Origin of the sequence: Kordia sp. (genome assembly GCF_965283645.1) — a bacterium.
Lineage (GTDB): Bacteria > Bacteroidota > Bacteroidia > Flavobacteriales > Flavobacteriaceae > Kordia.
On record NZ_CBDIPG010000001.1, the window covers coordinates 2,465,413 to 2,523,083 of the forward strand.

A 57,671-nucleotide genomic window follows, 5' to 3' on the forward strand; every position below is an offset into this window, starting at 1 on the left:
GGTTGTTCTTTTATAAATTGTGTTAATCCTACTTTTTCAAGCGCCCAAAATATGGTTTCATCAGAAATATTTTCGTTTCCAAAAGATAAGTTTTCTCTAATGGTACCTTCAAATGGCGTTTCTTCTGAAAGTGATAATCCTAAATGCGATCTGTAATGATTTAGATGCAAGCTTTCCATCGAAAATTTATTCACAAATATGCTTCCTGCTGTTGGCGCTACAACTGCCGTTATTAATCGTAGTAAGCTTGATTTTCCAGAACCACTTTCACCTTGAATTAAAATTCTACTTTTTGGTGTTACAAGTAGTGATATATTTTTCAAAATTGGCTTTTCGCGATTTGAAACTTCATAGGAAACATTTTCTAATTCAATGGACATTCCTGCTTTAAAATCTGGCGCTTCTCCTTCTTGTAACTCTAACTCTTTATCAACTACTTGCCCTAGTTTTTCAATAGAAGTTAACACATCGTAGAATGACTCGAGTCCGACAATTAATTTTTCAACTGAAGCAATTACTAAAAGAATGATAATTTCTGCCGCGACAAATTGTCCAATGTTCATTTCTTGATTTAATACCAATGCACCACCAATTAATAATAAGGAAGCTGTTACCAATACTTTAAACGAGATCATTTGTATAAACTGCAATACCAATACTCGGAAATGACTTTCTCGTGCTTTTAAATATTCTTCAACTAAAACATCATTTTTTTTGAGTGCTAAATTGGTATTTCCAGATAATTTGAAACTTACCATGGTTCGTGCTACTTCCTGAATCCAGTGTGCAACTTTATACTTGTGTTTTGACTCGTCTAAACTTGTCTGCAAACCTTTTTGAGCTGTGAATTTAAATACAACATAGATTAAGACTATCAATAAAATTCCGAAAATGATAAAAAATGGATGATAGAATGATAATAAAATTAATGCAAAAAGAATTTGTAGCAATGCAGAAGGCACATCAATTAATATTTTTGAGAGTCCTTTTTGAATTGTTAAGGTATCAAAAAATCGATTTGCTAGTTCTGGTGGGTAATAGTTACGCAGTTCGTTCATCTTAATTTTTGGAAAACGATAACTCAACTCAAAAGAAGCACGCATAAAAATTCGTTGCTGAATGGTTTCTATGATTCGCAATTGCATTAATTGTAGTGCGCCGGAGAAAACAACGCCTAACGTTACCAAGATAACTAATACAATCCATGAAGTTGAAATTTGCGCTCCTTGTATTAAGTTGATAATTGATTGAATTCCAAGCGGTAATGATAAAGCTACAATTCCAGCAAAAATGGCATAGTACAATATTTGAAAAATATCTTTTTTCTCTAATTGTAGTAAGCCAACAAAACGTTGCCAAGGTGATAATTGGTTATTTTCCATGTTTTATATTAAAAACGTTAATTTTTGTTTTGAAAAACTCGTTATAAATTCTTCTCCACATGCTATCTTAATATTTACGAACGCAAATATAATAGTAATACTATTAACTTAGCATATGAAAGTATTATTATTAACATTAAAATAATTTATGCTATTGATTAACAATAGCTTATTGAATTTTTAGTGTGTAAAATTTTAACATATTAAGGCTATAAAAAACAAAAATGCTACTGATTTACATCAAATATCTTTTAAATATTTGATTTTTAACTATTTAAATTAAGAATAATAAATTACTTTCAAATTAGATTGCGTTTTATATTGAAACAATAAGGCAAATGTAGTTAGAAAGTTCAACATAAACTTCTCGTCCTACTTTGGTAAATCTCAATATATTACATATAAAAAAAGCTCCTTTCGTAGTTGAAAGGAGCTTTCTGTTGGCCTACTAGGGCTTATTTCGGCGAAAGCTCAACATAAACTTCTCGCCCTACTTTGGTAAATCTCAATATATTACATACTAAAAAAGCTCCTTTCGTAGTTGAAAGGAGCTTTCTGTTGGCCTACTAGGGCTCGAACCTAGACTCTTCTGGACCAAAACCAGACGTGTTGCCAGTTACACCATAGGCCAATGCTGTAATGCGGATGCAAATTTAAAACAAAGTTTGAAACAAGCAAATATTTTAATTATTTATTTTCAAGAAAAATGATTCTTAAGCTTTTCCAAAAAATTAGACTTGTTATATGATAAATTCTTAAATTCGCCGTTAGTCTTAATTAAATGCATATTCATGACTTCTTTAAACTTTAAAAAATGGAACACCATCTTAGGATGGGGAGTTTTTTTAATTGCGCTACTAACTTTTAGTCTGACTGTTGAACCTACAGCAAGTTACTGGGATTGTGCAGAATATATTAGTACTGCCGCAAAGCTTCAAGTTGGTCATCCACCAGGAGCACCATTCTATCAAATGATGGGTGCTGTATTTGGAACTTTTGCTTCAGGTCCAGAACAAGTTGCCATAATGGTCAACTATTTATCAGTGTTTTCTAGTGCCTTTACTATTTTATTTATGTTTTGGTCAATTACCAATTTGGTCAAAAAGGTTGCTTTGAAGAAACCTGACGGACAAAATGAAGAAGTAGAATTTACATTTGGAAAACAAATTGCTGTACTTGGAAGCGGATTAGTAGGCTCATTAGCGTTTACGTTTTCAGATAGTTTCTGGTTTAGCGCTGTTGAAGCCGAAGTATACGCAATGGCAGCATGCTTAATGTCCGTTCTATTTTGGATGGTTTTACGTTGGGCAGACGAAATGCATAAACCAAGAGGCGATCGCTGGCTCGTTTTAATTTCTTTAGTTATTGGATTGGCGTTTGGTGTACATTTAATGGGATTACTAACAATTCCTGCATTGGGAATGATTTATTATTTCAAGAATTACGAAAAGGTAACAGTTCTAGGATTCATCTTAGCAAATGTAATTTCAATAGCCGTTTTATTTTTTGTGTTTAAATTTATTCCACCAACAACATTGAGTATTTTCTGGAATATGGAAGTATTTTTTGTAAATACGTTTGGAGCGCCTTTTAATACAGGTTATATTTTTGCAGGCTTGTCATTTATTGCAGTTTTCTACTTTGCTATTAAGTACACAAAAAAGAAAAATTACCGCTTGTTAAACACAATCACACTTTGTTTGGCTTTCATTTTAATGGGATTCTCAACATGGTTGATGATTCCTATTCGTGCAAACTCTGACATTGTGGTAAACGAAAACCAACCTTCTAATGCACATTTACTTTTAGCATATTATAATTTAGAACAATATCCTGAAACACATGTCCTTTATGGACCAATGTACACGGATATTTATGGAGGATTGGACGCGGAACAACCATATGTTGATGATAAACCACGCTATGAAAAAGATATCGCTTTAGATAAATATGTAGTTGTAAATACATGGAAAGGGGCAAAACAGAATTCGGACAGTAACCACAGAGGTTTTTTACCAAGAATGTGGAGTTCTGATCATGCTGTGAATTATATGGAATACACAGGATTGTTAGATTTTGATATAAAGTCTAAATATCGCAGTGATAAAGAAATTGTAAGTATTATCAATGATTTCAAAATGAGAGCGAAAAATGGTGAGATTTACGCAGATGATTTTGAAAAACATATTAAAAGAATTCGTGAATATATTATTGTAAAACCACCAACTTTTGGGCAAAATTTATATTACATGCTCAATTATCAAATGGGCTATATGTACTGGCGCTATTTTATGTGGAATTTTGCTGGTAGACAAGATGATATTCAAGGAAAAATGGACAATCATGGTAATTGGATTAGCGGAATTGGGTTTATTGATGAAATGCATTTAGGCGCTTCACAAGACAATTTACCATCAGATGTTTTAAATAACAAAGCAAGAAATACATATTTCTTCTTACCACTAATTTTAGGAATCTTAGGGTTTGTATTTTTATTACTACGAGCACCGAAACAATTTTGGGTGTTGCTCATATTCTTCCTATTTACCGGATTAGCTTTAAAAGTATTTTTGAGTGAACGACCTTTTGAACCAAGAGAACGTGATTATGCACTGGTAGGCTCATTCTATGTATTTGCTATTTGGATTGGTTATGGAGTTTATGCACTTTTCGATTCGTTACGCGAATATGTTGATGGAAAAATTGCCGCTGGAGCTATAACCATTGTTACTTTATTTGCTGTTCCATTATTAATGGCTTCTCAAAACTGGGATGATCATGACAGATCAAATCGTTATACAGCACAATCGACCGCAAAAGCATACTTAAATTCTATGGAAGAAGATGTTGGCGCTATGGTTTTCACTATTGGAGACAACGATTCGTTTGCACTTTGGTACGCACAAAGTGTTGAAGGTTACAGAACAGATGTTAGAACCATAAACACAAGTCTTCTGGGGACGGATTGGTACATTGATCAAATGAAGAAAAAAGCATTTGATAGTGAAGCAGTTCCTTCAGAAATGACACATGATAAGTACAAACACGGAACGCGTAATTATGTTCGTTATGAACGTCATCCTGCGGTTTCTGATAGTACAGTTTGGGAACTAGATCGATTTATGGACTGGGTTTTAAGCGATCGTAAAGAAACGAAATACGGCTATTTAATTGATCAAGTATATGAAGTAGAAGATCAAAATATTCCGCAAAGTCAACGAAATATTATTTATTATCCAGTAAATAAAGTTCGTGTTCCTGTGAATAAAGAAAATGCCGCAAAATATGTAGATCCAAAAGATAGACATCTAATAGTTGATTATATCGATATTGAATTGCCACAAACTGCATTGTACAAGAATAATTTAATGATGTTAGACATCTTGAATCAAAACGATTGGAAACGTCCAATTTACTTTACAGGTGGAAGTTTTGACAAAGCAGAATACATTTGGATGAAAGATTATTTACAGCTTGACGGATTGGTACTAAAGCTAATTCCTATCAAAACTAAAAATGCTAGCGAATATGAATTAGGACGTGTGAATAGCGAATTAATGTATAAAAATGTAATGACTTGGGATTGGGGAAATGCTGATAGTGATGACATTTATCATGATCCACAAACACGTAGACAAAGTATTTCATACCGATCTAATTTGGCAAAACTAGTAGAACAGTTAATCAAAGAAGGTAAAAATGACAAAGCTGAAACCATCATTGATTTAGCATTAGAAAAAATGCCAATTAAGTATTTTGGATATTATATTTTTACAGAACCTTTTATTGATGGCTATTTCAAAATAGGCAAAACAGAAAAAGGAATGGCTGTTTACAATGAAGTAAAAACTAAATACATTGAATATTTAGATTATTACAAAAGTGTAAAAAGGAGCCAACAATATGACGACATTGAAGACATTTATCAATATTTAGAAAAATATAAAAGTCTTGTCAGTATTTTAGATGCAAACGATCAAAAAGCAGCATTAGAAAAAGAACGAATGCTTTTCCAAAATTATGTTGAGCAATTCAAACATCTTTTTGGTGCTGAAGATGCTGAATAATCTTTATATAGCATGAAATTATATACAGTAAAAACTCCCAAACTAGTGAAATCTTTATTTCCACAACTAGTTTGGGAGTTTTCTGTTGCTACAAAAACTATTTACCTAACTTTCGATGACGGACCAATTCCTGAAGTTACACCGTGGGTTTTAGAACAACTCGCACAGTATACTGCTAAAGCTACGTTTTTCTGTATTGGTGATAATGTGAAAAAATATCCTAAAATTTATAATGATATTATTCAACAAGGACATGCAGTTGGCAATCACACACAACAGCATGTAAACGCTTGGAAGGTTTCTAACGAATTATATATTTCTGATAGCATACATTGTGATGAAACGTTTAAAACTGTCTTAAAATCATCAAAAAGAACGACTACAAAACTATTTCGTCCTCCATATGGAAAAATAACACCTCATCTCGCAAGAAAACTTCGAGAACTTGGATATAGTATTATAATGTGGAATGTGTTAAGTGGCGATTTTGACACAGAATTGTCTCCAGAAAAATGTTTATCAAATGTTCTTGATCATACTGAAGCAGGAAGTATTGTTGTATTTCACGATAGCATAAAAGCACAAGAAAAGATACGCTATGCGTTACCAAAAGTATTGGCTCACTTTAGCAATTTAGGATATACTTTTGACAGTATTTCTATTTAGACGTGTTCGGTAATTAACCCAATAAGTGTATTTGCATCTTGCTCTCCACTTTGTCTCCAAACCATTTCTCCACCTTTGTAAATCATCAGTGTTGGCAAGCCTTTCACACGAAGTGCTTCTGCTAATTCCTTATTTTTATCAACGTCTATTTTAATAACTTTGGCGCTATCGCCAATAGCAGCCGCAACATCTCTCAATACGGGATGCATAGCTTTTGACTGCTCGTTCCATTCTGTATAAAAATCTAACAGAATTGGAATATCTGCACTAATTAATTCACCAAATTTTGACATAAGCGAATGTTTTTATTTTTATAGAATTGCTATTTTTTTAACGAAAAACATAGCAGTTCAGTACTACAAATGTACTATTTTCTAGCAATTAAGCTATTTTCTTGCGTTTTTTAAGCTCTATCACGGTAATTTCTGGCCATATTCCAACACGCCCAGGAAACGCCAATACGCCAAATCCACGGTTTACATGCAGGTATTTTCCAGCTTCTTCATACAATCCAGCCCAACGCGGATATCTATATTTTACAGGACTCCATTTGATATTCAAGAATGGAATTTCTATTCCAAACTGCATTCCATGTGTATGACCTGCTAATGTGAGTTGTATCTTTTTTTCAAAATCGAGAATATTTGTCTCATCCGTTACAACTGCTGGATCTTTTTTCTCTTTTTCGCGAATTTCCATCTCTTTGTAATCAAAATGAGAAGGATCATGCGATAGTAAAATATTAAATTCTCCGTCAACAACGCCTTCCGTAGCTTTTTTCAAACTTCCTCTTTTTGGAAAATGACGTGAAGCTCCCCAATTTTCAACACCAAGTATGTTTAGTTTCTGACCGTTACGTTCCAACGTTCTTTTTTCATTCAATAATAGATTGAAACCTATATCCTTGTGAACTTTTTCTATTTTTTGGTGATTGCCATCAATTTCTGCTTGTGTACGATAGGCATAATATCCGTAATCATGATTTCCTAATATAGAATACATTCCGTCTTTGGCTTCCATGCGTTTAAATGTGTCAATCCACGGATACATTTCTTCAGCTACCGCATTTACAATATCTCCTGTAAAGAGAATAACATCACTTTTTTGCTCATTGATTAAGTCAACGGCATATTCAATTTTCTCTTTATTATCAAAGCTTCCTGAATGAATATCTGAAATCTGTGTAAGCCTATAACCATCAAATTCATCTGGTAAATCATCAAAAAACATGGTGTGTTTTATCACTCTGTAATTATATCTTCCTTGAAATATTCCATATAAAAATCCTGCAAATGGTATCGCGGCAATTCCTAATGCTAGTTGACTTATGAATTTTCTTCTTGCTGGAATTGCTTCTCCAACGGTCATTCCACTATGTTGAAAGTAATTGAATAACGACGCAAAGAATCGGAAGATATCTTCTATAAATAATATGATGAGTATAAACAGTTTCGGGACTAAAAATGTAAGTCCTAGAGCAATTGCATATCCTGTGGATAAACTAAAGCGACCTTCACGTTGTGTAATGCTCATTTGATAGAAAAATATTCCATAAATGGCAACCGTTACAATCCAAAAACCAATAAGTACTATTTTATTGCTTGTTAAGGTTCGAACTGAGGAAAATGTATATAGTTCTAGAAAAAGAACGATGGCGATGAGGATAATAAATCTCATTAGATTTTAATATTTTAACAAATTTACCTTTAATCTGTAAATAGATTTTACGATTTACAGGAATTTTAACACTTCATGGTGTTGAAATAGTATGAATTAAAAAACTCCCGAATGATTTCGAGAGTTTTTCTATCTATAATTTATTGTAAATTAGGAATATCGTCAGGTGTGAAATCATACAACTCATTAGATTCTTCCTCTTTTAGTTTTTTAACTAAATCTAATGCATCAGGAACAACATCACTACACAATACAATGAGTGAACCTTGTTTTGCATTTTTAACCGCATGTAAAATAGCTTCACTTTCAGATGGAATGATCGTTGTTTTCTTATTTGGATCGTGCATTTTGATTCCGTCATCCAACATTTTGATCAATTCTTCTTCTGTTTTTCCGCGCAAGCGTTTGTCTTGTCTAATAATTACTTCATCAAACATTTCTGCGGCAATTCCGCCCATTTCGTTGTTATCTTCAACTCTTCGATCTCCAATTCCTGCAATAATTCCAATTTTTATAGAAGCTTCTATATTGTCTACAAATTGTTTTAATGCGCGCATTCCTGCAGGATTGTGTGCATAATCAACTAAGATTTGGAAGTTTTTAAATTTGAATAAGTTTAAACGTCCTGGTGTTTGTGATGCAGATGGAATAAACGTTTCCAAAGCGGCACGCATATCTTCCAATGTAAATCCTTTTAAATATGCTGTTATAACTGCTGGCAATACATTCTGAATCATAAATGTAGCTTTTCCTCCAAAAGTTAATGGAACATTTACAGCTTTGATCACACGCATTTTCCATTCGCCTCTACATAAGGTAATGTACCCATTTTCATAGATTGCCGAAATACCACCACGTTTTTGCATGGCTTTAATTCTTGGATTGTTTTCGTCAAGCGAGAATAGTGCCACGTTGCAGTCAACATTTTTACGCATTGCATATACCAAATCATCATCAGCATTCAAAATTGTTGTTCCATCTGGTAAAACCGTTTCTGGAATGACGCCTTTTACTTTTGCTAATTGTTCTACAGTATGAATTCCTTTTAATCCTAAATGATCTGCGGCAACATTTGTTACAATACCAATATCACAGTTTTTAAATCCTAAACCAGCTCGCAATAATCCGCCACGTGCACACTCTAGTACAGCAAAGTTTACTGTTGGATCTTTTAGTACAAATTCAGTACTTGACGGACCTGTACAATCACCTGTCATTAACAATCGGTTTTGAATGTATACGCCATCACTTGTGGTATATCCAACTTTATATCCTTTCATTTTTGCCATGTGCGCAATCAAACGTGTTGTCGTCGTTTTACCGTTTGTTCCTGTGATTGCTATAATTGGAATGCGTGAAGTTGATCCTGGAGGAAATAACTTGTCAATTACTGGTGCCGCAACATTTCTTGGCAATCCTTCCGTTGGCGCTAAGTGCATACGGAATCCTGGTCCAGCATTTACTTCTAACACAGCACCGCCAGTTTCTGATAATGGTTTGCTTATATCAGAAGTCATGACATCAATTCCACAAATATCTAAATCAATAATTTTAGAAATTCGTTCTGCCATAAATACATTTGCAGGATGTACAATATCAGTTACATCTTCGGCAGTTCCTCCTGTACTTAGGTTTGCCGTATCTTTTAAAATCATCACTTCATCTTTTTCCAAGACAGTTTCAAGTGTATATCCTTTTGCGGCAATTAGTGTAAGTGAAAGATCGTTGATTTTAATCATGGTTAAGACTTCTTCGTGTCCATACCCACGACGCGGATCTTTATTTACTTCGTCTACTAATTCTTGAATGGTAGATGTTCCATCTCCAACAACATGTGCGGGCGTTCTTTTAGCCGCGGCTACTAATACATTATTTATTACTAGTAAACGATAATCGTCTCCAGTTATATATTTTTCTATAATTACAGATCGCGAAATTTCTTGTGCGGCTTTAAACGCTACCAAAGCATCTTCATAATTGTTGATATCTACTGTAATTCCTCTTCCGTGATTTCCGTTAACAGGTTTTACAACTAAAGGATAACCAACATAACGACAGGCTTCTTCTAAACTGCGTTCTCTACGAATAATTTCGCCACGTGGCACTTGTACTTCTGCTTGTTCTAATAAGTATTTTGTATCTTCTTTATCGCATGCAATTTCAACTCCTATATTACTCGTTTCACTTGTTACAGTTGCCTGAATTCGTTTTTGATTTGCACCATATCCTAATTGACATAGTGAATATTTGTTTAAGCGAATCCAAGGAATTCCTCTACTTACTGCTTCCTCTACTATAGATCCTGTGCTTGGCCCAAGACGTTCTTCTTCACGAATTTCGCGCATTTCCTGAATGTCTTCTGATAAATCATATGTTTCTCCAGAAATTAATGCTTCACAAATACGAACGGCGGCTTTTGCGGCATAGCGTCCAACTTTTTCTTCCATATAGGAAAAAACTACATTGTAAACACCTTCTTCACCATATCCGCGAGTTCTTCCAAAACCCGTATCCATTCCCGCCAAGGTTTGTATTTCTAATGCAATGTGCTCAATAACGTGTCCCATCCAAGTTCCATCGTCTACACGCATAAAAAATCCACCTTCGCAACCTTCAGAACATCTATGTGAATACATGGAAGGAAACATAGCTTTTAACCGATCTCCAAAACCATCAACTTTATTCGTTGGAGATTCTTCCATTTCTTGCAGGTCTAAAACCATTACGATAAGCTTATGTCTTCTTACTGACCAATAATTTGGTCCTCGCATTGCATTTATACTTCTTATTTCCATGTGTTGTTTGGTTTGCTTGGTTGGTTATTTCTTGTTATTCATAACAAGTTAAGCCTAAATATAGAAAAATTTCACAGATTTCTAAGTCCTTTTACAGATTCTATGAGGTTAGATTAAGATTACGCTAAAAATAGGGCAACAGATAGAAATTTATTTTACTTTTGCAATCACAAAAAAATCACAAGAACATGTTGCAGGTTAAAGGAACTTTAATTCCCATTGGTGGAAATGAAGATAAAGGAGATGATGACGAAGAAATGTACGCGCTAGAGTTTATTGATGATGGAATTTTATTTCACGTTGTCAAAGAAGCTGGAGGTGTTGATGCAAAAATTGTGGTAATTCCAACGGCTTCTAGTATTCCTGTTGAAGTTGGAGAAAATTATGTAGATGCTTTCCAAAAATTAGGATGCACAGATATTACCGTTTTAGATATTAGAAGTACGGAAGATTCAGAAAAAGAATCGTCTATTGAATTGATCAAAAATGCTGATTGTATTATGTTTTCTGGTGGAGATCAATCTAAAATTACAAATAAAATTGGCGGAACAACGATTCATACTATTTTAGCCGATCGTTACCAAAATGAAGAAGGTTTTGTAATTGCTGGGACAAGTGCAGGCGCTATGGTAATGGCAAACGAAATGATTGCTGGCGGAAGTGCTTCCGAAGCGTTTATTAAAGGCGCTGTGACGATGTATAAAGGGTTAAGCTTGATTCCAGAATTGATTGTAGACACACATTTTATTCGTAGAGGTCGTTTTGGAAGACAATCAGAAGCGGTAGCAAAATTTCCTAATTTGATCGGAATTGGATTGGCAGAAGACACTGGAATGATTATTAAAAACGGAAACGATTGTACGGTAATTGGTTCGGGAATGGTAATTGTATTTGATGGAGCTACGTTGACGCATAATAACGAAAAAGTATTGAAAGAAGGAACACCAATGACAATGGCAAACCTTACAATTCATGTACTATCGAATGGTGATCAGTTTGATATTAAAAATCGTAAAGTTTCTGTTTTACCGATTGAAGCACCTTTTATATAAAGAGATATTAGATCGTTTTATTTCGACTTCACTCAATGTGAACACTTTTAGCCTTTTCTTGCTAAGGTTGAATTTCTTAGGTTGATAGATTTTTTTGTCACTCCTATGGAGACAGGAATCTATTATCGAATTTTCTATTCTATGCCATGCTGAACTAGTTACTCAGTATATTGAAGTACAGCATCTCACAATAAGCTATTTATAAATAGAAACCGCTTCCGTTCCATTTGAAGATTTACATGCTCGGTACATTCCTTCGGTATTGAAAGGCATTGCAATGTTTCCGTTGGCGTCCACTGCAATTAATCCACCGTCGCCACCGAGTTTTAAAATGCGTTCATTGATAACAACATCAGCCGCTTTTTCAAGTGAATATTCTTTGTACTCCATTAAACTTGAAACATCATACGCCACAACACCACGAATAAAGTATTCGCCACTTCCTGTACACGATACGGCACATGTTTCGTTGTTTGCATAGTTTCCAGCACCAATCATTGGAGAATCGCCAACACGACCAAAACGTTTGTTGGTCATTCCGCCTGTAGAAGTTGCCGCCGCAATGTTTCCATCTTTATCGCAGGCAACTGCACCAACAGTTCCAAATTTTGAATCTTTTTTTAGGGAATGATCTAGTTGAAAACTATCTGTTCCTTTTATTTCTTGCCATTGATTGTAGCGTAATTCATCGTAAAAATACGATGGATCTTCTAATTCATAGTCGTGCATTTTTGCAAAATACATTGCGCCTTCTCCTGCCATAAATACATGCTCACTTTTGTCCATTACGTCACGTGCCAACGAAACAGGATTTTTGATTCCTGTAATTAGTGAAACGGCACCTGCATTTAAATTCTTTCCTTCCATGATGGCCGCGTCCATTTCGTGTGTTCCTTCCGCTGTAAACACACTTCCTTTTCCCGCATTGAACAAGTGTGAATCTTCTAATAACTTCACCGCTTCTTCTACAGCTTCAACCGAAGATTTTCCTGCGTCTAGCAACTTGTAACCTGCATCTAATGCTTTTTGCAAAGCGGCTTTGTATTCCGCTTCCAATTGCGGTGTCATCATTCCTTTGACTAAAGTTCCTGCGCCACCGTGAATGGCAATTGAGATCGTTTGCATTTCGCTTTTTATTTGATTGCGTAAAATTACAAAATTGTCCTCATTAAAATTGTAGAAGTGATATCAAATTATTGTAATGTAGCTTTTATTGATTGTGTGTAGATAAAAAATAATTCCCCCGAATTCGAGGGAATTTATAAAAAACTATTTTTTCTACTAATTCGGTTGTACTCTATCAATATCGGCAACTTCTTGCGCTCCGCCATTGATAGCGTTCATTTGTTCTTTGTTGAGTTTTTTAAATTTTTCTAACATCGTAAGTGATTTTAAAGTTAATGTTGCTCTAATTTATACATAAAATCAACAGGAACAGAAAAAATTACGACCGATAAAGTAGATTGGGAATCTTTTCTTTAATTTAATGTATCAGCATTTCCACATTCAAGATCAGAATAAAAACAAACGAAATTAGTGTTTGGAGAACATGTTGCATTTTTATCTGTTACTTCGCAGACAGTATCCAGAGAATGGAAACATCCAACCAATTCCGTGAAGTTTACACATTCTACGTTGTAAGTAAAGTCAACAGTACAAGTTAAGTTTACTGAATTTGGACCTTGCCCCTTAATAGTAGAGAATGACAGATTAGAAATGGATTTTTTGTTAAGGCTTAACGATTTAAGATTTCTTTTTTTCATGATTTAAAATTTTAAAGTTAATTACAGTATAGAACAACTAACATACCAATATTATGACATAAAAAACTTAATATTATCGTAATTTAAGTAATAGTATACTGTAATTAAATTCATAATTATATATGAAAGCATCTTACAAATAAGCGCTTTATTTGATAATAGATCATTTAGAAAAACCAAGATTCATTTTAAAAAAGGTAATGAATATAGTTAGGATTGCATCCATAAAAGAGTGTCAGTAGCGAAGTCTGAATTAATGATATGAAAGTAAAACAGAGAGAATTAAAAACAGTCGTTTTTTTAATAATTTCATGTTGTAAAATAAGTTTTATCGTTACTCAACAACTGCTGTTGTCTCCGTTATTTTACAAATTCTTCTCTCTTTAAATTGTTATCAAACTTAATATTAGACCAATCAACTAAAATCCAAGGTGCATCCGTTACTTCTGCGTCCCAAGTAGATTTTTTGTATTTACGCTTGCTAGGGATTAAGAAACCATCTACTTTTTCATACTCTAATTGCATTAGTAATGGCTCTTCCATCACACCAAAATCTGCTACCGTAAATAAAAACTGATCTACCAATCCTGTTTCTTTGTTGATGTATAGTTGATAAATGTCCGTAGGTTTATCGTTTTTAGATTCGAAAGAAACTTTTACGATATCATAGTTTTTGCTGTCTATTTCTTTTTCACCTAAGTATTCATAGTTTAATCCCGGATCTAAAAGTTTTTGAAACATCGTAAACCAGTAAAAATTCGTAGGTCTGCTAAACATGACTCTTTTTAATGCTTTAGTGTCGTTGATTAACTTTCCGTTTGTTTTTATCCAGTATTCCTTCCCATCATATCCTTGTTCCATTGTACCTTCTAGTTGCGGCAACGTACGTTGATGTTGTTTGTATTCGCCATAAGATAGTTCTCCATCAAAAATGTATTTTTCTGTTGATATGTCAGCCTTACCATCTGGTGTTGTGTAGGTGTACGTATAGGTAACATCATTTTTAGACCTTAGTTTTTGATAATTCCCTACTTTTTCAACCAAATTATACACTAATTCATGTCCATTATTCTGAAAATTGATCGTAACTTCTTCTTCTTGAACAGGTTCTTCTTTGACTTCCTTTTTTGAAGTGTTTTTACAGCTGACAGTTACTAAAAAGGCACTGACTATGATTGTGATTGTTTTAAACTTCATTTTATTATTTTATTTTGTGGTTATTTTTGATTTGTTGTTTGCTTGTCATTCATAAAATACAGCAATAAAAACAGAAAACCTATGTATGTAGCTTGCAATCCGACAATATCCCATTTTTGGGCAAATGAGCTTCCTATTACAAAAATATTCATGAGAACAAAAGTGGCTATGAGTGTTTCCCTTGTAAATTTATTGAGGATTAATAAAAGTCCAATCATAATTTCAGCAAAAGGAATAGTGTACGCCAATGGTGTTACTAAAAAATTGGGTAATAGCGTATCTTGAAAAGTATTTTGCATTCCTGCTACAAATTTGTCTAAGTTGGGCAACCTAACTATTCCATGAAATAAATAGTTGATCCCGAAGGAAATGCGTAATAAATGTATCGCTAGTGCTTTATTGTTTAAATCCTGCAATTTCATTTTACTGCTTCTTTATAATTTCTAAAATAGTTTCAGGCTCTAAGCGCTCTGTATAATCTTCTGGAACAAAACTGTAAATAACTTCTCGGTCTTTGTTCAAAATATACGTTGCAGGCATTGGTAATTCAAAATCATTGTTTCCGTTGTGCTTAGCTACGTCAATACCAAAATCATTGTAAACACCTTGCAAATTTTTAGGTAATTGAAATACCAATCCTAATGATTTTGCATATGCATTGTTAAGATCACTTACTACAGAAAATGTTAATTCGTTTTTTTCTGAAGTTGTGAGTGAATTATCTGGTGTTTCTGGCGTAATAGCAACTAATTCACCGTTTAACTCAGTTAATTCTGGAAGGATTGATTGCAAAGCTTTTAACTCCATATTGCAATATGGACACCATCCACCTCTATAGAATGCTACAACTAAATATTGGGACTGAAAATCTTCTAATGAAACTGGATTCCCCTCAATATTTTTTAAAGTAAATGATGGAAGTATTTCACCTGTTGTCAATGCTTTTTTACTCAAATTTTGTGACTTAAGATCTTCCGTGCTTTTTTGCATGATTGCACGTTTGTCTGTAGGAATAACTTTTGCACTATTATTTCTTCTCTCTGATAATTGGTCAGTAAGATTCATTTTTATATTTTTAATTAATAGTATTATTTATACTGTTTTTGGTTCCCAAGCAAATTTCTGAAATGGCGCATCAACTGGTGTGTTCGCAATATGATTTGTATAGTTACTAATCACTTTCTGCGATAGTCCCAAAATGATATCTAAAACTTGTCTTTCACCATAACCTGCTTCATAAAATGTGTTTAAATCTTCTTGTGTTACGTGTCCACGATTGCGTGTCACTTTTAAAGTAAAATCGTGTAAAACCTGTAATTTTTCATTCGGCATAGCAGTTCTATTTCTTAAAGCCTCTGTTAACTCAGGGTTTACTTTCATCATGTGAGCAATTGCTGTATGCGCAGGCACACAATAATGACACTCATGCTCTACATTAATAGTTTGCCAAACTACAGTGAGTTCTTCTGCATCAAATGATGTGTTTTGAAATAAGTTATGAAGTGTTTTGTATGCTTCTAATGCTTCTGGTGAAGAAGCCAACACACCATGCAAACCTGGTAACATTCCAAATGATTTTACAGATTGTTCTAGCAATGCTTTACTTTCTTCTGGTGCTGATTCAATAGTGTGAACTTTTAACGTTGTCATAATTTTAAATTTTATAGTTTTATTGAGTATTGTTAAATATCTAAACGATTGTTTAGATATGAATTAAAAAAATATTATAGGTTCTTGAATGTCATTTCAATATAGTCTTCTATTTCTTTCTGAGTATTTACTCTGGATGCTGCAGCCAAACCATGTTTTGCCAACAATAAGAAATTAGCTTGCTTTGTTATAGTACTTTCATCCTTATTGAGATCCTTTTTTAATTTCTTTATAAATAATTCTTTTAAATTATTCATAAAGACATTCATCTGCTCATTAATAGGTTCATCTTCACTTTCTGAAAATTCGTTGTACGTATTTGTAATAAAACAACCTTTTTGATTTCCACTTTCATTGCAAATTTTAATTGAATTATAGAAAAAGTCTTTAATATCTTCTATACCGTTATTTGAATTTTTAAATTCTTCGAAAATAAAATTTACTTTTCTTTTGTAACTTTTTAAACTTTCAAGATATAGACCGTATTTATTCCCAAAGCTAGCATATATGGAAAACTTGTTAATGCCCATTTCTTTTTCAAGCATTTGCATGGAAGTGTTTGCATATCCATTTCGCCAAAAAAGATGCATCGCTTTTTCCACAACCACATCTTCACTATATTCTTTTTTTCTTGCCATCTTTTATAATCACAGAACAAAACTAAACAATCGTTTAGAAATATAAAAAGTTTTAACTTTTCTTTTTGATTTTAAGAGTATGATTCGTTATGTATTTCAGCAACTAAATTAGTAAATAAAACAGATATAAAATTACAACCAAACACTTTTAAATACTGTATATCAACAAACTAAATACGTTTAAGCTAACTTTTATTTAGTTATTACTAATGTTCCTTATATATAATCGTATTCTATGCGTTGGGACAATCGTTAATATATTATTCTTTTTGTAATAGTTCGAAACTACTATATACATTTCGATTTCAGTATTTTTATTTGGATACCATTTAACATTCTTTTTCAAACCATCTTTTAATTCCGCTTGTTTAAAATCAGACAAATCACCTGTTGATTTTGGTTCGCCATAAAGTTCTGTGAGTTTTTTTTTCTAATTCATTGAATTTCAGAATTAAGGCTTTTTGAAATTCCTTTGATTTTTTATTATTTTTATTAACTTTCAATGTTAGTAGACTTTCATCCCATTCATAAAGTATGTAAGACATCACAGAGTCTTTTTCCTTAAAATAATAATATGCAACCAAGTCAGAAATCACTTTTTGACTTCGTTTAAATTTAATTGGCTGAGCAGTACCATCAAAAGAAACGTGATTTCGAATATTTGGTGTTTTTTCGCTATTCAAATTATTCTCCATTTCTATATATTCATTTAATGAAGTATTTTGAATATCAAATTCGAATTCTTGACCGAAAAGTGTCGTTCCGATAAATAAAAATCCAAGTGTTAATATACGTTTTAAAGGTTTCTGCATATTATGGGTAACGTTAAGTGTAAACTACGTTTTAATGTAGATTTACAAATATTATACATAAATTTTTGCGTTCTTAATTGAACTAAAATACTAATTAAATTAAAGCATACTAGTTCTCTTCCGAGCTCCTGTTACTTTCTGTAAAAATAAAACAAAGATTACACACAAACAATGCAATTTTTCGTAAAAGCAGTAAAGAAACTTCACTACTATAAAAGATCACATAACAAAAAATATATTCTTAATAATTGCTTTAAAAGTGAAACGTATTTACCACACACATATCGTTGCAGAATTTTAACATCACGTGAATAATTTCTTTTTTACCCAAGAATCTTAGTAATATTCTTAAATTTGAATTTCCATCAAACTTTCGATACATGGCAGCTCAAAAACGACTTTTTTTATTAGATGCGTACGCGCTTATTTTTAGAGGATATTACGCGTTTATTAAAAACCCGCGAATCAACTCTAAAGGACTAGATACTTCCGCAATTTTAGGATTTACAAATTCTTTGTTAGATGTTATCAAACGTGAACGACCAGATCATTTAGCCGTTTGTTTTGATAAAGGTGGAAGTGTCGATCGTGTGCAAGCATTTCCTGCATATAAAGCAAATCGTCAAGAAACTCCCGAAGCTATTCGGCTTGCCATTCCTTATATTGAAACAATTTTGAAAGCCATGCACATTCCAATTATTGTGAAAGAAGGCTATGAAGCTGATGACATTATTGGAACACTTTCTAAAAAAGCTGAAAAAGAAGGTTACAAGACTTTTATGGTTACACCCGATAAAGATTTTGCACAATTAGTATCTGAAAATATATTTATGTATCGTCCGCGATTTGGTGGTGGTTATGAAACGTGGGGAATTCCTGAAATACAAGAAAAATTTGGTGTCGAACGTCCAGAACAAGTCATTGATTTCTTAGGAATGATGGGCGATTCTGTGGATAATATTCCAGGACTGCCTGGCGTTGGAGAAAAAACAGCTAAGAAGTTTTTAGCAGCATACGGAAGCATGGAAGGTTTGCTTGCCCATACACATGAGTTGAAAGGAAAAATGAAGGAAAAAGTAGAAGCCAATGGTGAATTAGGGTTACTTTCAAAACAATTAGCAACTATTATGCTAGATGTTCCTGTAGATTTTCATGAAGAAAATTTTGAGCTTTCGCAACCAAATTTGGAAGCAGTAAAAGAAATTTTTACCGAATTAGAGTTCCGAAGATTGCTCGATAATTTAATCAAAACATTTACCAAGCAAGAGGAAAATCCCGCTACAGCGGAAACAAAAACAGCTTCGAAAAGTACTTCTAAAAAAGCCGCGCTCACAGGTCAATTTGATTTATTTGCCGCGCCAGGAGGTGGAAATGCTACTGAAGAAACTACAATTTCTGGCTATCAAACCATCAAAACAACAGATCATTTTTATCAATTAGCCAATACACCATTGTCACGAAAAATGTTGCTTCAAAAAATGCTAAAGCAACAAAGTGTCTGTTTTGATACGGAAACTACAGGTTTAAAAGCACTTGAAGTAGAATTGGTTGGTGTTGCATTTTCTTGGGAAAAAGGAAAAGGATATTATGTGGCTTTTCCAGAAGATCAAGTTAAAACGAAAGAGATTTTAGAAGAATTCCGTCCGTTTTTTGAAAGTATGACGATTGAGAAAGTTGGACAGAATTTAAAATATGATATCAAAGTATTATCAAACTATGACATGCCTGTAAAAGGCCCTGTGTTTGATACCATGATTGCGCATTATTTAATCAATCCAGATATGCGTCATAATATGGACATTTTATCTGAAACGTATTTGAATTACCAACCCGTTTCTATTGTAGAATTGATTGGTAAAAAAGGTAAAAATCAGTTGTCCATGCGCCAAGTTCCATTGGAACAACAAACAGAATATGCTGTTGAAGATGCAGATATTACGTATCAACTAAAAGAACATTTTATCAAAGAATTGGAAAGTGGTCATTTGACAAAATTATTCACTGATGTAGAAGTTCCGTTGGTAAGTGTACTTTCGGCAATGGAAATTGAAGGAATTAATTTAGATCCTGAATTTTTAGGTGAATTGTCAACACAATTAACCATTGATGTTGATCGTTTAGAGAAGACTATTTTTGAACAAGCTGGTGAAGAATTTAACTTGGCTTCTCCAAAACAATTAGGTCCAATTTTGTTTGATAAATTAAAGTTAGTTGACAAGCCTAAGAAGACAAAAACTGGGCAATATTCTACCGCAGAAGATGTGTTGTCGTACTTGGCAAAAGATCATCAAATTGTAACCGATATTTTAGAATGGCGTCAATATAGAAAATTACAAAGTACGTATGTAGATGCGCTACCAAACGAAATTAATCCGAAAACAAATCGTATTCATACGGTATATGCACAAGCTGTTGCGGCTACAGGAAGATTGAGTTCTAACAATCCAAACTTACAAAATATTCCAATCCGAACCGAACGCGGACGACAAGTTCGAAAAGCGTTTGTGCCACGCAATGAAGATTTTGTGTTGCTTGCCGCCGATTATTCTCAAATTGAACTTCGAATCATTGCCGCTTTAAGTAAAGAAGATACCATGATGCAAGCTTTTAAAGATGGTGCAGATATTCATGCTTCTACTGCTTCAAAAGTATTTAATGTTCCGTTGGAAGAAGTAACTCGTGAACAACGTAGCAATGCAAAAACAGTGAATTTCGGAATTATTTATGGGGTTTCTGCTTTTGGTTTAAGTAATCAAACCGATTTATCTAGAAGTGAATCTAAGGAATTGATTGATACGTATTACGAAACCTATCCAAAATTGAAAGCATACATGTCTAATCAAGTTGCGTTTGCACGTGAACACGGTTATGTAGAAACGGTTTTAGGAAGACGTCGTTATTTAAAAGATATCAATTCACGAAACGCAATTGTACGTGGAGCCGCTGAACGAAATGCTGTAAACGCACCAATTCAAGGAAGCGCGGCAGATATTATAAAACTTGCCATGATACATATTTACAATCGTTTTGAAAAAGAAGGTTTCAAATCGAAAATGTTGTTGCAAGTACATGATGAATTGGTTTTTGATGCACACAAAGACGAGCTAGAAATCATTAAACCAATTATTAAAGAGGAAATGGAAACCGCTTTCAAAATGGACGTTCCGTTAGATGTTGAAATTGGTGTTGGACAAAACTGGCTAGAAGCGCATTAGCCAAGCGTCATGCTGAAATTGATTCAACATCTCATCCGTAAAGAGAATTATCCCCTTTAGGGGATTATAGGGGTGTTTTACTCATAATGACACCCAAAATAAACTATGAGAAACAAAATAATTCCATACCATCCTGAATTAAAGTTCTATGCACGTGAACTTCGAAAGAACAGTACATTATGTGAAGTCTTATTGTGGCAAAAAATTAGAAAAAGAGCATTAGGAGTTCAGTTTCACAGACAAGTTCCTATGCTGAATTATATTGTAGACTTTTATTGTCATGAAATAGGTTTAGCCATAGAAATTGATGGAAGTAGTCATGATAATAAACAATTGTATGATGCCAAACGACAAGGACAACTTGAAAAATATGGTGTGCAATTTATTCGGTTTACAAATGATGAAATAAAGCAACACCTATTTAGTGTTTTGTTGGCTTTGGAGGAAAGAGTAAATGAATTGACAACTTAGTTTCACCCCCTAAATCCCCTCAAGGGGATAATTCTTCGCTACAAAATCTGCTTAATTCCTTGATAAATATCTGAAATGGATTTGTCAGAGTAGTTTGGTAATTTGTTAAAAAACTCAAAATTATCAGACAGATATTTGAGAAAATAGTAATCTATTCTTTTTTCCTTTAAGTGAATTGAATTGAAAATCTCTTTTTGATGATAAAAACCTTCATTCGCTGAAATAATATTTTCAGGACAAAAAACAAGAGTAAACGGTGCGAAACCTGCACTTCTATGTGGTAGAAAATCTTTTGAGAAAACTTTTTTTTATTTCCGTTTTATAACAACTACTTTCTAAGCTTTGTCTTACTGATCCCCATTTATTTGAAATAGGTTGATTATCAATTTTAAAAACTACTTCTCTTAAATATTTCTCTTTCAACTTAAAATCAAAAAGTGTTTTAAATAATTCAGGATAAAACTCTTTTACTGTAATCAAATACAGCGATAGAATTGTTTCAAAGTAATTTCCATATGATTCTTCAGTGAAAATTTCTCCTATATATTTAGCGTACTTATGATTATGATGTAAATTTTCACTCGCATTTGCTAACAATAAATACTTATTCAATACTTTTTTTAATCTTCTTGGATTTGTAAACTGTAATTGTTTGAAAAAGTCTGCAATTTTTTCGTTTAGCCTTTCTCCTTCAACACTTCTATCATCAAAATAAGTTGACACTAATTTTAAGACATTGTCATGTTCTGGCATGGAGAAGGAAATATCAAAAATTTTCTCCAGATATTCTTCTGACTTTACAACATCTTTATATTTAGTTTGAATGGCTTGCTGAACGGCTTTTTTATCTACTCCAAAAAAGAAGATTGTCTTTTCTCCATACGTAAAAAATAATTTAATCGCCGAAAGTAAATTGAGTACATTTTCTGGCTCGCAGCGATCTAAATCGTCTATGAAAATGATATTATATTTTTGCGGCTTCTTCTTAGTAATATCATCTTCCCATCTTAGAAACTCAGTTTTAAAACTTTCTAAAGCTTCATAAAAAGAAATATTTTCTTTTTCAAATTCCTTTACGAATTCAGAAGGATTTATATCTACACTTGGGCCTTGAGGATATAAAGGAACTTTGATTTTTACAGACTCTCCTAAGCCTCTAAATAGTTTTTCTGCAAACTTTAAAATGTCACCACTAATTTTTTCTCCCAAGTCTTCGCTTTTCTTCAATAAAAATTCTAACATTGTTTGTGGTAAGTTATCGTCTTTTTCAAATTGCCAAGTGTCAAAGAAAAAAGTATTAAAATCATCTTTTAGATTTTGTTCTAAATACTTCATTAAGGTACTTTTTCCGCTTCCCCATTCGCCATACAAAGCGAACATTTTAATTTCATGGAATTGTTCCGTATTACTTTCTAATATGGTTTGAATCAAATTTGCTTTGTCAATTACACCTAAGTAATCATTCTCTTTATTTAAGTCTTCAATAGGTAAATTATGAAGTAGTTTTGTCATGTAGTACTTTTTCTTAAATGTAAGAAAATATCATGAATCAGTATTGTAAACTTATAAACAAAATAGATTACTGCCTACGCAGGAATGACAAACTATAAACAACCAAGCAAAACGAATTAACAAATAAACAAAAAGCGAACCGAACCAAAAACAAATAAACAACCGAGCAAAGTAAACTACAACACAAAGCGATAGGTAAACTTCATCAAGAAGATATTTTCAGGTTGTTGCCCCAAAATTTGATTGTCTAAACTTTGCAACAAATGATCTCTTGCGTTTCCAAAACCCGTAGTTCCTTGCGACCAAACCAAGAATAATTCAGAGCCAGGAATGTATTCCCAACGCAACACCAAGTTCGAACGGAATTGTACAAAAGAAAAATCAGGATTTCCGAAAGAATAGTTTACGTTTCCATCTGCACCTTCATCAATTTGATATAAATCAGAAGTTGAATCAAATGTAATCTCGTTGGGTTGATATTGATAAAAACGATCATTTAAGTTGTCTGCAATCGAATTGGTTACATATTTAAAATCTTTATATCGACCAATTGATACGAAAGGTTGTCCGTAATATTGAATCGATAAATTCGGATTAATCGTGTAATTCAATCGAATCGAAGCACTCAACGTTTGATTGTCAATTGTTCCTAAAATATAACGTGTGTTTCCACTAGCATCAACTTGCGTTACGTATTGTGTTTTGTTCGGATTGCTGTTATATTGCGGTCCAATAGAAATTCGTAAAGCATTTGTTGGCTGATACGTTACATCTCCACTTACTTCCAAAAACTGAAAATTATTTTGTTTTGCTTGTGAATACACCATTCCCCAACTTGTTCGCAGTTTTTTACGTTCGTCTGTTCCAAAAAAGGCATACCCAAAGTTTTCTTCTGAAAAACGCCAACGCGGTCCGCCACGTAAAAAAGTATTGATAAAAATTCGTGGTTTGTGTGCGGCACCAACATCAATAAACCAGTTATTTAGAAATTGCATATTTCCATTGAATTCGTATTGAATTCGATTGTAATTACCTTCGAAATCGTATGTGGTAAATTGTGAAAATCTTGCGGAGATTCTTCTAAACTTCCCAACAGATTTTGTAGTTTGATACCCAACATTTGCATATTGACGAACTTCATCTGCTTGACGCAAAAAACCAACATCGTTCAACTCCAATTCTGGCGAACGCCATATAATTCCAGCATCATAACGCCAAGTTCCACCACCAGCTTTTCCAAATTCAAACCTTCCTCCTGTTCCTGTTAACGATGTTTTGTTCGGATCTACATCAACATGTCCTGCATCACTTCGTTGAAACAAATGCGTCAACGATTCTTGTGTGAGTTTAATAGCTTCTTTGCTTCCCGCTACATGACTCGCCACAACATTTCCTTCCAAATAAAATGTTCTGTCTTTCCAATTATGTTTAAAATCTAAACCACCTGTATATGCGGCTCTGTGTAAAAAATTCAGGTTATCTTGCAACCGTCTATTGGTCGCTGTGAAAATTCCACCAATAAATGTATTTCGCTCATTAAAATCTTTTTGCAAACGTCCGACAAAGTAATTTGTCAATGGCTCCACCAATTCATTTCTGCGTGTTCCGTTGTTGTCAATTTCGGCAAATTCTTTTCCTGTCACACTTTCCAACACACCAATAGACCAACCATTTTTTGTTTTTCCACTAAATTTTGCGGCACCTAAAATGGTTGAGTTTTGTGGCTGATCTACAAATTCGCCAGCACTTGTGTTTGGATATCCTTGCGGATTTCGTCCAATTCGTCGTGAATAGAACACATTATCTTGTCCGTTTGCGAATTCATAATCAAATATGTTTTTATTTTCTACAAAAAATGGACGTTGTTCTCGAAAGAAAATTTGAAAACCATCCAATGCAATTGCCGCCGGATCGGCTTCAACTTGTCCAAAATCTGGATTGATTGTAAAATCGAGTGTCAAATCGTTTGTAACTCCAATTTTTCCATCAATTCCACCATTTAGGCTAAAATCATTTCCATCACGAAACGGATTTCCAGCTTCTTCAGGATAGGTGTCTAATTGTGTGACAACATACGGTTGAATTTCTACTTGTTTTTGTGGTTTAATGTTTTTTAAACCATGCAATTCTCCAAATTCACTGACCCAACCTGGCGCATCTAATGGAATTCGTTGCCAAGTAGAGCGTTCTTCTTTTCTAAAAAAACGACGTTGCACTTGCAATCCCCAAATTTGTTCTTCACTTTTTCCAAAGCGTAATTGACTTAACGGAATTTTCATTTCGGCTGTCCAACCTTCACTATCTACATTTGTTTTGGTGTACCAAATTGGATTCCAGCTTCCATCCCAATTATTTCCGTTATTCGAAATAAATTCATCCCCTTTTACACCTGCCGCCGTTACGGTAAATGAAAAACCCGTGCGTAAATCGTGGTAGCTATCAATATTAATTTCAACCCAGTCACCATCAAAACCATCTCTACGTGATAATCGTTTTACAATTTGATCAGGATTTGCATCAATTGCACGTATAGCAACGTATAAAAACTTAGCATCGTACATAATTTTGAACTTCGTTTGTTCGGTTGGTGGCGTATTTTCGTCAGGACGATTTTCTATAAAATCAGTTCCCCATGTAACAGAATTCCAACTAACATCGTCTAATATTCCGTCAATTTTTGGCGCTTCACCTTCAAAAGTGCTTGTTGTATATATTCGTTTGGGAATAGTTTTTGTGGCTTCTTGTGAGAATAGCAATAAAGGATAGAAAAAAAATCCTACAAATAGCAATAGGAATGGTTTCATTAGTCGTTTTTTGATGAGTTGATTGTTATAAAAATAGTAAACCTTGTAAAATCAAGCCTATAATTGTAAAAAATTAACACTTATTGAGAAAGAAGATAAATAAAAATCCTTTCTTTTTTTATTGTATATACGTACGTACTAAAATATAATTTTAAGTACATTTGGAAGGAAAACAAAAAAATAGTGAGCGCCTTAAAAACCATATTATATTTTTCCCTTTTTAAGTATCCATTAACGAGAACAGAAATTTTTCAATTCTCTGATAATAAGGATCAGAAAGCGATTGATAACGAAATTGATTTGCTTTTAGACAAAGGCGTTATTTTCAATTTTGATGGTTTTTATATTGATGTAAACGATTCAGACCGTATAGAACGTAGGTTGAAAGGAAATGAAATGGCTCGAAATATTATGCCTAAAGCTGTAAAAGTTTCGCGAAAGATAGCCAAGTTTCCGTATGTAAAAAGTGTTTGCTTATCGGGTGCATTGTCTAAAGGTTTTTATGATGATGATGGTGATTTTGACTTTTTTATTATTACAAAACCAAATCGATTATGGATTGCGCGTACACTTTTAGTCTTGTACAAAAAGATATTTTTGCTAAATTCTAAAAAGTATTTTTGTGTAAATTATTTCATTAGTACGGATAAATTAGAAATTACCGAGCAAAATCTTTTTACAGCTACCGAAATAGCAACGCTTATTCCTTTGTACGGAAAAGATACTTTTGAAGCTTTTTTAGAAGCAAATTCTTGGGCATCACCATATTTTCCAAATAAACCTGCTACAAAAATAAGTACCATACGAGATACCGAAAAAAGTGGATTATCTAAAATGATTCAGACAATTTTTAAAGGTTCTTTTGGTGCTAGAACAGATCAATTTTTACAAAAAGTAACACTTAAAAAGTGGATTAAAAAGTTCAACCATTTAGCCAAAGAAGATTTTGATATTGCTATGAAATCTACAAGACATGTATCTAAACATCATCCGCAAAATTATCAAAATAAAGTAATTACGCGTCTTAGCGAACGTTACAATGAAGTTATAGAACAGTACAATTTGAAATATCCCGAAGAACATGCTTGATATTGTTTTTTCACATTCTTACTATTATAAGTTTGATGCCAAACAATGGAAAAATCAAACTCCGTATCCACCTTTAGGAACATTATATGCCGCTTCGTATTTACGTAAAAACGGATATGCTGTTGGTGTGTTTGACGCGAATCTTTTGGACGATCCAAAAACAATTCAACCATACTTAGAAGAAAAAAAACCTTCCATATTTGTAATTTACGATGATGGCTTTAATTATCTAACAAAAATGTGCTTAACTACCATGCGTGAAGCCGCTTTTGAAATGATTAAAATTGCGAAAAACTTACATTGCCATGTGATTGTTTGTAGTTCAGATTCTACTGATCATTATGAAAAATATTTAGATAAAGGCGCTGATTTTGTAATTCAAGGTGAAGGCGAAATTTCATTGAAAGAATTAGTAGATGCTTTATCTAACAATGAAGATACTTCTAAAATAAAAGGATTGGTTTTTGAAAAAAATGGTGAATTTATCAAAAATCCAAAACATCCAGTTTTACGTGATTTAGATGAATTGCCAATGCCAGCTTGGGATTTAATTGACGTTGAACCGTATCGAAAAATCTGGAAGAATGGTGGAAATGAATTCACACTAAATATGGCAACTACACGCGGTTGTCCGTTTAAATGCAATTGGTGTGCAAAGCCAATTTATGGAAATCGTTACAACTCACATTCGCCAGCATATATTACAAAACACATCAAATATTTAAGTGAAACGTATGGCGTCAATCGTTTTTGGATGTGTGATGATATTTTTGGCTTAAAGCCGAATTGGGTTCAGAATTTTAACAAAGAACTTAAAAAAGAAAAATTATCTATTTCGTATTACATACAAAGTCGCGTTGATTTATTATTGAAAGAAGACACTATTGAAGCATTGGCTGAAAGTGGTTTGGAAGAAGTTTGGGTTGGTGCAGAAAGTGGTTCGCAAGCCATTTTGGATGCCATGGATAAGGAAACAAAAGTGGAACAAATTTATGAAGCAACACGTTTATTGAAAGAAAAAAATGTACGCGTCGCCTTCTTTATTCAGTTTGGTTATTTGGAAGAAACCAAAGAAGATATTCAGAAAACTATTGATATGATTAAGGAGTTAGTCCCTGATAATATTGGCGTTTCTGTTTCGTATCCGCTTCCTGGCACTAAATTTTACGACATGGTAAAAGATGATCTACAATTAAAAGCTAATTGGACAGATTCTGACGACTTGGCTATGATGTTTAAAGGAACATACAACACACAATTTTACAGAAAATTACAACGCTACGTTCACAAAGAATATCGAAAAAGTCAAGCGGCTGCAAACTTTAAGAAATTTTTCAAAAACCCGTTTTCCGTCACAAAAAAAGAATTACGATCGATGATTTTATTGAGTTATTATGTGCCTGCCGCTTTTTTAGATAAACTTCAACTTAAAAACATGGAAAATACAAATGCATAGTGATTTTGATGTAGCCGCACCACAATACGATGATATTTTTACGTATTCTAACATAGGAAAAGCACAACGAAAGTTGGTTTTCAAACATATCAATTCGATCATAAAACAAAACAAAAAACTATCTATTTTAGAGTTAAATTGTGGAACAGGCGCAGACGCTATTGAGCTCGCAAAAATGAACCACAATGTAGTTGCTACTGATATTTCTGCGGGAATGATTGAAGTTGCAAAAGCAAAACAACATCCTGAAAATCTAAAATTTGAGGTTCAGGATATTAATACCATTACTAAAGATAGTTTCAATAAAAAGTTCGATCTTATTTTTTCAGATTTTGGTGGAATTAACTGTTTATCACAAACACAGTTAAAAACATTCTTTCAAAAATCAACTGATTTACTACTTCCAAACGGAAAAATGGCAATTGTATTAATGCCTAAAAATTGTATCTGGGAACGATTTTATTTCACTTTAAAAGGTGATAAAACAAAAGCTAACAGAAGAAATACTGATGAAAGTGTTGTAGCAAATGTTGATGGTGTTGGCGTAAAAACTTGGTACTACAATCCGCAAGATATTGCATCATTAGCAAACGATTTTTATACAACAGTAAAAGTAAAACCAATTGGTGTCACAATTCCGCCTTCCTATTTAGAACAATCATTTGTTGCTAAATTTCCAATGCTCAACATTTTTAAAGGATTAGACTCCGTTTTAACAGCTTCTTCTTTAGCGAAATATGCAGATCATTTTTTAATTATTTTAGAAAAAAGATAATTGATCATACACCTTATTTATTTTAACTTTCGCATCACATTTTAGTGTATCTTTAATTAGTTGAATATAGTAGGATGAAATGATAATGACCTCATTTTTAATATGTAATCAACCTACAAATCATAAAACCTACACTTATGAAAAAAGTAAAATTAGTATCGTTGTGCTTGATTATATTTTTATGTTGTTGTTTTTCAGCTACAGCACAAGAAGAAGATGAAAAGGAAGTGTTGAATGTTACGGCTACGTACACAGGCATTGAAGATGGAACTTTTGTGTTTAGCTATACAGACCAAGATGGAGAAGAAAGTACTATTAGTTTCAATAAAATTTTACCAGAAATTAAAAAACTGTACGATCTTACCAAAAAGGAAATGATTGGACAAAAGTTTGCAATTATGTATTCCAACGTAAATGAAGAAGAAAAAGATGCGAACGGCGAAGTTGATTACGTCAGTGTTAAAACCATATTGATGTTGAAAAAAGTATAATTGTAAAGTCTGATATAAAAATAGCAGTTTGGAAAGATATCCTTTTTCAAACAGCTATTTTTTTGAATATTTGTGACGGTTTTACAACCACTTTTTTCTTTTGAAATACAGCAACATTCCTATAGCAACTACAATCATCACTGTCCACATGATGAAATAACTATATTTATATGTTAACTCTGGCACATACTCAAAATTGGTTCCGTAAATTCCAGCAATAAATGTTAGTGGAATAAAAACCACGGAAAAAACAGTGAGAAATTTCATTACATCATTTAACTTAGAACTTATGGTCGTATGGTAAATGTTCAATTGATCGGATAATATTTCTCGATAACTGTCTGATGATTCTACCGCTTGATTTATGTTGCCTACAAGTTCTTTAAAATGTACTTGGCTTTCATCATTAATAAATTCTGAATCAAGCTTTGAAAGCGCTAAAATCATTTCTTGCGCAGGATTGATATTTTTACGTAAAAAATTAAGCTCTTTTTTTAACGTATTAATTTGATCTAAAATGCATTTATCTGGATTGTCTAGTAGCTTTTCTTCCACACTTTCAATTTTTTCGCCAAGATCACTGATAATGTATATGTAATTGTCAATAACAATATCCAAAAGTGCGTACATTAAATAATCTGTTCCCGATTTTCTAATTCTTCGCTTTTCATTTTTTATACGCTCACGTACAGGGTCAAATACATCACCATCGCGTTCTTGAAAAGAAATCAAAACAGATTTGGTCAATACAATGCTTAGGTTTTCAACAGAAATCATATCAGTTGCATCATCTATTTGCAACATTTTTATAGATACCGAAATACAATTATCATAATCATGAACTTTTGGTCGTGCATACGTATCCATAACATCTGCAAGCACAATTTTGTCCAACTGAAACGACAATGCAATATTTTGCATTGCTTCCTGATTGTGTAATCCGTCAATATTGAACCAAGTTACAGACGGTTTTTCTCGGTACTTAATGACTTCTTTCGTTTTTAGAATTCTGACTTCTTCAAACTGATTTGAGTCAAAATCAATCACACGCAGTCGAACATTCTCTACCTTTTTTTCTCCTCTAAAAAACAATTCGTCTGGAGCTCTTCCAATTTCGTCTTTACTTTTTCTTGTAAACCTTGCCATTAAGAATGTATTAGTACGTGTGCTTAATTAGATGAATTTCGAAAATTATCTAATTAAAAAAACATATTTATTTTAAGCAAATTACAACAAAATACAACAAGTTTTCATACGCTTTACTTCTAAAAGTAACATTCAGATAAAATACCTACTATAATTGACTGTCAAAACACAAAAACATTGCGAATCTATGAACTGTATGTTTTACCTAGAAACAGAAAATATGTATCTTAGCGAACGTCAAATGACATGCTAAAAATTGCCATGAGTATCATTCTTACACATACCTATTATCTTTTTGAAGATGAGAAAGAACAAAGCATCATGCGTCCGTATGCGCCGTTGGGTTTACTCTATATTTCTTCATACTTGAATGAAAACAACGTGGAAAATCATGTGTATGATTCTACATTTTACTCCAAAACTGATCAACTTCAGTTTATAAAAGAAAAACAACCAAAAGCAATTGCTATTTACACCAATTTAATGACAAAAATTAATGTTATTGAGTTGGTAAAAATTTTAAAAACAGACGAAATATATGGTTTCCCTAAAATTATTTTAGGTGGACCAGATATCACATACAACTTAGAAAATTATTTAAATACAGGTGTCGATTTTCTAATAATTGGCGAAGGCGAACAAACAACGTTAGAGTTGTATGAAGCTATTATAAAAGCTGAAGATTACAGTGAAATTCACGGAATAGCATATTTAGAAAACGGTGAGCTTAAAAAAACGCCACCTCGAATGCGCATGAAAAGCCTCAAAGAATTGCCTTTACCAAACAGAGCCGCCATTCCTGTAGAAAAATATTTAGAAACGTGGAAAACGCATCACGGACAAAGTTCAATGACAGTAAGTACGCAACGTGGTTGTCCATACACATGCAAATGGTGTAGTACGGCAGTTTACGGACAGAGTTACCGCAGACGTCCGCCAAGTATGGTTGCCGCCGAATTAAAAATGTTGAAAGAAACCTACAATCCGGATGGAATTTGGTTTGTAGATGATGTATTTAGCGTGAGTTTTAAATGGATTGAACAATTTCATGAAGAAGTTATAAAACAAGATGCCATTATTCCGTTTGAATGTATTACACGTGCCGAACGCTTAAACGATCATATTTTACAATTGTTAAAAGAAGCTGGTTGTTTCCGCATTTGGATCGGCGCCGAAAGTGGTTCGCAAAAAATTATTGATGCCATGGATCGTCGTGTAGATGTTGGTGTTGTAAAAGAAGCCATTCAAAAAACAAATGCACTTGGTATGGAAACAGGAACGTTTATTATGGTAGGATATCCTGGCGAAAACGAAGAAGATATTAGTGAAACCATCAATTATCTTAAAGCGGCAAATCCGACACATTTTACTATTACTGTTGCGTATCCAATCAAAGGAACTTCCTTGTATAATGAAATTGAAGATAAAATTACGGTGCAGCCCGAATGGGATACTTCCACCGATCGTGAAATTGATTTCAAACGAACCTATTCGCGAAAATTTTATGATTTTGCAGTACGTCGTATTGTAAATGAAGTTAATTATAACAAAGAAGTATTAAAAGGAAAAAATCGTAGTTTTATAACTTCGTTAAAGTTAAAAACAAAATCAGTTTTAGCACGAACAGGAATGAAACTATATAAATAATAATGGATTTTAGCCGTATTACACAACAACAAAACGTTTATTATTTAACACCTGAAAACCCAGAATTTTCTACGTATTATCTCGCTGTGCGCGAAAAAGAACAACGAATTTTAACTGATTATGATGTACGACAACTTCCGTATATAAAACGTGACGAATGGGAATATCGAGAAAAATCTACAGAACGTTTCATTCAATATGTTTCAGACAAAAACACATCATTAGACATTTTAGAAATTGGTTGTGGAAACGGTTGGTTTTCTAATAAAATTGCAGAAATTTCAAAAGAAAATAATGTTATTGGTTTAGATGTAAATCGTGATGAATTGGAACAAGCCGCTAGAATTTTTCGTGCTAATAATCTCCGTTTTGTATATGCTGATATTTTTGAGGTTTCTAATATGTTTGAAGGAAAATTTGATATCGTTACACTCAATGGTGCTGTTCAATATTTTGAAGATTTCAAAGCATTAATGATGCTTTTGGAGTCATTTCTAAAACCAAAAGGAGAAATTCACATTATTGATAGTCCTTTCTACAAAACTTCTGAAATTACAGCTGCAAAAGACCGTACCAAAACATATTATACAGAAATTGGTGTTCCTAAAATGGCAGAAAATTATTTTCATCACAATGAAAAACTAGTTACCAATTTTGATACTTTATACAAATACAAACAAAATATAATTCACAAGATTTTAGGCAAAAAAGATTCGCCTTTTTCTTGGTATGTATTTAAAAACTAAAGTAAATTTCTAGTATATTCGTGATCTTTCAAAGACTATTTTTTTAAAATTTTTAACTGCATGAAAATCTTCTCAAAATCATTTCTAAAAAAACTATTCGTTTCGGGTATGGTAACGTTTGTATTGTTGATTATTGCCGAAATTATACTTTCATGGTTACAAATTTTCCCATCAGATTATTACACAAACACACCAAACTCAGGATTTACTTGGGAAATAAACCCAGAAGATATTATCGGAATTCATCAAGATTCTGAAATTTCATTTGATGATTTGGGCGCGCGTTCTATTTCAAATCATGAAGATGCTACACATAAAATTGTTGCTTTTGGTGGAAGTACAACTGCTTGTTTTGCATTGACACAAGAAAAAATGTGGACAGCACATTTGGAGAGAAATCTAGGCGATTCTTACTGGGTTGGAAATTTTGGCCGACCTGGCAATAACAGTGTTCATCACGTATTACAATTTGAACATATTTTGAAGAAACCTGAATTACAAGACGTAGAAGCCGTCTTAATAATGCAAGGTGTAAATGATTTTGTAGCACATTTAATTTCTCCCGAAAGTTATATAGAATATCCGCAAGCTTCGTTGAACAGAATAGCTTTTCAACACATGCCAGACGACGAGCATTTACCTTTTTACAAACGACTTACCTTGTATAAATTATTGGCAAGAGCCAAAAATAATATGATGTATTACATTAAGTATAAAGGACATATTAACCAAGCCGTTACTAGCATTAAAGATATTAAAAAACAAGTGCCAACAGTTACCGAACTACCTGATTTAACGAGCGGTTTGGATCATTATGAAAAAAATATTCTCAATTTAATTGCGCAAGCAAGAGCAAAAAATATTCAGTTGATTTTTACCACGCAAGCAACGATGTGGAAACCCGATTTAGAACCTAAATATCAAGATTTGATGATTACCAGTGGTTTTTTGAATAATACTTCCTTTTACAGTGTTCCTGCGTTATATAAAGGAATGAAAGCCTTTAACGAACGCTTGAAAGCAGTTTGCAAACGTGAAAATGTTCCGTGTATTGAGTTAGATTTGCCAAAAACTACAGAATCTTTTTATGATGATTTTCACTTCAATGAATCTGGTGCAGCATTGACTGGCAAACAGCTTTCACAATCTTTAAAGACTTTGTTGAAAAAATAGGTCTCTATCTGACGTTTTTGTAACGTCATAGTAAATGTAATGAAGCTATCTCTTTATTTTGAAAATAATTGCTTCGTCAAAAGTCCTTGAAGTAACGTTTAGGTTGTTGAAAACATATAAAAAATGGATTCCTGCCTACGTAGAAGTGACAAGTAAAGTAGTATTAATAACCAAGCGAAGTATCTCTAATCTAACTACGCTAATTGCTGTTTTTTAAAGAATGTATCTACAATTTTCTTCTCAACAGGAACATTAAAATATTTATACTTACAACGCCATCTTGCTAACAATTGTAATGGTTTGTAAATCAACTTTTGATTGGAATATGCAAATTTTAGATAGAACTTAAATTTCTCGAAGAAATCGTACTTTTCTTCACTTACCCAAGGTCCTGACGAACCAACAAAATCAAAGTCTGACCATTCATGTACTGTTTCTGGAAGCTTGTAACCTTCTTTTACCACATTATCTGTAATTGTCGTTCCAGGATACGGTTTAAAGTAAAAAATTGGTGTATGAAAGTTTGGATGCATACTATTTAAATCGAGTGCAACTTTAACCGTTTCTTCAATACTCTTGTCTGTTTCTTCTGGAAAGCCAACAATAAACGGAAATTGTACTGCAATACCTAAATCTTTACAACGTTCGGCACACATGTATACTTGCTCAATTTTGATGTCTTTTTTGAGCCAATTCATCATTTCTTGCGAACCAGATTCTACTCCAATTAACAATCGTCGCAATCCAGATTTTGCGCAAATTTTAAAATCTTCAACAGACATTCGCGAACCTTGATCGGCACGCATCGTTGCTGCCCAAGTAATATTCAAGCCTTTTTCAATCATTCGTTCCGAAATCTCAATCACACGATCTCTGTATGTAAAATACGTTTCATCTTGTAAATTTAAATCGGTAAACTTATATTTTTCGTGAAGTTCAGCTAATTTATTTACCATAATTTCTGGTGAAATTGCTGTCCATTTTCTATTATACACAAAAGGATCTGCACAAAATGTACATCTAAAATAACAACCTGTCGAAGAAATATAATCGAGTTGTCTTCTTCCTTTCTTTTCAAAATATTTTTCAACGTCAATCAACTCATAATTGATATCTGAAAATGTATCCATTGCAACAATTACACGTGGCGGATTTTTGATAATCTCACCTTCATTATTTCGGTAGCAAATTCCTTTTACGCCCGAAACATCTCCAGTAGTTGCATATGCTTCTACCAATTCCTTAAACGTATCTTCTCCTTGTCCTTGTGCTGTAACATCAATACAAATTTCGTCTTTCAACGTCTGTTTTGGAAACAAAGATGTATGCCAACCGCCCCAAATTACAGGAATATCTTTGCGCATCTTTTTTACAGCTTGCGTTACATCCAACGCATCTTTTATAGGTCTTCCAGTTAACACAGTAGTTCCAAAACATAGCGCTTCACCAATATGTTTCCCAATTGTTTCCAGTGGTTTTTCATCAATACGACCATCAACAATAATAACTTCATATTGCTCAGGATCGAGAACTGAACCAATTGCTAACAAGGCAAGTGGCATATCAAAAAATACAGCTATTGGGTTATATAAGAGAATTTTATGCTTTTTCAAAACGGATAATTATTTTTTTTATAAAGATACTGACTATTTGAATATTTGAAATGACTTTATTTTCTTTTTATGTAAAAAATATTGAATTGACACTTTCAAAACACCTATTCCATATGTCATACTTCGTTGAAAATTGATTGAAGAGCTTTCTTCTGAATATGTTGTCGGACAGGTAATTTCGGCAATTTCAAAGCCATTATTAAAAATTTGACACAACATTTGATTGTCAAAAATAAAATCGTCTGAATTGTGTTCTAAGTTTAAAGAATTTAATACCTCCGCAGAAAAAGCTCTGAATCCGGTGTGATATTCAGATAATTTTTGACCGATCAATATATTTTGAAACAACGTTAAAAAACGATTCGCAATATATTTATACATTGGCATTCCGCCACGCAACGCGCCTTTTCCTAAAATTCGTGAACCCATTACAACAGGATACACATTATTTGCAATTAAATACGCCATGGAATGTATCAATTTTGGCGTGTATTGATAATCAGGATGCAACATCACTACAATATCGCCTCCTAACGATAATGCTTTTCTATAACAGCTTTTTTGATTCGCACCATACCCTTTATTTTCATCATGCTTTACAACATGCTTAATTCCTAAAATTTTTGCTACTTGAAGTGTTTCATCTGTACTATTGTCATCAACTAAAACGACTTCATCAACAATATCAAACGGAATTTCCTCGTACGTTTTTTGCAAAGTTTCCGAAGCGTTATATGCAGGAAGTACAATAATTACTTTCTTAGAGTTGATCATGGTTTTTGGCTTAATTGCACATAAAAATGTAAAAAACAATCCTATTTTTTTACGATCGACAATTTAACAACTATATTTATATACGCAAAACAAAAACAGCATTGAAATTATCTAAATTACCTCCTTTTTTTTACCAGAATTTGACGGTTTTTTTTATTCCGTTTCTCTTATTGTTTGTATTAAGAATTGTTGGTTTTGATGGTTTATATGGACAAGATTCGTATGAATATTTGCGCTACTCAAACGCAATTCAAAATTACGTTACGGAAAACGTTCATCCTGGGAATTATTTTTGGCCAGTTTTATACCCAACTTTAGGTAGTTTGTTCGGTTTTATTTTTGGCACTTCACTCACATTGCAACTTCTAAGTTGTGTGAGTTTCTCTGTTGCCTGCGTGTACATTTTAAAAACAATTAGATTACTATATCCAACGGCGCCGTTTCGCTTTTTTTATGTATTGATTTTTGCCGTTTTTTGTCCGTTTCTCTTAAAAATGGGCTTAATTGTCATGTCTGATGCATTGGCAATGGTTTTTGTGGTGTTATCATTCTATTTCTTTTTCAAATCATATTATAAGAATACAAGCTTCGCTCCTATTTTCATCTTTGCTACCTGTGCATTAATGACGCGGTATGCTTCCATTTTTATCACGTTTCCTATAATACTATATACACTGTATTTGGTATGGAAACGAAAAAAAATTCAACAACTTGCCGTTGCAACTTTAGGAAGTATTATTATAGCAATTCCATTTTTAATTTTTCAATGGGGCGCATTGTTTGAAGCAACTTCGAATCCATTTTTGGAAAATTGGTCCGTTGGAAACTATTTTAAATCGAGTTTTACCACGCAAGATGGCACGACAAGTTATACGTTTCCAAATTTGATTTATGCATTGTATGTGTTTTTTCATCCCGGATTTATCTTTTTGGGAAGTATTCTAAGTTTAATCACTCTGAAAAATCACAAATCACTTTTTAGCTTTCATCAAAAAACACTTTTGATTTGTAGTACGTTGTATATTTTATTTTTGGCAGGAATTCCGTTTCAAAATCCACGAATTTTAGGTTTAGTATTTCCGTTAATTTTAATTCTAATGTTTCCTGCTTTTGGAAAGTTAATGGAATTCAAATACATAAAACAAATTTTCATTCCAGTTGGAATCTTTTTTATAGCATTGCAAATATTCTTTTTCAGCATGACATTCAAGTTAATTTTTGAACGTACTATTATTGAAAAAGAACTAGCTAGCATGATAAAACCGTATGAAGGCGAAACGTTATATAGTTTTGATGTAGATTTAGCAATGCAAGGTCGCGGTTTGGATTTTGACTATAAAAACATGTTTTTGGAACGTTATGAGAAGTTTCAAGCTAATGATTTAATTTTGTTTGATGCTGCGCGCTATCAAACTCAATGGAAAGATAAAAACCCAATGTTGAACTGGGAATTTATTGAACAGAATTATCAATTAAAAGTACTAGAAACACATTCGAAAGGATGGAAATTGTATCAAATTGAAGCTAAAAAATAAAGAAGAAATATGCTTTGGATGCGTATCAGATATCGATTAGGATTACTCTACAAAACGATGTTGTTTAAACTCGGTTTTGGAAAATTGTTATTGAAAGATCGTTATGGTGAACGAATTTTAGTCTATCACGGAATTGATGCCGTTGGCGAAACCAAATACAATAGCCGATTTATCTCTAAAGCTTTTTTTGAAGAATTTATCAAGCATATTACCACACATTACAATGTAATTTCGTTGGATGATTTCTATCAGAAGAAATTCAAAAAAGACACACTCAATATTGCACTTACATTTGATGACGGTTATTTAAATAATTATACATATGCAGTTCCAATTCTGGAAAAATACAACGTTCCAGCCTGTTTTTACATTACTACGATTCATGATAAAGCACCATATTTATGGGCAGATTTTCTCGATCTCGTTTCGTATCATACTGACAAAAAAGAAATCATTTTTGAACGGAATCTCTATCAAAAAAGTGCTAAAAAAGAATTTGTTTGGAATGGAATTTCCATGAAAAACGTTGCCAAAGCATTGCCATACGAAGTTTTAGAAATGATTTATGATGTTTTTAAAGATGATTGGAAAAACCTTTCTCCAAAGGATTTTGAAGAGTATTGGAAACTCATGAATGCCAAACAAATCAAAGAAATTGCAAACCATCCATTGTTTACCATTGGCGCGCACGGAGAAACGCATGCCAGTTTGGTAGATATTCCATTGGAAGAAGCCAAAAAAGAAATTTTACACAGTAAAGAAACACTAGAAATCATTTGCCAACAACCAATGACCGAATTTGCTTTTCCGTTTGGTTATTACAATCAGGAATTAGCAGATTACTGTGAGGAAATAGGTTTTGAACGACTATTATTGGTAGATTACAATATAAAAGAAGATGCCAAAAACGACACATGGAAAAATAGGTTTGTGATGAATCCGTATATATCTTTAGAACAACAATTGGCGTATTTGTTAAAAGGTTCTTACTTTTAGAAAATATATGCTATACAAAGAAATTTATCGTCTCAAACGTGTGGATAATAATGATTTTCCCGCTATCAAAGAATTGTTCTGGAAAGTCTTCAAAAAGAAAGTCTCACTCCACTATTTACAAAACAAATACAACACGTCGTATGTTGGCGTCAACTACATTTGTAGCATTGCGTATTGTGATAAAATTCCAGTGGCTTTTTATGGTGCCGTTCCACAAAAATTTAAGAATAACGAGCGTGAAATATTTGTAGCACATGCCTGTGATTCGTATACCTTACCAAGTCATCAGCGAAAAGGCTTGCACAATGCGTTAGCAAAATTTGCCTATGAAATCATGAAAGAGAACGACATGAAATATGTGTACGCTTTTCATAGTGCAAATACCTATCGCAGTACAAAAAAACTAGGCTGGAAAGAGCACGAAAACTTACAACGGTTTCATGTAAAAGTAAACACGCTTCCTATTGGAAAAGTGTTGAATAAGTTGCGTTGGAATCATTTATATGATGTTTTTTTTAAGCAAAAAGTATCGCAAGAAGCCATTGAAAAATTAAACAAGGAACATACAGAAAAGTATCAAATACAATTCACAAACGACTTTATAAATTATAAAAATAGTTTCAAAAGTCATCATTGTGTAGAACTTGAAGGTTGTGTATTTTGGTTAAAGATTCAAGCCATAATTCATGTTGGAAAATTTTATGCACCATCTGCGGAAGCATTACAAAAAGCCATGAAAAAGTTGAAGCGAAAAGCATTTTTCTTAGGCATTACAGAGTTTTTATTTCAAGTTGATGTGGATTCTACCATGGCAGCGCAATTACAAACCATTACAGCTCCGAAAGAATCGTGGTTGGTTGGTTATTTGGATTTTGACCCTGAAATCGATTTAAAAGATTTTATATTTACGTACTCAGATTTAGACACATTTTAGATGCAAATTCAGCTTAAAAATCATACGTTTCAGGTTGATCCTGGACAGAATAAACACTATTGGACGTACATCAATTCCATTGATTGGGAACCGCATACGTTTGCGATTTTTGACAAATTTATCAATGAAGATTCGGTAGTATTGGACGTTGGTTCTTGGAGTGGCGTTCTTACATTATACGCTGCAAAAACTGCCAGAGAAGTACATGCGCTCGATCCTGATCCTGTGTGTTTTAGCGAGTTGAATAGAAATGTTGCCTTGAATCCAGCTGTAGCTGAAAAAATAAAAACGTACAAAACGGCTATTTCTGCTCAAAAAGAAACTGTGCGTTTGTCTGCACGGGAAACTTATGGCGCTTCGTCTAGTAGTATTTTAGAACGCAAACGCGATACGGAAAACTCCTTGGAATTGGAAACAGTTTCATTAGCAGATTTTTTAGCCCAAGAACACATTCAGAAAGTAGATTTTATCAAAATGGACGTGGAAGGCGCCGAATTTAGAATTTTACCAACTATTGGAAAAGCGTTAGAAAAAGTTAACTATCCAACATTGTATATTTCTTTTCATTATAATTTTTTGAATGAAAATATATATCATAAAAACATTCCGTTTGTATTTTTAAACAAAGTATTGATACGATTGGAAAACATATTTGGGTTTTCATTGTATAAAAATCGAATTCGTAAAGAAATAGCGAATCTGTATGATGATTTAAAAGCCTATAATTACATTTATAAAAGTAATGGAATAGCAATTACGTTTGACGATTTAGCACAAAAACCTGAATTGATTAAGGAAACGGATTTGGTGTTTACAAATGTGGAGTGGACACGAGAAACTAAGAATAATTAAGTGGATTCCGCATCAAGTGCGGAATGACAAAACAAAACCAAATTGTCATTTCTACACAAACAGGAATCCAAACAATAATAAATAAAATAAATTCCAAATCAAGTGCGGAATGACAAAACAAAACCAAATGTCATTCCTGCGTAGGCAGGAATCCATAAATAACAATATGTATAAAACAATTCATCAATATTATGTGTATATCCTTTCTAGTAAAAAGAACGGAACATTATACATTGGTGTTTCTAACAATTTAGAAAGAAGAATATTTGAGCATAAAAATAAGTTAATTAAAGGATTCTCTAAAAAATATGATCTAACAAAACTCATGTATTTTGAAGTATTTCAACATATTGATGAAGCTATCAAAAGAGAAAAAAGATTAAAGAAGTGGAAACGACAATGGAAAATAGACTTAATTGAGAAAAAGAATCCTAATTGGAATGATTTAGCCGCAGATTGGTCAATGAACATGGATTCCGCATCAAGTGCGGAATGACAAAACAAAACCAAATTGTCATTTCTACACAAACAGGAATCCAGACAATAATAAATAAAATAAATTCCGCATCAAGTGCAGAATGACAAAACAAAACTAAATGTCATTTCTACACAAACAGGAATCCAAACAATAATAAATAAAATAAATTCCAAATCAAGTGCGGAATGACAAAACAAAACTAAATTGTCATTTCTACACAAACAGGAATCCAAACAATAATAAATAAAATAAATTTCAAATCAAGTGCGGAATGACAAAACAAAACCAAATTGTCATTTCTACACAAACAGGAATCCAAACAATAATAAATAAAACAAATTCCAAATCAAGTGCGGAATGACAAACGAAACTAAATGTCATTCCTGCGTAGGCAGGAATCCATAAATAACAATATGTATAAAACAATTCATCAATATTATGTGTATATCCTTTCTAGTAAAAAGAACGGAACATTATATATTGGTGTTTCTAACAATTTAGAAAGAAGAATATTTGAGCATAAAAATAAGTTAATTAAAGGATTCTCTAAAAAATATGATCTAACAAAACTCATGTATTTTGAAGTATTTCAACATATTGATGAAGCTATCAAAAGAGAAAAAAGATTAAAGAAGTGGAAACGACAATGGAAAATAGACTTAATTGAGGAAAAGAATCCTAATTGGAATGATTTAGCAGCAGATTGGTCAATGAACATGGATTCCGCATCAAGTGCGGAATGACAAAACAAAACTAAATTGTCATTTCTACACAAACAGGAATCCAGACAATAATAAATAAAATAAATTCCAAATCAAGTGCGGAATGACAAAATAAACTAAATGTCATTCCTGCGTAGGCAGGAATCCACAATATAAAACAAAGAGATTTCCATTTTCACGGGAATGAAAAATGAAAGAGACAAACACACATATCGTATTCTTAACACCAGGTTTTGCGGAATCTGAGAATGACTCTACCACAATTCCTGCGTTGCAAGTGTTTTTGAAAAGTATTCGCAAAGCATTGCCTAATGCCAAATTAACACTACTTACGTTTCAGTTTCCGTTTACAAAAAACGTGTACGATTGGCATGGTATTGAAGTGATTCCGCTTAACGGAAAAAACAAACGCTTGAAGAAACTTTGGACGTGGAAAAAAGCTTTTAAAACACTTGAAAAGCTTCATGAAAAACGTAAAATTGATACGATTCATAGTTTTTGGGTTGGCGAATGTGCTAAAGTTGGACAACAATTTTCAGAAAAACACAGTATCAATCATGTGGTTACGGTGATGGGACAAGATGCATCAATTAAGAATTCATTTGCAAAATATTTGATCGGTTCTAATGTAAAAATGGTCACACTTTCTAAAAATCATCAAACAGCATTATTGAAAACGTATCATTTAGAATCTACCATTATTCCATGGCATTTGGATATTTCTGAATTTCCGAAATTACAAGAAAATACGATTGATATTTTAGGAGTTGGCTCATTGAATACGATCAAGAATTATTCAGATTTTATCGATATTGTTGCAGTTGTAGCAAAAAAGCATACAAACCTCAGCGTTGTTATTATTGGTGATGGTACATTACGAAATGAACTTGAAATCAAGATTAAAAATTTACAACTAGAAAATACGATTACTTTGCTTGGCCAATTGCCTAGATCGATTGTTTTTGAGAAAATGGCACAATCGAATATCTTACTTCACACAAGTGCTTACGAATCGTTTGGTTTTGTATTTTTGGAAGCCTTGTATTCGGGAATGCAGGTTGTTTCATATAATGTCGGATTAGCCGAAACTGCCTCATATTGGCACATTGGCGAACGCAAAACGGAACTGATTGAAGCTTGTGAACAATTACTTTTAGCGGAAGCTACACCAAAAAAACGCATCACATTAAGTACCGAATCTGAAACTATAAACGCTTATTTATCTTTGTATCATGCGTAAATTGATCACTATAGGAGTTAATACGATTCAAGGATTTGCCACTCCTGCTTTCAACTTTTTGATTGTGGTTTTAGGTGTAAAAATCTTCGGGAAAATTGACTGGGCAAGTTTGATTGATGTGATGTTATGGGTTTTCTTTACAACATTTATGCTTGGTTGGGGAAATCGTGATTATTTACTTCGAAAATACAGTGAAGAACCTGCAAAAATGTATCATGCTTTTTTTAGCAATTTCTTTTCTCGGTGTTTGCTACTTCCTTTTTCTTTGCTACTATTTGTATTTTTTCCAACAGTAATTGCTAGTTGGGCAGTTGCACTTGTCGTATTGACTTTTGCATATACATCATTGAGTACTTTAGTTATTTATCATCAAAAGTTTGGTGCACAATTATTAGCGGAAATTATTGGTTTTGCAATTATTCTTGGAAGTATATTCTATATTGAAACGTTTCAGCTAGAAACATTTTTACAACTGTATGTGGTTTCTTTTTTAGTAAAATTTATACTACTTAGTTTGAAACTACGTCTTTGGAAAGTATCATTTTCTGCAACAATATCCTTGCAAGAATTCAAAGCTGGATTGCCTTTTTTTATTCTTGGATTGAGTGGTTGGTTAATTTCTAAAACAGATATTTACATCGTTGATTTGTACTTAGAAAAATCGCAATTAGCAGAATATCAATTACTAATTACTGCATTTTTAATGTTGCAAGCATTAGCGGCGTATATTACTATTCCATTTACAAAACATGTATATCGCGTTTCGGATGAAGTTGTCCAAAAAATAAAATACAAACTCTATACTGTTTCGTTGCCACTTACCACTCTTGGTGTATTTGTCATTTGGTTTGTCATGGAATACTTTGTGGAATTAGGGTTTGGTTATGAATATTATATTGTTGGCGGATTGATTGCCTTACCTTGTTATTTTTATACGTTAAACATCATGGAACTCATGAAAAACCATCAAGAACATATTATTATCTACATCAGTTTTTTAGGCTTTTTTGTGAGTTTCTGCTTGATTCTTTCCCTGATAGAAACCTATGAAGTTTTTGGAGTCTTACTTAGTGTTTGTATTACACAATGGGTATTATTGTTCGTATTTAAAATGTATAGACGATTTGCGTAGTGACTAATTTAATGATTAAAATATTGTGCTTTTGCCACGAATTAGAAATTTGCACTAGCCGTTCAAAGCTAAGATTTAAACGTCATAACGAATGAAATGAAGCTAGTTTTTTATCGATAAACAGCTTACTTCGTCGCAAACTTCTCGTAATGACGGAGAACTAAAATAGTCCAAATGCGTGAGCTACTACATCAAGTTCAGCACAATGAAGAGTTATTGAATGGAGTTCTATTGGAATTGTCTTGAGTGGCAGCCATTCTTTAAAAAATAGGTAGCTTTCTGAATGGATTCTTAGCTACAAAGGAATAACAAAACTATATTCCGAAGCAAAGCGTGACTAAAAATCTACCCTACTTTTTCCTCCTAAAAAAATTCAACACTTTACTGATAAAATCATCATTGATGCCTAATGTTCCTTTGAGCCATGTATAAACTGCAATCATTTTTTTATCTAACCAAATTAAAACTGACTTGAATCCATCATTGGGACGCGCACGGTAATTAGTTGATCGTCGTTTAAACGAACCCGTTTTTTCCTCTGTAAAATAATACAAAGCAATTGACTTTCGCGTTACATCTTCTGGACAGGTTATTGGATCGGGAAAACCGTGATACGAATCTTCATCCGTATTGAATATGACAATTCTATTAAAAACAGGTGCAATTTTCACAGCACATTTCGACATATCTTTCTCCCATAATTCTAAATCGCCACCATAATCGGCTTCCCAATCTTTATTGAGATACACCAACACATTTACACGACGACGCCACATTTTTTTGTGTGGATGTACGGTAAAATCTGCATGAATATTTAAATACCCACCATTTTCACTTTGGTGAATGCCGCCGCCTTCAATTGTAGTATCAGGTAATAGGTTTGGAATTCCTGTCAATTGTTCTAAATAGTGTATGAATTCGGGTGAATTTAGCTCTTTGATGATTCCATCACGGATAAATTCAGGAATTAATTCAAGTTTATTAAGTCCATGCTTTTTTTCATTTACATGTACATAATGAATCCAGCCTTCATCTTTAATTTTCGGGAACACACGAAGCGCTTTTTCGGCTGCAGTTTCTTCCAAACAACCGTCCAAGATAATGTGTGGATATGGTGATGCTGCTTGATACGCCGCAATATCACTAGCGAATGTGTCTTTCCTCTTTGAGTAATCAAAAATCATTTGATGGCTTCCTTGAATTTCGCTCTAAATGTACATAAAATATAAGATTCTTGTATAAAGATTTTAGTCTGGATTTAGTATCCTTTTACAATTATTCAATAGAATATCAACATAGATCCTAATTCTTAATTCGTTATTTTCGTTTTCTTTACTTTCCCAAAGAAAACTGAATCAAGAGGTTTGAGAAGAAATCACTTGTTAGTGCTGAGTATAACGATTGGCATATGAAACGTAGTGTATAAAAACAGGCTAACTTTTCGGATTAGCACAGAGCCGAATTTTAAAATTTGCATTTATCTTGTACTTTTTCCACCTCCAATTAAAAATCCAATAGATATTCCGAAATAACTATTATTAACGGTCCCTATTGTTTGGTTGTTTTGTATTTTAATGTCAGCTTTTGGAATGAAGTTATATTCCAATCCAATTTTTGTTTTCCTCCATTCAAAACCTCCTCTTAATAGAAGTCCTAATTGGTTATTTACGTTTCCTTCAGTTACATCTCCTGAAGAGATCGCTATTTCTTCTGATGAAAATAAATAATATCCCAAGCCTAATCCTAAATATGGGCGAATATGATTTTCATTCAAGTAATAATCGAATGTCGGCATAAATGAAAGTACGGCATTATCATTTTCATCATCAATAAAGAATTGAGAACTATCATTGTTTTCAATTTTTTGAGGATTTAATGCAAGTCCAAACCTCAATCCGATAACGCAATTATTGGAAATTTCGATATTAGGCTCAATATTAAACATTAGCCCCAAATTTTCGGATTCAGTTTTTAAAAGAAATCCAGGTTCTATTCTAAATTTTACTTGCGCATTTAAATTGTAAAAACCGAACAATAATGTTATGAGTAATAACTTTTTCTTTAGAGAATTGTTTTTATTGTTGAAAAATTGATGTCGAAATTTTTTCATAAATACTTTTGGTTTGATTGTTTAAAAATAGAACGCCAATTATTTTTCATCATAGCTTTGTTTCTTATTAAAGTATCTCCTTAAAATATAGTTTCTTAAGATACTTAAAACTGTTAAATAGATTGTTATCAAGGTGTTTTTACCAGAGTGGTTTTCTACTCCTAAAATCGGAAATATTATGTGTAATGAAATTATGGTGACTAAAAATCCAACTGTCACATTCGCCAAGCTTTCAAGAAAGGATTGTTTTTTAGTTTGCATTATTTATAACTTTTACTTCTGAAGATAATTTGTTATTTTCAAGTTGAATAATTCTGTAACCAGAAATAGTAGTATTTATTTCTATGTTTGAAATGTTTTTTTCAATTTGAAAAGCTACTGCTGGTGTAATATATTGCGTAATGTTTTTATGAGTTAAAGTACTCTCCATATGATAGTGACCACAATAAACAGCAATTTTATTAGGCACTTTTTCTAATATTTTAATGAGGTCTTTTCTGTTTTTCAACTTTCCTATTTCATCTACTTTCAAATTAAGTCCAATAATCGGATGATGGATAAAAATGATAATAGGTTTAGATGTTATAAGTTCGCTGTTTAACCATTTGAGTTGTTTAGCATCTAAAATGCCTGAAGAAGAATCTAAATAGATAAACTTGAAATAATTTTTGAGTTCACTTCTATAGATTTTTTTTGAACTATAATCAGCTCCTAAATTGTAATGCTTGGAAATTTTTATAAAATTATCGTGGTTTCCTAAAGCAATTGATAAATCCATTTTTTTAAGCCGATCAAAGAAATATGGAATGCCTTCATTTTCTCCGATGTCACCTGTGCAGACAATATGGTTAATGTCATTATCTTTAATACTTTTTAAGATGTTATCAAATCGTTTTCTTGCAGATATTTTATCCTCAAAAGGAAATTGTTCATCAAGATGTAAATCAGTGATGTGAGCTATTTTTTTTACCATCTAGCTTTAGTTTTCTAAAACCAAAAGTAAAAACGTTTTTTTATGAACAGTTATAAAATCTTGCTGATTTTATAAAGCTTTCCTAAATTGTGTTGGCGATAATCCAACGTGTTTTTTAAATACATTAGAGAAGTAAGCTGTATTATCAAAACCAGATGTAATAGCTATTTCGTAAATAGAGTCCTTTGAGTATTGAAGTTTATTCTTTGCGTTTTCCAAACGAATATCAGTTAAATATTCAAGCGGTGTCTTCCCATTTATTTCTTTGAAAAGCCTATGTAAATAGTATTTACTAACTCCTATATCTTTGCTAAGTATCTCAAGTGAAGTTTTATCTCTAAAATTATCATTGAGGTATTCTTTTGCTTCAGTTATTGATTTGTATAACTCTCTTTTAGTATTCTGTCTAACTATTTTTAATCTTTTAAAATTATTATCAACCAAAACTTGTTCTTGAATAATTAGTTCAGAAATTGTTATGAATAAATCATCCATTTGTTGATTCAAACAGACTTGATCGTTTTCATATAAGTAAACTATTTTATGAAGTAAGTTTTTGACTTTTTGATTAGAACTTCTTTGGATTATTTCAAGAAATTTTATTGAAGAATGGCTTCTTGAGTAAAAATGAGCTATTTCATTAATCAATTTTGGAGATAAGAATAATGATAAACCTTTTGTTCCTTTTTTTGCTTCGGTGGTAATTAGATTATCATTATTTAAAATTAAATATTGACTTTTTGAAACTTCTATATCTTGATTATTATAGTTGTACTGTTTTACACCATCGATAACATACTTTATTGTATAGGTAGATTGATAAGATATTGAAATGTCATCAGAATGATTAGAGTACAATATCTTATTTTCCAATTGATTAGAAAAAGTGGGGAATGAAGTTATTTCTTCAAGTTGAATCATATAGAAAAAGTATTATCGTTTGCGCCAGTTAATTATTTACAAGGTTGTGTATAAGAAAAGTAGCGTTTTAAAATCAATTTTACCACCATTTTTTTATTAGCAATATTGGTAATTCCATTTGGGCTAACTTCGGAAACTCTTTAGCTTCAATCTTCGCATTTTTTATAAAAAACTCCGTTAGAGAAAAGTTCTTTTCCATAATTTTCCCTACCTGTTTTCAGTCCTGAATTTTTCAATCATACCTAGAGTTTTTCGTTTATTTTTTTTGGTAACGGTTTGGTGTATGAAACATAGCGTGTAAAAAGATACTATCTTTTCGGGTAAGCACAAGTCAAATTTTTAAATTTTTCCTTGTAAACACAAAAAGCCAAATTTAAAATTTGGCGATTTCGCAAATAAGTATTAAAGCTATAGTCTTAACCAACTAGCTCTAACACATATACATTGACGTGCGCTCGTTCTTTTTCCCACGGTTAGTTTGGAGAATGCAACCCAATTTTATTTCCTTCCGAGTCAAGAAATAATGCGTAATATCCACTTTCATCTGCGTGAAGTGATTTCGGAACAATTATTTTTCCACTATTTTTTTCTACTTTATCAAGAATGATTTGAAGATTATCTCCTCCATTTAAGTATATAGTTGTGCCATTAGCCGAAGGTTTGTAGCCTTCTGCTTGAATGATAACTCCTGTAACCATTTGTCCTTCGTATGGGAATATTCCCATGTCCATTTCTGGCATTTCTATTTTCTCTATGTTAACATCCAAAATTGCTTGATAAAAATTGACTGCTCGTGAAATATCCATTGCTGGAATTTCAAAAATGGAAATAAAACTTTTCATATTATTTGTTGTTTGTTCTTGACTAGAATCTACTTTTCGTACTTCTAAATTAGGTTTATTTTGAGTGTTACAAGCCATTAGGCCAAAAGCAAGTATTACAGTAATACTGAGTAGGATTCTTTTCATTTTTTCTCTTTAAATTAATTAATACGAAATTAGATTATTCGAGAACGTTAAAATTGTAAAAATGCGACACTCAATCTATTTGTAGAAAAGAGCAGATAGAGTCATATTTTCATTTCCTAGAAACTCCTTTGGATTCGTTCCTGTAAACTCCTTAAAGTCTTTAATGAAGTGTGCTTGATCATAATATTCACTTTCGTAAGCGATATTAGTTAAACTTTCTCCCTCTTTGTTAAGTATCATTTTTAATGCGGTTTGTAGCCGAATTAATTTGCCTAACTGTTTTGGACTAATACCAATTTGTTTTGCAAACTTTCTCTCAAGTTGTCTTCTTTTAGACAAGTCGTTTTTAAGAATCGTTTTTATCGGTGCGTTGCCATTTGTAAGTAAAAGGGCATCAACAGTTGTTTTTACAATATTCTCAACGGTTGATTTTTCGTTTAACTTTTCCAAGAGAAATTTTTCTATAATCTCTATTCTTTCTTCAACGTTTGTTGCTTGAATTATTTTTTGTTCGAGTTCCTGGACGATTTTTTCTTCAAACAATAATTCTAACGGTGTTTCTTTATTCGCTAAATTTTTAATTGGTTCAGCTACAAAATTGGCAAATCCGTATGGATAAAATCGAATTGCAAACGTATTCACATATCCTGTTGGTTCTATATAAAATGGGGCAATGGTTTGTCCAAGTATCATTGCACGAGGTTGCAAGATGAATTCGTCTTCCGAAGTATATCGCTTTATATCGTCTCCAAGAATAAAAGCCATTTCAATACAACCGTCAGGAACAATCCGCTGTTTTCCCGAATCATTATCAGCAGGCACTTCTAAAGTCCAATAACAACTAATAAGCGATTCTAAATCTGGATGAGGCTGAAAGGTCTGATAATTCATAAAAGGTCATTTTTTCTCTAAAAGTATTGATTTCTTTCAGATTGTTATTCTTTAACTTATAAAAATAAAATCGTTTTTGATTTACAGATATTAATTCTTTCTTGAAAAAATCTGGAGTACAACAAATTGTTATTGAAGAGCGTTGTTTTTTGCCAATATGCTTTTCTAAAGTAGATAATATTGTTGCGGGATTTGTACAGATAAAAAGGCACTGTCAATTAGTGTTGGCAGATTTGATTATGATGCTTCAATTAACGTGAAAGAATATGCTTCACAAAAGAAAATGCATTTTTCCAGAGGTATTTTTAGTTTTTCTTATAGGGAAAAACTAAAACCGTACAAATTTTTCTAAATTTTCTCCAAGGCTTCGGAAAAGAAGATATTTCGAATAAAATTATAGTTTTTAACTATATCGAACTCACGTTAAATAGTTGATTTTCTTATTAATTCCAACGTATGTACAACAGGAAGTTTTGAATGGATACATGATATCAACAAGCAATTAAAAACGTAGGGTTTTTTAGGATATTTTCTTGATATTAAAATCATGAGTCACTTTTTTGTTTATTGTATATTTGTTTCAAATTGTAGTGATGAAGAGATTGCGACTGATTCTTATTAACGTATGTGTTTTACTTGGCTTGTTGTTGCTTGTAAGCATTATTAGCTATTTTGTTGCTGCAAACAGAATACAATCGTTTTTTGAAATGACAGGTCCAAATCAAGTTACCTATCTTCAAAAAGATTCATTAGCAATGTTTGTTCATATTCCTGATATAAAGATTTATGACAATTGGGGAACACCGCAACAAAAGCTTACTACCGAACGCAGAACCAATAATTTAGGATTTAGGGAAGATAATGATATTGTTAAAAAACTTCCCAACGAATACCGAGTATTAGTTACAGGTGATTCGCATACAGATGGCGTTTTAAAACACAATCCGCAATCGTTTATTAATATTTGGGAAGAAAAACTAAACGCTTCAGACAGTCTTACCTATTACAATTGCATCAATGGTGGCGTTGGTTATTATACATTTCGAAACTACTTAGGTTTCTTGAAAAAATACAAATATCTTAAACCTGATATGTACATAATTAATGTATTTACGGGCAATGATTTTAGAGAAGCTCCTATTTTTGAAGATAACCGAACAAGTGTCGGTAATGTATTTAGAAATAGTTATACACGCTTAAAAAAGAAATTTTATAGTGCTGAAAAGAAAGCAATTCCATTTTCACAAGGTATTGAACAAACTTTGTATTTTCAGTCGTTTCCGAGCGAAAAAGAAAAAGCTTTACGCCTAGCAAAAAAGTACTTGTTAGAAATTAAAGCATTGTGTGCGCAAGAAAATATTCAATTGGTGGTTACATTATTGCCGTCCAAAATAGAAACCAATCCAGCATTTAAATCTAAGATTCAATCTTTATTTGATATTGATGCAGATGCTATGCAAGCTAATGAAGAGTTAACAAATGATTTGATTGCTTGGCTTCATACAGAAAACATTGTCAATTATAATTTAAAACCGCCTTTGGCGCAAGCTACTGAAAAAGTATATTGGGATGAAGATTTACACATCAACCCAAAAGCGCACGAAATTATCGGTGGGTTTTTATTTGAAAACGTATTGCCTTCTCATTAAATTAACTCCATTCAACATACATTAAGAAAAAAGAAGAGGTTATCTAAAAATGTATTACTTCGAAATTGAAAATTTCTCATAATAACATTAGCATTGACTTTTTAGACAACCTCTCTGGTTTACTACTAACGTGAGTTCGATATAACTTTTACAAAATTAAAATTTAAGGATTATTAAAAATTTCAATATAATTATTTGATTTTCAGTTATTTACTTTCATTTTCTTTATTCATATAAAGAATACTGAATCAGGTTCAGCACAGGCTTCAACAAAAGAAAGCGCGCTTTTCCAGAGGTATTTTTAGTCTTTCTTTTTGTGAAAAACTAAAACCGTACGAATTTTTCTAAATTTTCTCCAAGATTTCAAAAATTTTTAACGAAAAATCCCTGCTATACTGCGGAAAAGAGGAAAACCGCTATTAATTTTTATATCGAACTCAGGTTACTAGTGTCTATCTCTCTGGAGGACATCCATATGCTCTGCATGTAAATGTTTCGTGGCATGTATCAGTTACACATCCACATGATCCATGACCTGTTCCGCCACCAGTTATTTTTAGATTTAAATTAGAAACAGGCTGTCTGTTGAGTTTTAAATTTTTAAGATTTTGTTTTTTCAAAATGTAAGAGTTTAAGATTAATAATGGCACAATACTATTAGAATAATTACCATTTACAAAAGGAATATCGTGGCAATTTATAAATACTAACCTATAATTTCCTTGCCTTTATGTGTTCTGATTGCATCCTGTTTTTTCAAAATTTTATACACGTTTACAGTAACATTTCAGTACTTCTCGAAAGTTAATTGCTGGTTTGCAAGACACTTTCGAACAGAAACAAAAGCTAGTTGCAGGTCTGCGAAACACTACTGTAAGTTCTCGAAAGCTTGCCGCATTGTTATGAGAAGATTTCGATTATATGTGGTTAGTCAGTCTTCAAGTATTTGAACGAAATGAACAACAACTTCCTAGTGAGCGTGAAAAAGAGATTTTAATGTCTTTATTTCAAAAAATAATTACTGAAGTTATAGAAGAAGCCACCATTCGTATTGTTGTAATACTGTCTGGTGAAGTGTTCGAAATTTTCTTTTACCGTAAAGAAGCGGATATGCAAACTATTGGCGGATGTATTTTTGATATGAAAGATCGATTGGAAGATAGAGAAGATCGGTTTATACAATTTAGCGGAACAAAAGATCCTGATTGGGAAAAAGTTTCAGACATTTATAATCATATTTTCAAGAACTAACTACAAGTAGCCAAAATAAAAGTTAGCAAACAGCATGCAATTGTGTATTCAATTTTTGCAATTACATTACAAAATGACGCCTAAAGAATGAAACTTACAAAGCATTTCATCTCAGATTTATAACCATTTACAGAAAATCCAATTGCATAAGTGTTTGGTTTGTGTTACTTTTATTGATATTGTAGTATTTTTATGATAGAATTACTAACATACACATGTGTTGGCAACCATAAAACAAACCTGAATTTCAAAATCCATTTTCAACGATACCGTATGCATGTCTCTGATTACATTATAGCAGCTCTTATTCTTTTGGGAGCCTTGATTTTGTTGATGAGTGCTGGGTATACAAAAAAAATATTCGACATTCTTCCAAATAGCGAGTTAAAAAGTAATTGGAAAAAGTTGCGGCTATTAATGTTGATATTCTTTGTTGGATATTTGTCGGTAGCTGTTGTTGTTATTTTAGGAAAAACAGAATTACTTGCGTTTCTTTCGGGTGTTATCTTTTTTATGGGATCATTGTTTGTTTTTATGGTGGTTCGTACAGGATTGGATAGTTTTCGAAAATTAAAAGAACTCAATCAAAACTTGGACGACACAGAATTAAAAAATAAAGAACTTGAACAATTTGCCTACATTACTTCTCACGATTTAAAAGCGCCGCTACGAGGAATATCTAGTTTGGCATCTTTTATTAAAGAAGATCTCGAAGCTGGCGAAACAGCCGAAGTATATAGTCATTTATCTACGTTACAAGGACGTGTAAAACGAGTAGAAAATTTGATCAATGGTATTTTGCATTATTCAAAAATTGGGAAAATTATGCCCGAATCCGTTGATTTGAATGCCATGGTACGTGCAGATTTTAAAAATTACCAAAACTCAGGAAATATTCAATTGAACACTAAAGGGAAACTTCCTGTACTTGTTGGAGATAAAATACAGTTGTCGCAAGTAGTTTCAAATATAATTAGCAATGCCATAAAACACAATGACAAAGAAGTGTGCGAAGTTTCAATTTCTAGTGTAGAAACACCTAATTTTTATAACATAATATTTGAAGATAATGGACCTGGTATCGCTCCTAAATACCAGCAAAAAATCTTTGAAGTATTTCAAACATTGAACGGAAAAGACACTTTTGAGAGCACAGGATTGGGACTTGCCATTGTAAAAAAGATTATTGAAAAACATGAAGGAAAAATTAAAGTAGAATCTGACGGTATATTGGGCACTACATTTATTGTTTCGTATCCGAAAGTATTGGAACGGTAGAAGTTATTTATTTTTCTTCTTTGTTATTCCTGCGCAGGCAAGAATCTACTCGATTCTAACAACTTTATTAACTAGAAAATTTTCTTAATTCTACTTTATTTTTAACTTTTTAAACACCAATTATGTGGATTACTTAAAAAGATACTGTCTGAAAATTTAAAGATAAAGACAGAAAAAACAAGAAAACATACTATTCAGCACATTTAACGACCATGCTCAATTTCAAGAAGATTTTGACAAGCTTGATGAAAAGTATTATGCAGATACAGGCGAAATTAAGCCACATTTAAAAAATATCCAATCGACTTACAATAGGATAAGATATATTGAATCTAAGCAAAAAAAAGATCTAAATCGAACGATAAGTTTTAAAACTTGGAGTGACTTGGTAGTGTATCTTTTCCATTTTTAAGTTAATAATTAATTACATACTAATCTAAAGGAGTGATTTTGAGGTACGAAAAATTGTATCGAGAACTTGTGTAGGATAAAAATTTTATTTTCGATACAAATTTTACTCATTTTCAATCGTAAAATGCACAACGGGTTAATAACTGTTACAAAATATATTGCCGGGTTATTTGAAAAAGTACTTTACGAGGTTGCAGTAGCAATTATGTCAGAATTTGAAAACGGTACCAAACTGCGTATATAGCCAATTGCTAGGTTCTTGCCTACTTACGAAAATCCTCGCGGACTTTCTATTCGGTTTTTATTTACTAAACCATAAAATTCTTCGCATATAATACACGTTCAAAAAACAACCAACCTGCCAAAATCACTCTACAAAAAATAGAACTCCATCACCAGGCAACCAACGTTCATAGGTGTATTCTTTTATTACTTTTTGGTTGTCAGCAGGTTTAAAAACTAAGAAATACACGGGTTTTACGCTTTCCCACCATTTTTCTTTATCTTCCGAAAAGAAATTCCACGTGACATATTCTACGCCACCATTGATATGATTTTTGGGAATTCCTGAATCCAAAGCTTCTTGTATTGCTTTCCAACGCACCCGATTCCAAGATAAATGATCATGTACAGCACACACAGAAAACAACGTAAATAATCCGATGCAACCATACGCTATATATTGATAGATTTTTTTCGGAACTTTCACAGATGCATTTGTGCCTAACAAAATAATCGAGATTGGAAATAAAGGCAATAAATAACGATCGTACACACCAACAATCAAAAATGGTGTTAAGTACACCACTGAAAATACAAATGCTAAGACAACCAATGGATAAACGGTTGTTTTTTTGAAAACCGCTACCGCCAATCTTTTACTATGAAATACCAAAGTTACACTTGAAAATACACCAATTATTGTTATAATTTGCCAAAATAGTTTCGGTGCTCTAGGATCGGGACTTGTGGTAAAGTTTCCTGCATGATGCGCCAACGTAGTTGGACCAACGCCGAAATCTATCCAAATGTTATCCAAACTTGGAATTTGTTTTCCTAATTTTAATAGAAATGTTGCAACCAATACCGTCCAAATAATAGCTAAAATTTTATAGCCTTTAAATTTGTAGCGACTGAAATATATCAAATGAATCGGTAGTAGTAAAAACCCTAAATACGACATTGATCGACAGAAATACGAAATTGAATTGATAATGATTACTTTATCAAGATGTAGAATATTGTCAATCATCAAATTGAATTTCGAATTGTAACGATCTTGTAACAAATCATTCGTTTCCATGATATACGAGAAAACCATCGAAAACACAAGCAACGCCAACAAAGGTGTAATTGCTTTGATGAAATTGGAACGCGTTCGTTTTTTCGCCAACAACATCGTAATTAAATATACAATTGGAAAAACCCATGCCAGTTGACGAATTGTAAATGCCCAATAACAAAAGAATATTCCCCAAATAATTGGTTTCCATGTATCCGTTTGTAATGCTTTCGCGAAGAAATAAAAAGCCCAAATGGTTACGAAATAAAATGGCACATCGGTCATAAACGAAAACGACAAAGACAAAAATATCGGATTCATCATACATAACAACACACTAACCAAGGTTACCCAACGTGAAATGTTGGCAAGTTTACAGAGTTCATAAATTCCGATAAGCGTTCCAAATGCCATAACTAAGGTTGACCAACGCAAAACGGTAAAGGAAAATCCAAAGATTTTGGTAAAGAAATAGCCCCAATATACATGTCCTACTAAAGTCATTTCGCCCCAATTGTAGAGTTTTAAATAACCATCTTCCAGTAATGTTTTGACAGATTTTCCATAACACCAATCGTCATTCAATGGGAAATCGCCAATTGGATTAATGATTAAAATGATCAATAACCACAAGATTAATAATCCGAAATGGTCTTGGTATTTTTTGAGAAATGATATCATTTTTTGTAATAACTAAAATAAGATTCAATATGTTTTTTCGCGAAAGCGTTACCTGCTTCGCTCCAATGTCCATCACAGGATAAAAACAACGCTTCATATTCAGCTTCTGTAAAGTCATTCGTTTTTGGCAATAAATCTAAATATTCCACATTAATACTGTCACAAACTGCTTGCAATTGTTTTGCCAACGGATTTTTCCCGTGTTCGCGATACGCTTTGATTTCTTTTTCGATAGGAATACTGTATACCATCACAGTACGATCGCCTGCCAAACGCTTAATTTCTTCTATGCAATATTGCATTTGATTAAATTGTTGTGGTGTAAAATTGAAATAACTTGGTATTCTAGATGCATCAAATAATGTATCATTAGGAATCGTTTTTATATGTTGCATCACTTTTAAATAGCGATACATGTTGTAAGAATGCGTGAAATTTTTTAGCACTTTATATACAAAATTTGGTTGAAACGGGCGTGCTTTCGACTTCTCAATACGGTCTGCATAATATACCGTTTCATAATTTGGATAAGTACCTGTTAAGAATGGTTTATACCGATTTCCGCCAACTTTTAAACCAATTTCATAATCGTCATCAATAAAGTCGTTCGATGGCAAAATACCAATCAACACGGCTTCATGACTGTATGTACTTGCCATACTTTTGTATAGCGTCATATATTGGATTGGCCCAAAATTTCCCGCCAATCCAAAATTCAAATGTGGATTATTCGTTTCTTTTTCTAGTAAATTGGTC

Annotated in this window: 51 protein-coding genes and 1 tRNA gene (2 of these 52 only partly in view); 23 read left to right on the forward strand and 29 right to left on the reverse strand. The window is 32.6% G+C overall.

Annotation, left to right across the window (positions count from 1 at the left end):
- Positions 1 to 1,382 carry the 5' portion of a peptidase domain-containing ABC transporter gene (locus ACQ654_RS10875; RefSeq protein WP_430410355.1) on the reverse strand. It extends 289 nt beyond the left edge of the window, so the window shows 1,382 of its 1,671 coding nt (coding positions 1-1,382); its start codon is at positions 1,380 to 1,382; its stop codon lies off the left edge, out of view.
- A gap of 558 nt (positions 1,383 to 1,940) precedes the next feature.
- Positions 1,941 to 2,013, reverse strand: a tRNA-Gln gene (locus tag ACQ654_RS10880).
- A gap of 160 nt (positions 2,014 to 2,173) precedes the next feature.
- On the opposite strand from ACQ654_RS10880, the gene ACQ654_RS10885 reads away from it, so the two are divergent.
- Positions 2,174 to 5,449, forward strand: coding sequence for a DUF2723 domain-containing protein (locus ACQ654_RS10885; protein WP_430410356.1), 3,276 nt, complete (start codon positions 2,174 to 2,176; stop codon positions 5,447 to 5,449).
- A gap of 12 nt (positions 5,450 to 5,461) precedes the next feature.
- Positions 5,462 to 6,115: a polysaccharide deacetylase family protein gene (locus ACQ654_RS10890; RefSeq protein WP_430410357.1), complete on the forward strand. Its 654-nt coding sequence runs from the start codon at positions 5,462 to 5,464 to the stop codon at positions 6,113 to 6,115.
- Here ACQ654_RS10890 and ACQ654_RS10895 read toward each other — a convergent pair.
- The 3 genes from ACQ654_RS10895 to cphA form a co-directional block, all read right to left on the reverse strand.
- On the reverse strand, positions 6,112 to 6,408 hold the full coding sequence (locus ACQ654_RS10895) for a thioredoxin family protein (protein WP_430410358.1): 297 nt from the start codon (positions 6,406 to 6,408) through the stop codon (positions 6,112 to 6,114). The two genes, ACQ654_RS10890 and ACQ654_RS10895, sit on opposite strands and share 4 nt — an antisense overlap.
- 88 nt (positions 6,409 to 6,496) lie before the next feature.
- Positions 6,497 to 7,792 carry a metallophosphoesterase gene (locus ACQ654_RS10900; RefSeq protein ID WP_430410359.1) on the reverse strand — a complete coding sequence of 432 codons (1,296 nt, stop codon included), beginning with the start codon at positions 7,790 to 7,792 and terminating at the stop codon, positions 6,497 to 6,499.
- 140 nt (positions 7,793 to 7,932) lie between these two features.
- Positions 7,933 to 10,587 carry a cyanophycin synthetase gene (cphA, locus tag ACQ654_RS10905; protein ID WP_430410360.1) on the reverse strand — a complete coding sequence of 885 codons (2,655 nt, stop codon included), beginning with the start codon at positions 10,585 to 10,587 and terminating at the stop codon, positions 7,933 to 7,935.
- A gap of 188 nt (positions 10,588 to 10,775) precedes the next feature.
- Between cphA and ACQ654_RS10910 the strand changes: the two genes are divergently transcribed.
- Positions 10,776 to 11,639 carry a cyanophycinase gene (locus ACQ654_RS10910; protein WP_430410361.1) on the forward strand — a complete coding sequence of 288 codons (864 nt, stop codon included), beginning with the start codon at positions 10,776 to 10,778 and terminating at the stop codon, positions 11,637 to 11,639.
- A gap of 195 nt (positions 11,640 to 11,834) precedes the next feature.
- Here the strand turns inward: ACQ654_RS10910 and ACQ654_RS10915 are convergent, their stop codons facing one another.
- From ACQ654_RS10915 to ACQ654_RS10955, 9 genes are all read right to left on the reverse strand, one after another.
- On the reverse strand, positions 11,835 to 12,764 hold the full coding sequence (locus tag ACQ654_RS10915; RefSeq protein ID WP_430410362.1) for an isoaspartyl peptidase/L-asparaginase family protein: 930 nt from the start codon (positions 12,762 to 12,764) through the stop codon (positions 11,835 to 11,837).
- Positions 12,765 to 12,920: 156 nt separating this feature from the next.
- The gene (locus ACQ654_RS10920; RefSeq protein WP_430410363.1) at positions 12,921 to 13,019 is read right to left on the reverse strand and encodes a bacteriocin; all 99 of its coding nucleotides are present in this window, start codon (positions 13,017 to 13,019) and stop codon (positions 12,921 to 12,923) included.
- Between the two features lie 98 nt (positions 13,020 to 13,117).
- A complete protein-coding gene (locus ACQ654_RS10925) occupies positions 13,118 to 13,402 on the reverse strand; it encodes a hypothetical protein (RefSeq protein ID WP_430410364.1) in 285 nt (94 codons plus the stop codon).
- 360 nt (positions 13,403 to 13,762) lie between these two features.
- Entirely contained in the window at positions 13,763 to 14,599 is an 837-nt protein-coding gene (locus ACQ654_RS10930; RefSeq protein ID WP_430410365.1) for a hypothetical protein, read from the reverse strand.
- 20 nt (positions 14,600 to 14,619) lie between these two features.
- The gene (locus ACQ654_RS10935) at positions 14,620 to 15,021 is read right to left on the reverse strand and encodes a DoxX family protein (protein ID WP_430410366.1); all 402 of its coding nucleotides are present in this window, start codon (positions 15,019 to 15,021) and stop codon (positions 14,620 to 14,622) included.
- A 1-nt stretch (position 15,022) separates the two neighbouring features.
- Positions 15,023 to 15,664: a peroxiredoxin-like family protein gene (locus ACQ654_RS10940; protein WP_430410367.1), complete on the reverse strand. Its 642-nt coding sequence runs from the start codon at positions 15,662 to 15,664 to the stop codon at positions 15,023 to 15,025.
- A gap of 27 nt (positions 15,665 to 15,691) precedes the next feature.
- Positions 15,692 to 16,249 (reverse strand): carboxymuconolactone decarboxylase family protein, encoded by a 558-nt coding sequence (locus ACQ654_RS10945; protein WP_430410368.1) that lies wholly within the window; start codon positions 16,247 to 16,249, stop codon positions 15,692 to 15,694.
- 74 nt (positions 16,250 to 16,323) lie between these two features.
- Positions 16,324 to 16,887 (reverse strand): TetR/AcrR family transcriptional regulator, encoded by a 564-nt coding sequence (locus ACQ654_RS10950; RefSeq protein WP_430410369.1) that lies wholly within the window; start codon positions 16,885 to 16,887, stop codon positions 16,324 to 16,326.
- A 383-nt stretch (positions 16,888 to 17,270) separates the two neighbouring features.
- A complete protein-coding gene (locus ACQ654_RS10955) occupies positions 17,271 to 17,699 on the reverse strand; it encodes a hypothetical protein (RefSeq protein ID WP_430410370.1) in 429 nt (142 codons plus the stop codon).
- Between the two features lie 380 nt (positions 17,700 to 18,079).
- Between ACQ654_RS10955 and polA the strand changes: the two genes are divergently transcribed.
- Together polA and ACQ654_RS10965 are read left to right on the forward strand one after the other, a co-directional pair.
- Complete coding sequence (gene polA, locus ACQ654_RS10960) at positions 18,080 to 20,914, forward strand: DNA polymerase I (protein WP_430410371.1); 2,835 nt, start codon at positions 18,080 to 18,082, stop codon at positions 20,912 to 20,914.
- Positions 20,915 to 21,019: 105 nt separating this feature from the next.
- Positions 21,020 to 21,385 carry an endonuclease domain-containing protein gene (locus tag ACQ654_RS10965; protein ID WP_430410372.1) on the forward strand — a complete coding sequence of 122 codons (366 nt, stop codon included), beginning with the start codon at positions 21,020 to 21,022 and terminating at the stop codon, positions 21,383 to 21,385.
- 273 nt (positions 21,386 to 21,658) lie between these two features.
- Here the strand turns inward: ACQ654_RS10965 and ACQ654_RS10970 are convergent, their stop codons facing one another.
- Positions 21,659 to 22,897, reverse strand: a complete 1,239-nt coding sequence (locus tag ACQ654_RS10970) for a KAP family P-loop NTPase fold protein (RefSeq protein ID WP_430410373.1) — start codon at positions 22,895 to 22,897, stop codon at positions 21,659 to 21,661.
- A 176-nt stretch (positions 22,898 to 23,073) separates the two neighbouring features.
- Complete coding sequence (locus ACQ654_RS10975; RefSeq protein ID WP_430410374.1) at positions 23,074 to 25,701, reverse strand: DUF5916 domain-containing protein; 2,628 nt, start codon at positions 25,699 to 25,701, stop codon at positions 23,074 to 23,076.
- A 183-nt stretch (positions 25,702 to 25,884) separates the two neighbouring features.
- Between ACQ654_RS10975 and ACQ654_RS10980 the strand changes: the two genes are divergently transcribed.
- The 4 genes from ACQ654_RS10980 (at position 25,885) to ACQ654_RS10995 (ending at position 29,512) form a co-directional block, all read left to right on the forward strand.
- The gene (locus ACQ654_RS10980; protein WP_430410375.1) at positions 25,885 to 26,790 is read left to right on the forward strand and encodes a nucleotidyltransferase domain-containing protein; all 906 of its coding nucleotides are present in this window, start codon (positions 25,885 to 25,887) and stop codon (positions 26,788 to 26,790) included.
- A complete protein-coding gene (locus tag ACQ654_RS10985; protein WP_430410376.1) occupies positions 26,783 to 28,246 on the forward strand; it encodes a B12-binding domain-containing radical SAM protein in 1,464 nt (487 codons plus the stop codon). Before ACQ654_RS10980 ends, ACQ654_RS10985 begins: the two co-directional genes overlap by 8 nt.
- Positions 28,239 to 29,021 (forward strand): class I SAM-dependent methyltransferase, encoded by a 783-nt coding sequence (locus ACQ654_RS10990; RefSeq protein ID WP_430410377.1) that lies wholly within the window; start codon positions 28,239 to 28,241, stop codon positions 29,019 to 29,021. The genes ACQ654_RS10985 and ACQ654_RS10990 overlap by 8 nt, the downstream gene beginning before the upstream one ends.
- Before the next feature lie 137 nt (positions 29,022 to 29,158).
- The gene (locus ACQ654_RS10995) at positions 29,159 to 29,512 is read left to right on the forward strand and encodes a hypothetical protein (protein WP_430410378.1); all 354 of its coding nucleotides are present in this window, start codon (positions 29,159 to 29,161) and stop codon (positions 29,510 to 29,512) included.
- 81 nt (positions 29,513 to 29,593) lie between these two features.
- Here ACQ654_RS10995 and corA read toward each other — a convergent pair whose 3' ends face one another.
- Positions 29,594 to 30,658 carry a magnesium/cobalt transporter CorA gene (corA, locus tag ACQ654_RS11000; protein ID WP_430410379.1) on the reverse strand — a complete coding sequence of 355 codons (1,065 nt, stop codon included), beginning with the start codon at positions 30,656 to 30,658 and terminating at the stop codon, positions 29,594 to 29,596.
- Positions 30,659 to 30,919: 261 nt separating this feature from the next.
- On the opposite strand from corA, the gene ACQ654_RS11005 reads away from it, so the two are divergent.
- Genes ACQ654_RS11005 through ACQ654_RS11015 form a run of 3 tightly spaced genes read left to right on the forward strand, consistent with a single transcriptional unit; the run spans position 30,920 to position 34,224 of the window.
- Entirely contained in the window at positions 30,920 to 32,305 is a 1,386-nt protein-coding gene (locus tag ACQ654_RS11005; RefSeq protein ID WP_430410380.1) for a B12-binding domain-containing radical SAM protein, read from the forward strand.
- 2 nt (positions 32,306 to 32,307) lie between these two features.
- A complete protein-coding gene (locus tag ACQ654_RS11010) occupies positions 32,308 to 33,051 on the forward strand; it encodes a class I SAM-dependent methyltransferase (RefSeq protein WP_430410381.1) in 744 nt (247 codons plus the stop codon).
- Positions 33,052 to 33,111: 60 nt separating this feature from the next.
- Positions 33,112 to 34,224, forward strand: a complete 1,113-nt coding sequence (locus ACQ654_RS11015) for an SGNH/GDSL hydrolase family protein (protein WP_430410382.1) — start codon at positions 33,112 to 33,114, stop codon at positions 34,222 to 34,224.
- A gap of 194 nt (positions 34,225 to 34,418) precedes the next feature.
- Here the strand turns inward: ACQ654_RS11015 and ACQ654_RS11020 are convergent, their stop codons facing one another.
- Together ACQ654_RS11020 and ACQ654_RS11025 are read right to left on the reverse strand one after the other, a co-directional pair.
- The gene (locus ACQ654_RS11020; RefSeq protein ID WP_430410383.1) at positions 34,419 to 35,837 is read right to left on the reverse strand and encodes a B12-binding domain-containing radical SAM protein; all 1,419 of its coding nucleotides are present in this window, start codon (positions 35,835 to 35,837) and stop codon (positions 34,419 to 34,421) included.
- Positions 35,838 to 35,870: 33 nt separating this feature from the next.
- Entirely contained in the window at positions 35,871 to 36,611 is a 741-nt protein-coding gene (locus tag ACQ654_RS11025; RefSeq protein WP_430410384.1) for a glycosyltransferase family 2 protein, read from the reverse strand.
- A 101-nt stretch (positions 36,612 to 36,712) separates the two neighbouring features.
- Between ACQ654_RS11025 and ACQ654_RS11030 the strand changes: the two genes are divergently transcribed.
- From ACQ654_RS11030 to ACQ654_RS11065, 8 genes are all read left to right on the forward strand, one after another.
- Positions 36,713 to 38,146, forward strand: a complete 1,434-nt coding sequence (locus ACQ654_RS11030) for an ArnT family glycosyltransferase (protein WP_430410385.1) — start codon at positions 36,713 to 36,715, stop codon at positions 38,144 to 38,146.
- Positions 38,147 to 38,203: 57 nt separating this feature from the next.
- Positions 38,204 to 39,142: a polysaccharide deacetylase family protein gene (locus ACQ654_RS11035; protein ID WP_430410386.1), complete on the forward strand. Its 939-nt coding sequence runs from the start codon at positions 38,204 to 38,206 to the stop codon at positions 39,140 to 39,142.
- 7 nt (positions 39,143 to 39,149) lie between these two features.
- Positions 39,150 to 40,076 carry a GNAT family N-acetyltransferase gene (locus ACQ654_RS11040; protein ID WP_430410387.1) on the forward strand — a complete coding sequence of 309 codons (927 nt, stop codon included), beginning with the start codon at positions 39,150 to 39,152 and terminating at the stop codon, positions 40,074 to 40,076.
- Positions 40,077 to 40,928 (forward strand): FkbM family methyltransferase, encoded by an 852-nt coding sequence (locus ACQ654_RS11045; protein ID WP_430410388.1) that lies wholly within the window; start codon positions 40,077 to 40,079, stop codon positions 40,926 to 40,928.
- A gap of 109 nt (positions 40,929 to 41,037) precedes the next feature.
- Complete coding sequence (locus tag ACQ654_RS11050) at positions 41,038 to 41,424, forward strand: GIY-YIG nuclease family protein (RefSeq protein ID WP_430410389.1); 387 nt, start codon at positions 41,038 to 41,040, stop codon at positions 41,422 to 41,424.
- Positions 41,425 to 41,819: 395 nt separating this feature from the next.
- Positions 41,820 to 42,149 (forward strand): GIY-YIG nuclease family protein, encoded by a 330-nt coding sequence (locus tag ACQ654_RS11055; protein ID WP_430410390.1) that lies wholly within the window; start codon positions 41,820 to 41,822, stop codon positions 42,147 to 42,149.
- Between the two features lie 169 nt (positions 42,150 to 42,318).
- On the forward strand, positions 42,319 to 43,368 hold the full coding sequence (locus tag ACQ654_RS11060) for a glycosyltransferase (protein ID WP_430410391.1): 1,050 nt from the start codon (positions 42,319 to 42,321) through the stop codon (positions 43,366 to 43,368).
- Positions 43,361 to 44,500: a lipopolysaccharide biosynthesis protein gene (locus ACQ654_RS11065; RefSeq protein ID WP_430410392.1), complete on the forward strand. Its 1,140-nt coding sequence runs from the start codon at positions 43,361 to 43,363 to the stop codon at positions 44,498 to 44,500. The genes ACQ654_RS11060 and ACQ654_RS11065 overlap by 8 nt, the downstream gene beginning before the upstream one ends.
- A 350-nt stretch (positions 44,501 to 44,850) precedes the next feature.
- Here ACQ654_RS11065 and ACQ654_RS11070 read toward each other — a convergent pair whose 3' ends face one another.
- The 7 genes from ACQ654_RS11070 to ACQ654_RS11100 form a co-directional block, all read right to left on the reverse strand.
- Entirely contained in the window at positions 44,851 to 45,684 is an 834-nt protein-coding gene (locus ACQ654_RS11070; protein WP_430410393.1) for a 2OG-Fe(II) oxygenase, read from the reverse strand.
- Between the two features lie 293 nt (positions 45,685 to 45,977).
- Entirely contained in the window at positions 45,978 to 46,610 is a 633-nt protein-coding gene (locus tag ACQ654_RS11075) for a hypothetical protein (RefSeq protein WP_430410394.1), read from the reverse strand.
- Between the two features lie 39 nt (positions 46,611 to 46,649).
- Positions 46,650 to 46,871, reverse strand: coding sequence for a DUF7220 family protein (locus tag ACQ654_RS11080; protein WP_430410395.1), 222 nt, complete (start codon positions 46,869 to 46,871; stop codon positions 46,650 to 46,652).
- Entirely contained in the window at positions 46,861 to 47,583 is a 723-nt protein-coding gene (locus tag ACQ654_RS11085) for a metallophosphoesterase family protein (protein ID WP_430410396.1), read from the reverse strand. Before ACQ654_RS11085 ends, ACQ654_RS11080 begins: the two co-directional genes overlap by 11 nt.
- A gap of 69 nt (positions 47,584 to 47,652) precedes the next feature.
- Positions 47,653 to 48,504 carry a helix-turn-helix transcriptional regulator gene (locus tag ACQ654_RS11090; RefSeq protein WP_430410397.1) on the reverse strand — a complete coding sequence of 284 codons (852 nt, stop codon included), beginning with the start codon at positions 48,502 to 48,504 and terminating at the stop codon, positions 47,653 to 47,655.
- A 473-nt stretch (positions 48,505 to 48,977) separates the two neighbouring features.
- Positions 48,978 to 49,472 carry a VOC family protein gene (locus ACQ654_RS11095; protein WP_430410398.1) on the reverse strand — a complete coding sequence of 165 codons (495 nt, stop codon included), beginning with the start codon at positions 49,470 to 49,472 and terminating at the stop codon, positions 48,978 to 48,980.
- Between the two features lie 75 nt (positions 49,473 to 49,547).
- Positions 49,548 to 50,363: an AraC family transcriptional regulator gene (locus ACQ654_RS11100; protein ID WP_430410399.1), complete on the reverse strand. Its 816-nt coding sequence runs from the start codon at positions 50,361 to 50,363 to the stop codon at positions 49,548 to 49,550.
- Between the two features lie 593 nt (positions 50,364 to 50,956).
- On the opposite strand from ACQ654_RS11100, the gene ACQ654_RS11105 reads away from it, so the two are divergent.
- Complete coding sequence (locus ACQ654_RS11105; RefSeq protein WP_430410400.1) at positions 50,957 to 52,012, forward strand: hypothetical protein; 1,056 nt, start codon at positions 50,957 to 50,959, stop codon at positions 52,010 to 52,012.
- A gap of 452 nt (positions 52,013 to 52,464) precedes the next feature.
- On the opposite strand, the gene ACQ654_RS11110 is transcribed toward ACQ654_RS11105, so the two are convergent.
- Positions 52,465 to 52,662 (reverse strand): hypothetical protein, encoded by a 198-nt coding sequence (locus tag ACQ654_RS11110; RefSeq protein ID WP_430410401.1) that lies wholly within the window; start codon positions 52,660 to 52,662, stop codon positions 52,465 to 52,467.
- A gap of 271 nt (positions 52,663 to 52,933) precedes the next feature.
- Here ACQ654_RS11110 and ACQ654_RS11115 point away from each other — a divergent pair, with 271 nt between their 5' ends.
- Positions 52,934 to 53,263: a hypothetical protein gene (locus ACQ654_RS11115; RefSeq protein WP_430410402.1), complete on the forward strand. Its 330-nt coding sequence runs from the start codon at positions 52,934 to 52,936 to the stop codon at positions 53,261 to 53,263.
- Positions 53,264 to 53,536: 273 nt separating this feature from the next.
- Entirely contained in the window at positions 53,537 to 54,541 is a 1,005-nt protein-coding gene (locus tag ACQ654_RS11120) for a sensor histidine kinase (RefSeq protein WP_430410403.1), read from the forward strand.
- Positions 54,542 to 55,319: 778 nt separating this feature from the next.
- On the opposite strand, the gene ACQ654_RS11125 is transcribed toward ACQ654_RS11120, so the two are convergent.
- Together ACQ654_RS11125 and ACQ654_RS11130 are read right to left on the reverse strand one after the other, a co-directional pair.
- Positions 55,320 to 56,915 carry a glycosyltransferase family 39 protein gene (locus tag ACQ654_RS11125; RefSeq protein ID WP_430410404.1) on the reverse strand — a complete coding sequence of 532 codons (1,596 nt, stop codon included), beginning with the start codon at positions 56,913 to 56,915 and terminating at the stop codon, positions 55,320 to 55,322.
- Positions 56,912 to 57,671 carry the 3' portion of a hypothetical protein gene (locus ACQ654_RS11130; protein ID WP_430410405.1) on the reverse strand. 362 nt of this gene lie beyond the right edge of the window, so only the last 760 of its 1,122 coding nucleotides appear in the window; its start codon lies beyond the right edge, outside the window; it ends in the stop codon at positions 56,912 to 56,914. Before ACQ654_RS11130 ends, ACQ654_RS11125 begins: the two co-directional genes overlap by 4 nt.

Bases quoted from the DNA above. Each gene is read 5' to 3' on its own strand.
- ACQ654_RS11090 (WP_430410397.1), bottom strand. From the start codon at position 48,504: ATGATTCAACTTGAAGAAATAACTTCATTCCCCACTTTTTCTAATCAA.
- ACQ654_RS10925 (WP_430410364.1), bottom strand. From the start codon at position 13,402: ATGAAAAAAAGAAATCTTAAATCGTTAAGCCTTAACAAAAAATCCATT.
- ACQ654_RS10910 (WP_430410361.1), top strand. From the start codon at position 10,776: ATGTTGCAGGTTAAAGGAACTTTAATTCCCATTGGTGGAAATGAAGAT.
- ACQ654_RS11095 (WP_430410398.1), bottom strand. From the start codon at position 49,472: ATGAAAAGAATCCTACTCAGTATTACTGTAATACTTGCTTTTGGCCTA.
- ACQ654_RS11035 (WP_430410386.1), top strand. From the start codon at position 38,204: ATGTTGTTTAAACTCGGTTTTGGAAAATTGTTATTGAAAGATCGTTAT.
- ACQ654_RS10970 (WP_430410373.1), bottom strand. From the start codon at position 22,897: ATGACAAAACTACTTCATAATTTACCTATTGAAGACTTAAATAAAGAG.
- ACQ654_RS11015 (WP_430410382.1), top strand. From the start codon at position 33,112: ATGAAAATCTTCTCAAAATCATTTCTAAAAAAACTATTCGTTTCGGGT.
- ACQ654_RS10955 (WP_430410370.1), bottom strand. From the start codon at position 17,699: ATGCAGAAACCTTTAAAACGTATATTAACACTTGGATTTTTATTTATC.
- ACQ654_RS10985 (WP_430410376.1), top strand. From the start codon at position 26,783: ATGCTTGATATTGTTTTTTCACATTCTTACTATTATAAGTTTGATGCC.
- ACQ654_RS10950 (WP_430410369.1), bottom strand. From the start codon at position 16,887: ATGGCAAGAAAAAAAGAATATAGTGAAGATGTGGTTGTGGAAAAAGCG.
- ACQ654_RS10940 (WP_430410367.1), bottom strand. From the start codon at position 15,664: ATGAATCTTACTGACCAATTATCAGAGAGAAGAAATAATAGTGCAAAA.
- ACQ654_RS10990 (WP_430410377.1), top strand. From the start codon at position 28,239: ATGCATAGTGATTTTGATGTAGCCGCACCACAATACGATGATATTTTT.
- ACQ654_RS10885 (WP_430410356.1), top strand. From the start codon at position 2,174: ATGACTTCTTTAAACTTTAAAAAATGGAACACCATCTTAGGATGGGGA.
- ACQ654_RS10945 (WP_430410368.1), bottom strand. From the start codon at position 16,249: ATGACAACGTTAAAAGTTCACACTATTGAATCAGCACCAGAAGAAAGT.
- ACQ654_RS11080 (WP_430410395.1), bottom strand. From the start codon at position 46,871: ATGCAAACTAAAAAACAATCCTTTCTTGAAAGCTTGGCGAATGTGACA.
- corA (WP_430410379.1), bottom strand. From the start codon at position 30,658: ATGGCAAGGTTTACAAGAAAAAGTAAAGACGAAATTGGAAGAGCTCCA.
- ACQ654_RS10890 (WP_430410357.1), top strand. From the start codon at position 5,462: ATGAAATTATATACAGTAAAAACTCCCAAACTAGTGAAATCTTTATTT.
- ACQ654_RS11120 (WP_430410403.1), top strand. From the start codon at position 53,537: ATGCATGTCTCTGATTACATTATAGCAGCTCTTATTCTTTTGGGAGCC.
- ACQ654_RS10935 (WP_430410366.1), bottom strand. From the start codon at position 15,021: ATGAAATTGCAGGATTTAAACAATAAAGCACTAGCGATACATTTATTA.
- ACQ654_RS11100 (WP_430410399.1), bottom strand. From the start codon at position 50,363: ATGAATTATCAGACCTTTCAGCCTCATCCAGATTTAGAATCGCTTATT.
- ACQ654_RS11060 (WP_430410391.1), top strand. From the start codon at position 42,319: ATGAAAGAGACAAACACACATATCGTATTCTTAACACCAGGTTTTGCG.
- ACQ654_RS11040 (WP_430410387.1), top strand. From the start codon at position 39,150: ATGCTATACAAAGAAATTTATCGTCTCAAACGTGTGGATAATAATGAT.
- ACQ654_RS11085 (WP_430410396.1), bottom strand. From the start codon at position 47,583: ATGGTAAAAAAAATAGCTCACATCACTGATTTACATCTTGATGAACAA.
- ACQ654_RS11025 (WP_430410384.1), bottom strand. From the start codon at position 36,611: ATGATCAACTCTAAGAAAGTAATTATTGTACTTCCTGCATATAACGCT.
- ACQ654_RS10995 (WP_430410378.1), top strand. From the start codon at position 29,159: ATGAAAAAAGTAAAATTAGTATCGTTGTGCTTGATTATATTTTTATGT.
- ACQ654_RS10930 (WP_430410365.1), bottom strand. From the start codon at position 14,599: ATGAAGTTTAAAACAATCACAATCATAGTCAGTGCCTTTTTAGTAACT.
- ACQ654_RS11005 (WP_430410380.1), top strand. From the start codon at position 30,920: ATGAGTATCATTCTTACACATACCTATTATCTTTTTGAAGATGAGAAA.
- ACQ654_RS10965 (WP_430410372.1), top strand. From the start codon at position 21,020: ATGAGAAACAAAATAATTCCATACCATCCTGAATTAAAGTTCTATGCA.
- ACQ654_RS10900 (WP_430410359.1), bottom strand. From the start codon at position 7,792: ATGAGATTTATTATCCTCATCGCCATCGTTCTTTTTCTAGAACTATAT.
- ACQ654_RS10915 (WP_430410362.1), bottom strand. From the start codon at position 12,764: ATGCAAACGATCTCAATTGCCATTCACGGTGGCGCAGGAACTTTAGTC.
- ACQ654_RS11055 (WP_430410390.1), top strand. From the start codon at position 41,820: ATGTATAAAACAATTCATCAATATTATGTGTATATCCTTTCTAGTAAA.
- ACQ654_RS10895 (WP_430410358.1), bottom strand. From the start codon at position 6,408: ATGTCAAAATTTGGTGAATTAATTAGTGCAGATATTCCAATTCTGTTA.
- ACQ654_RS11065 (WP_430410392.1), top strand. From the start codon at position 43,361: ATGCGTAAATTGATCACTATAGGAGTTAATACGATTCAAGGATTTGCC.
- cphA (WP_430410360.1), bottom strand. From the start codon at position 10,587: ATGGAAATAAGAAGTATAAATGCAATGCGAGGACCAAATTATTGGTCA.
- ACQ654_RS11050 (WP_430410389.1), top strand. From the start codon at position 41,038: ATGACAAAACAAAACCAAATGTCATTCCTGCGTAGGCAGGAATCCATA.
- ACQ654_RS11045 (WP_430410388.1), top strand. From the start codon at position 40,077: ATGCAAATTCAGCTTAAAAATCATACGTTTCAGGTTGATCCTGGACAG.
- polA (WP_430410371.1), top strand. From the start codon at position 18,080: ATGGCAGCTCAAAAACGACTTTTTTTATTAGATGCGTACGCGCTTATT.
- ACQ654_RS11010 (WP_430410381.1), top strand. From the start codon at position 32,308: ATGGATTTTAGCCGTATTACACAACAACAAAACGTTTATTATTTAACA.
- ACQ654_RS10975 (WP_430410374.1), bottom strand. From the start codon at position 25,701: ATGAAACCATTCCTATTGCTATTTGTAGGATTTTTTTTCTATCCTTTA.
- ACQ654_RS11075 (WP_430410394.1), bottom strand. From the start codon at position 46,610: ATGAAAAAATTTCGACATCAATTTTTCAACAATAAAAACAATTCTCTA.
- ACQ654_RS11070 (WP_430410393.1), bottom strand. From the start codon at position 45,684: ATGATTTTTGATTACTCAAAGAGGAAAGACACATTCGCTAGTGATATT.
- ACQ654_RS11115 (WP_430410402.1), top strand. From the start codon at position 52,934: ATGTGGTTAGTCAGTCTTCAAGTATTTGAACGAAATGAACAACAACTT.
- ACQ654_RS11105 (WP_430410400.1), top strand. From the start codon at position 50,957: ATGAAGAGATTGCGACTGATTCTTATTAACGTATGTGTTTTACTTGGC.
- ACQ654_RS10920 (WP_430410363.1), bottom strand. From the start codon at position 13,019: ATGTTAGAAAAATTTAAAAAACTCAACAAAGAACAAATGAACGCTATC.
- ACQ654_RS11125 (WP_430410404.1), bottom strand. From the start codon at position 56,915: ATGATATCATTTCTCAAAAAATACCAAGACCATTTCGGATTATTAATC.